Here is a 54,616-nt window from a genome sequence, read left to right as displayed (position 1 = left end):
CGTGCCGTTCGCGCTGGTCGCGGTGTCCACCGGGCGCGGACTGCTGACGCTGCTCGACGAGGCCGCGCCGGTCGGGCTGAGCGTCCTGGTGCTGGCGGGCATCGTGAGCGCGTCGCTGTCCACGGCCGACGGCGCGATCCTCGGCACCGCCGCCGTGGCGGTCCGCAACGTCGGCACCGTGCGCCGCGTGCACCGTCCGGGGCGCGCCGACCCGCTGCTGCGCGCGACCCGCTGGGCGATGCTTCCGGTGGTCGGCGGCTCGGTGCTGCTGGCCCTGCGGGTGCCGCAGACCGGCGTCCTGCTCACGCTGGCCTTCGACCTCATGCTGGCGTGCCTGGCGGTGCCGTTCGCGCTCGGCATGTTCTGGCGGCGCGGTTCCTCGCGCGCCGCCCTTGCGGCGCTGTCGGTCGGCCTGGTCGTACGGCTGGCGCTGTTCGCCCTGACCCCCACCATGTACGGGGCGGAGAACACGCTGCTCTACGTGCCGAACACGCTGGTCGGCGCGGCGTTCGACGGCTGGCCCACGTTCATCGCGGTGGCCGCCTCCCTGCTCACCTACACGCTGGTCGCCCTCCTCGGCGCCCCGGCCGGAATCCGCGGCCTGGACCTGCGCGTGCGGGAGACCCCGGCGGAGCGCTAGACCACCGAGGCGAGGGCCCGGCGGAGCACGAGGACACCGAGGCGGGAGGCCCCGGCGGAGCGCTAGGACACCGAGAAGGCGGCCATTCCCGCCTCCCACGCACTGCCGAGGTCGGCGCCGGGCGGGAAGCGGCCGTCGAGTTCGAGTATCACCATGCCGTGCGCGAAGGCCCAGGCGGCCCGGGAGGCGGCCTCGTCGAAGGCGACGGCGCGCACCAGCGGCATCGCCGCGCGCTCCTCCACGCCGGGCGGCAGCAGGTCACGCGGCAGCGGCCCGCTGCTCATCAGCCGGTACAGGTGGGGGTGCGCCAGCGCGTAGCGCCGGTAGGCGGCGCCGAGGGCGGGCAGGCCGGGCCCGGCGGCTTCGAGCGCCTCGGCCAGATCGGTCATGGCCAGCGCGATCACCTGGGCCTCGACCGCCGCCTTGTCGGGGAAGTGCTTGTAGAGCGAGGGCGCCCGGATGCCCAGCCGGTCGGCGAGCGCCCGCATGGTCAGGGCGCCGGCGCCGCCGTCCTCGATCAGGTCGCGGGCGGCGGTGACGATCTGGGCGGCGCGCTCAGACATCGCGCGAGCCGTCGCGGTTGCGCAGGCCGTACCCGAAGGCCCGGTCGGCGGCGACGTGCAGCAGCCACGCGAGGCCGGCCACGAACAGCGGCACGAAGTCGACCGGGCCGAAGGAGTAGCCGACGAGGATCACCAGCGGGATCCAGGGGCGGTGCATGAAGTTGTAGAACGGCACCGCCTTGGGCGACAGGCGGCCGTCGCCCCCCTCCCGCGCCCCGATGAACATCGTCAGGTCCGGCACGATCGCGAACACGATCGCGGTCACCAGCGCGGGGGCGCCGTGGTTGACGACCTCCAGGACGGTGAAGGCCAGCAGGAACAGGGCGAGTGCGGCCCACGCGACGCGGGCGGCCACGCTACGGCGGGCGGGAGCGGTGACGACGGCCATCGGAACCTCCTGAGGGGCGGCTAACGCTGTTAGCTCCACAGTACGGCTAACACTGTTAGCCCGTCAAGAGGCTTAAGGTCGGCGCATGAGGCATTTCGTGGTCGTCGGCTACGACGCCGCAGAGCTGCTCGACATCGCCTGCGTCGTCGGCTGCCTGGAGAGCGCGAACCTGCGCGGCGCCGACCCCCTGTACAAGGTCCGCCTGGCCACGCCCGGCGCCCGCTCCATCGACTGCGGCCCCACCGTCACGCTCCAGCCCGGCGAGCGGCTCGAACACATCAGAGGCCCCATCGACACGCTGCTGATCTCCGGCGGCGTCGGCTGCCAGGACGCCGCGGCCGACCGGATGCTCGTCGCGCACGTGCGCCGCCTGGCCCGCGAGAGCCGCCGCGTGGCCTCCGTCTGCACGGGCGCCTGGATCCTGGCCGCCGCCGGCCTCCTGGACGGCCGGCGCGCCACCACCCACTGGAACTGGGCCGGCATGCTCGCCAAGCAGCACCCGGAGGTGCTGCTCGACCCCGATCCCATCTTCGTGCGCGACGGCAACGTCTACACCTCCGCCGGCGTCACCAGCGCCCTGGACCTCACGCTCGCCCTCATCGAGGAGGACCACGGCGCCGAACTGGCCCGCACCGTGGCCCGCCAGCTCGTCACCTACTTACAGCGGCCGGGCAACCAGGCGCAGATGAGCATGTTCACCGCCGCGCCGCCCCCGGCCGACAGCCTGGTCCAGCGGGTGGTCGACCACGTCACCGCCCACCTCGACGCCGACCTCGCGGTCGCGACGCTGGCGGCGGGCGCGGGGGTGAGCGAGCGCCACCTGACCCGGCTGTTCCTGCGCCACCTGGGACAGACGCCGGGCAAGTTCGTCCGGCAGGCCCGGGTGGAGGCCGCCGCCCACCTGCTGTCGACCACCTCGCTGCCCCTGGAGACCGTGGCCGCCCGCTGCGGATTCGGCAGCGCCGAGACGCTGCGGCAGGCGTTCACCGGCCGCTACGGCGTCCCGCCCTCCCACTACCGCCTCACCCAGTCCCGCGCCGGCGCCTGACCTCCTCCCGGACACACGACCCGAACCCCCTCCTCCGCGCACACGACCCGAAGCCGCGACCTTCGAGCCCCGCACCCCCAAGCCGCGGCCTTGGTGCCCTGTCCCCCGAGCCGCAACCCCTGCGCGTCCAAGCCGCGGCCCTTGGGCCGTGCGTCCATCGCCGCGGTCGTTGGGCCCCGTGCCCCCAAGCCGCGGTCCTTGGGCGCAGGGCACAAAGGCGGCGGCCCATCCGTCGTCGCGCACGCCAAAGGAGTGCGCAGGCCCTCTGGCGATACTGGCCGTATGGATCTCGAACGAGTCAAAACCGAGGTGTCCTCGTTGGTCGGGCCCGGTTCCCCGGGCATCGCCGCGGCCGTGTACAAGGACGGCGCGGCGATCCTGACCGCCGTGGGCGGCGCGGCCTGCGTGGAGTTCGGCGTACCGGTCGACGAGCGCACCCGCTTCGACATCGCCAGCGCGAGCAAGCAGTTCACCGCCGCGTGCGTGCTGCTGCTGGAGCGCGACGGCAAGCTGACGCTGGACGACGACGTCCGCACGCACATCCCCGAGCTGAGCCTGGACACGCCGGTCACGCTGCGCCAGTGCCTGCAGCACACCGGCGGCCTGCCCGAGTGGTACGCCCTGCAACCCCTCACCGGCATCCCCCTCGCGGAGATGACCGAGCAGCGGCTGCTGGACATGGTCAAGGACGTCAGGCGCACGACGTTCCCGCCGGGCACGGACTTCTCCTACTCCAACACCGGCTACGTGCTGGCCGCCATCGTGGTCGGCAGGGTGTCGGGGACGTCGCTGGCCGCGTTCGCCCGCGAGCGGATCTTCACGCCGCTCGGGATGGACGACGCGCTGTTCCGCGACGACGCGTCGCTTCCGCTGGACCGGCTGGCCTACGGCTACGCCACCGCGCGGGGCGAGCCGCGCCGGGCCGACACCGAGGAGAGCGCGGTCGGCGACGGCGGCCTGGTGACCAGCGTGTCCGGGCTGGCGCCGTGGTTCGGGTTCCTGGCCGACGGGCGGGTGCTCGGGGCGGACCTGCGCGCGCGGCTGCTGGAGCGCGGGGTGCTGGCCGACGGGACGGCGCTGCCGTACGCGCTGGGGATCTACCACGGCGCCGACGGCGGGTTCGGACACGCGGGCGGCATGCACGGCTACCTGTCGAACCTGTGGTTCCTGCCCGAGGAGGGCGTGGGCATCGCCATCCTGTCGAACCAGACGGCGATCAACCCGGTGCGGCTGACCGGCCGGCTGCTCGGGCTGCTGCTGGATCGGGAGCCGCCGGCCGTACCGGAGCCGGGGACGCCGGCTCCGCCGGCGCGGCCGTACTGGCATGATCCGGTGACGGAGGCGACGCTCACGCTGACGAGCACGGAGTCCGGCCTGGAGGTCAAGGGCGCCGGGACGTTCACCGCCCGCGAGGACGGCCGCTGGCACGGCACCGGCGACGCCGAGGGCGCCTGGCTGGAGGTGGACGGCGAGCGGCTGCTGTCGGGCACCGACCATCCCGCCCGCGGGCCCGTCGTGTTCTACCCGGCCGGGGTCCCCGGCCAGGCGCCGCCGCCCGACGGGGTTTTCCACAGCGCCGAGCTGGGCGTGGAGGCGAGCCTGCGCGACGGTGTGCTGCGCGTCGGCCGCACCCTGGCCGAGCCGCTGACGCCCGCCCCCGGCGGGATATGGGAGGCGGGGCCGTTCACGCTGCGGCTGCACGAAGGCGAGCTGCTGCTCAGCGGCGGCGGGCTGCGCCGCATGCGCTTCCTGCCCGTACGCGGCTGACGCGCCGCATGCGCCTCCCGTCCATACGCGGCTGACGCGCCGCGCGCTCCTCCTGCCGGTACGCGGCCGGCGCGCCTGGTGCGCCTCCGGCCGGTACGCGGCGGGTGCGCCGATTGGCCTGCAGGACGAGGCGGGGACCGTGGGTTTTGGCTGCCGGGTCAGTGAACGGCGGCTGTCCGGCTTCTAGCGTCCGACTGTCCCCGCCCGTTCTTTTCCGAGGTGGTCCCATGACATACGCGAAGGCCGCGACCGCCGCCGTCGTACTCGCGCTCACCACCGCCTGCTCCTCCGGGGCGAGCCCGGCCCAGACCCGCGACTCGCTGGTCTGGGGCCTGGCCACCGAGCCCAACAGCCTGGACATCGCGCACGGCTTCAACAAGTCCTCGACCCTCGTCCAGAGCGCCGTCCTCGACACGATCGTCGCGCTCGACTCCACGGGCAAGCCGGTGCCGAGGCTGGCCGACTGGACCCAGCCCGACCCGGCCACCTACCTGTTCACCCTCCGTAAGGGGATCCGCTTCTCCGACGGCAGCCCGCTGACCGCCGACGACGCGGCCTTCTCGCTGCGCCGCCACCTCGATCCGAAGGTCGCCTCGCAGGCCGCCTCCTACTTCACGGGGGTCAAGCGGGTCGAGGCCGTGGGCGAGGGTCAGGTCAAGGTCACGATGAAGCGGCCGAGCCCGGCGTTCCTGGCGGTGGCGGCGACCGCCTGGCAGGTGACGCCGCGCAAGCTGGCCGAGGCGCACCCCAAGGACCTGGGCAGCCCCGAGGTCGGCACGGTGGGCACCGGCCCGTTCAAGGTGAGCAGGTTCTCGCTCACCTCGGGCGTGGTGCTGGAGCGCAATCCCTCCTACTGGGGCAAGCCGCCCGCGCTGCGCAAGGTGGAGTTCAAGACCATCTCCGACCCGGAGACGCTGCGGCTGGCGGTCAGGTCGGGCGAGGTGGACGCCACCGACGCGGTCAACGTCCGCGACGCGCGCAAATGGACGAACCTGCCCGGGGTCAAGGCGATCTTCTACCCGGGCAACGCCATCGCGTACCTGTCGCTGGCGATGAAGTCCGGCCCGCTGAAGGACCCGCACGTGCGCAAGGCCATCGCCCACGCGGTCGACCGCAAGGCGGTGGCGCAGCTGATGACCGCCGGGCACGGCACCCCCGCGACGATCATGCTGCCGAAGCCGCAGATCACCGCCCTGTACGGCGACGACCTGCCCGGCCTGCCCGAGCACGCCCACGACCTGGCCGCCGCCAAGGCGGAGCTGGCCAAGTCCGCCTATCCGAACGGCTTCGAGCTGAAGGCCCCGTACGCCTCCACCGGCGACACCGGCACGGTCATGCAGGCGGTCGCAGCGGACCTGGCCAAGATCGGCATCAAGCTCGTCCTGGAGCCCAGCCCGGCCGACCAGTACGTCTCGCGCGTCATGGAGCACGACCGCCTGTCCATCCAGTTCGTCAACCTGGCCTACGGCACGCCCGAGCCGATCGAGGTGCTGCCCGACCTGGTCAGCCGCGCCTCCGCCGAGCCGCAGGGCTTCAACTTCTCCGGCTACGGCACCGCCGAGACCGACCGGCGCCTCGACGTGCTCTCCTCGGCCACCGGCGAGGAGAGGAAGACCCAGGTCACCGCCCTGCTGAAGGAGATCGCCGAGCAGGTGCCCTACGTCCCGCTCTACTCCGCCGACTACGCGGCCGCCCTCAGCGAGAAGTTCACCGTCGGCTTCGACACCTGGACGGTCGACACCTTCGCCAACCTGCGCCCGGCGGGCCGCTGAGATGGCGGTCGTCAAACGCCTGTGCTCCGCGGTCCTGCTGCTCGGCGTGCTGTCGGTGCTCACCTACGGCCTGCTGGCGGCGGCGCCGGGCGGCCCCGAACACGTGCTGCTGGGCGGCCGCCCGTCCACGCCGGAGACCAGGGCCGCCATCCGCGAGCAGTACCACCTCGACGATCCCTTTCCCGTCCGCTACGCGCGCTGGCTCGGCGACGCGGTGCGCGGCGACTTCGGCACGTCGATCTACTCCCGCGAGCCCGTCACCGCCGTGCTCGCCGAGCGGCTGCCCGTCACGGCCGCGCTCGCCGGCTACGCGCTCACGCTGACGGTGGTGGTCGGCGTGCCGGCCGGCCTGGCCGCCGCGATGCGCCGCGGCGGCGCCCTCGACCAGGGCATCACGCTGACCTCGCTGGCCGCGCTGTCGATCCCGCCGTTCGCGCTGAGCATCCTGCTGCTGTACGGCTTCGCCGTCACACTGGGCTGGTTCCCCGTCTTCGGCGCCGGGGACACCCCGCTGGAACGGCTGACCCACCTGACGCTGCCGGCGATCGCGCTGGCCACCGCGCAGGCGGCGATCGTGGTCAGGCAGATGCGCGCCGCCGCGCTCGACCTGGCCGCGCAGGACTTCCTGACCTTCGCCAGAGCCCGCGGCCTGCCCAGGCGGCGCGTGTGGATCAGCTACGCGCTGCGCAACGCGGCGCTGCCGGTGCTGACCGTGGGCGGGCTGCTGCTGGCGGCCAACCTGACCGGCTCGGTCTTCATCGAGCGGGCCTTCGGGCTGCACGGTCTCGGCGCGCTGCTGATCGGCGCCGTCGGCCAGAAGGACATCCCGGTGGTGCAGGCGCTCGTCCTGCTCGGCGGCGCGATCGTGATCGCCGTGAACCTGCTCATCGACCTGGCCTACGTGGCCGTCGACCCGAGGGTGAGGCGGCGGGCATGAGGGCGATCCTGATGGGCGTGCTGGGGCTGGCGCTGGTGGCGGCCGTGGCGGGGACGTGGCTCGCGCCGTACGATCCGGGCGCGCAGGACCTCGCGCTCGGCGCGGCCGGCCCGAGCGCGGCGCACTGGCTCGGCACCGACGACCTGGGCCGCGACGTGCTGTCGCGGCTGCTGGCCGGGGCGGGTTCCGCGCTGCTGTGGCCGGTGGTGGTGGCCGTCTGCACGATGGTGCTGAGCACCTCGCTCGGGCTGCTGGCCGGCTACCGGCGGGGCTGGGTGGACGCGGTCATGATGCGCACGGTCGACCTGGCCATCGCGCTGCCGGGCATGCTCGTGCTGATCGTGGTCGTGGGCGTGCTCGGCGGCGGGTACGGCTGGGCCGTCCTGGCCATGGCGGTGCTGTTCACGCCGGGCGACATCCGGGTGATCCGCAGCCTCACCCTGGCCCAGCGCGAGCTCGCGTACGCGGAGGCGGCCAGGACGCTGGGGCTGCGGCCGGCGCGGATCATGTTCAGGCACCTGCTGCCGAACCTCGCGCCCACGGTGGTGGCCGGCGCGCTGCTCAGCTTCGTGGCCGCGCTGGTGGCGCTGGCCGGGCTGTCGTTCCTGGGCGTCGGGCTGCCGGCGGGAACGCCCGACTGGGGCCTGATGGTCGAGGAGAACCGCGGCCTGCTCGACCTGAACCCGTGGGCGGCCATCGCCCCCGCGGCACTGATCACCGTGGTCGCCTGCGCGGCGACTCTGCTGGGCGACCGGGCGTTCGAGTCGCTGTCGAAGGGAGGGCTGCGATGAGGATCTCCGCGCTGCGCGTGGCCAGGCAAGGGGCTGGGGGCGAGTCCGGGCCTGGGGCTGGGCTCATCGTGGACGGTGTCGATCTGGAGGTCTTGCCGGGTGAGACCGTGGGCCTGGTCGGCGAGTCGGGCAGCGGCAAGTCGCTGACCGCGCGGGCCGCCGCCGGGCTGCTGCCGAAGGGGCTGCGGGCCGAGGGCTCGGTGGTCTTCGACGGCAAGGAGTTCCTGGGCGTGCGCGAGCGGACGTGGCGCTCGGTGCGCGGCACCCGGGTGAGCCTGCTCATGCAGGACCCCTTCGCCATGCTGAACCCGTTGCGCACGGCGGGCGCCCACGTCGCCGAGTCGCTGCGGGGCCGTGAGAGCCGGGCGGAGGTGGCGCGGCGGCTGGCCGAGGTCGGGATCGACGACCCCGGCGTGGCCGGGCGCCATCCCTTCCAGCTGTCCGGCGGGATGCGCCAGCGGGTGGCGCTGGCCGCCGCGCTGGCCGGCGACCCCGAGCTGCTCATCGCCGACGAGCCCACCACGGCCCTGGACGCCACCACGCAGCACGACATCCTCATGCTGATCAAGCGCGTGCAGGCGGCGCGCGGCATGGGCGTGCTGCTCATCACCCACGACCTGCGGGTGGCCTTCGAGCTGTGCGACCGGGTCGCGGTCATGTACGCGGGGCGCGTCGTCGAGCAGGGTCCGGCCGCCGAGCTGGCCAGATCTCCCGCGCACCCGTACACCGCCGGGCTGCTGGCCGCGGTGCCGGCCGCGGACCGGCGCCTGGCCCGGCTGAGCGGCATCAGGGGCAGCGTTCCCACGGCCGCCGAGGTGGCGGCCACGTGCGCGTTCGCCGCCCGCTGCGACCAGGCGACGCACGCGTGCGAGGAGGAACGGCCGCCGCTGCGCGAGCTGGGTCCCGGCCGGAGCACGGCGTGCCTGCACGAGGTGCGCCCCCGTCCCCGCGTGGAGGAGGCCGCGCCGCCGGAGCGCCCGGTGGCGGGGGTTGACGTGCTGCGCGTCACCGACCTGCGCAAACGCTACGGCGGGCACGTCGCCCTCGGCGGCGTCTCCCTGCGTGTGGGCAGGGGCGAGACCGTCGGCGTGGTCGGCGGCTCCGGCTCGGGCAAGACCACGCTGGCCCGCTGTGTCCTCGGGCTGGCCACTCCCGATTCGGGCACGATCGCGCTGGCCGACGCCGTGCGTCCCCGGCACCGGCTCGTGCAGTGCGTCTTCCAGGATCCCTCGACCTCGCTCAACCCGGCCATGACCGTCGGCGCCGCGCTGGCCGAGGCCGCGGCGCAGGGCCCGGAGGAAGGCAGGCTGGGCGTGCGCGAACTGCTGGAGCTCGTCGGCCTGCCCTCCTCCTACGCCGACCGGCGTCCGGCCGGTTTGTCGGGCGGCGAGCGGCAGCGCGTGGCCATCGCCAGGGCGCTGTCGGTCCGGCCCGAGCTGCTGATCTGTGACGAGCCCGTGGCCTCGCTCGACGTCTCGGTCCAGGCCCACGTGCTGGAGCTGCTGCGGGAGGTGGGCGGCAGCATGCTGTTCATCACCCACGACCTCGCGGTGGTCAGGCAGCTGGCCGACCGGCTGGTGGTGCTCTCGCGCGGCGAGGTGGTGGAGAGCGGCGGCACCGCCGAGGTCCTCGACTCCCCTGCTCACGACTACACGCGCCGCCTCTTGGCCTCCGTACCAGCTATCCCATGACATTTCAGCCTTTCTCACTAGCGCCCGCGACACCGGGCAGGGGAGTCTTTCACCATGCATGACCTGCTACTACGCGACGGGACCGTGCACGACGGCCTCGGCGGCCCGCCCCGGACCGCCGACGTCGCGATCACCGGGGGCCGCGTCACCGCGGTCGGCCGCGGCCTCGGCCCCGCCCGCCGGGTGATCGACGTCTCCGGGCTCGTCGTCGCCCCGGGCTTCGTGGACCCGCACAGCCACTCCGACACCGTGCCCTTCCTGGACGAGCCACAGCCGTTCAAGCTCTTCCAGGGTGTCACCACGGAGATCGTCGGCAACTGCGGCTTCTCCTGCGGCCCCACCGACCCGGCGACCGGCGGCTTCATGCCCTCGCTGCTGTCGAGCCACGAGTTCCGCGCGTTCGGCGACTACCTCGACGCCGCCGAGGCCGCCGGTCCGAGCAACAACCTCGCCGTCCTGGTCGGCCACAACACGCTGCGCCTGGCCGCCTCGGGCATGAACGCCGAGATCACGCCGCGGCAGCTGGAGCACATGTGCGAGCTGGCCGCCCAGAGCTTCGAGGCGGGCGCGGCCGGGCTCTCCAGCGGCCTGGAGTACGTGCCAGGCGCCTACGCGAACGTGGACGAGCTGGTCGCGCTGGCGCTGGTGGGCAAGCGGTGGGGCCTGCCGTACGCGACGCACATGCGCAGTGAGAGCGAGGGGCTGGCTGACGCGCTCGACGAGGCGATCGCGGTGGCGCGGCGGGCGGGCGTGCGGCTGCAGGTCTCCCACTGCAAGGCGTCGGGACGGGCGGTGCACGGCGCGTCGGCGATGGTGCTGGACAAGCTGGCCCGCGCCCGGCGCGAGGGCGTGGACGTGCGCGCCGACGTCTACCCCTACCTCGCCTTCGGCACCGGCCTGGTGGCGGTGCTGCCGCCGGCCGCGTGCGAGGGCGGCGAGGAGGCGCTGCTGGCCAGGCTCGCCGACCCGGCGGAGCGGGCGGCGCTGCGCGCGCTGGCCGAGAGCCCGGACACCGGCACCGGCGTCGGCATCTGGCGCGAGCTGCACCCGGCCGACGTGCAGATCCTCACGCACACCGACCCGGGCATCGCCGGCAAGCGCCTGTCCGACCTGGGCGGCGACCCGTGGGAGACGCTGTGCGACCTGGTGCGGCTGGACCCGCAGGCCTCCGGCGTCTTCCACACCATGCACGAGAGCGACCTGCGCGCCTTCCTGGCCGACCCGCTGGTGTCGGTCGGCTCCGACGGCGGACCGCCGATCGGGCCCAACCACCCGCGCACCTTCGGCGCCTTCCCCGTCTACCTGGGCGAGTACGTCACCGAGGAGGAACTGCCCGAGGCGATCCGCAAGGTCAGCTCCGCCGCGGCGGCCCAGTTCGGCCTGGAGGGCCGCGGCTGGCTGGCGCCCGGGGCGATCGCGGACGTGGTCGTCCTCGACCGGGACCGGATCGGCCACGCGGGCACCTACGAGCAGCCGGATGTGCGGCCCACCGGCGTCGAGCACGTCTTCCTCGCCGGGCACCAGGTGATCGCCGACGGCGAGTTCACCGGCGGCAGGCACGGCCGGATCCTCAGGCGAGGAGCCCGGTGACGGCCGGCGGGCGGGTCACGCTGGGCGTCCTGGTCGACAGCCTCGGGCCCGAGGTGGCGCGCCCGCTGGCCCTGCCGCGCGGCAGGGAGCCGCTGGTCGGCTCGCCGGTCATCTACGACTCGGAAGAGGCGCTGGCCGGGCTCGACGGGGCGGCGCTGCTGGTGACCGGACGGCCCTCGGCCGAGATCCTGGCCCGCGCGGGCGAGAGCCGGGTGGCCGCGGTGTTCGTCAAGCCCGGCACCTGCGACCCGGACGCGCTGGCCGCGGCGGCGCGGGCGGCCGGCACCGCGCTGCTGGCCGTGCCGCCGGAGCTGTCGTGGGGCCAGCTGTACACGCTCATCGACGCCCTCCTCGCGCTGGTCGGCCCGGCCCAGGACCCGGGCGGCACCCGCGCCGCCGACCTGTTCGCGCTGGCCAACGAGGTGGCCCGCAAGGTGGGCGGCGCGGTGGCGATCGAGGACCTGGCGATGCGCGTGCTCGCCTACTCCACCGTGGAGGGCCAGCGCATCGACGACCTGCGCAAGGAGGGCATCCTGGGCCGCAGGGTGCCCGAGCACCCGACCAACGCCGAGGAGTACGCGGGCGTGCTGCGCGCCGACGGAGCGGTCTGGAGCTACGTGCCGCGCGAGTTCTACCCGCGCCTGGCCATCGCGATCCGCGCCCACGGCGAGGCGCTCGGCACGATCTGGGCGGTGCAGGCCGACCAGCCCCTGGCCGCCGACGCCGAGGTGGCGCTCATGGAGGCGGCCGCCGCCGCGGCGCCGCACCTGGCGCGCATCAACCTGGCCGCCGACGAGGCGCGGCGGCGGCGCGACGAGTGCCTGGGCTGGCTCCTGCGCGGCGTCGGCGCCGTGGACGAGCTGGCCACCTCCTTCGGCCTGCTGCCCGGCGAGCCGCTCACCGTGGTGACGCTCGGCCCGTACGCGGGCACCGCCGACGCCTTCGCCGCCGCCCACGCCGCCGACATGCTGCGCACCGCCTACCTGGCCTACCGGATCAGGGCGGCGGCGGGCGTGGCGAGGGGCCGCGCCTACGCGATCGTCGCGGCCGAGGCGGGCGCGCCGCTGCTGCGCCGGATCACCCTGGACACGCTGGCCAGGGTGAGCGAACGCCTGGGCGGCGGGTGGCGGGCGGGGCTGGGCCGTACCGCGAACAGCGTGGGCGGGGTGCCGGCCGGCGCCCGCGAGGCCGAGGAGGCGCTGCGGGCGGTCTGCGGGCCGTTCGCCCAGGAGCCGGTCGGCGCGCACGGGGAGCTGTCGGCCGCGCTGTTCCTCATGGACGTGGACGCGGCGCTGCGCCCCAAACCCTCCCTGTACGGCGAGCCGCTCGACCTCGTCTCCGGCCACGACGCCAGACACGGCACCGACTACGTACGCAGCCTGGCCGTCTGGATCGGCGCCCACTACGACGTCCCCCGGGCCGCCGAGCTGCTGTCGCTGCACCCGAACACGCTGCGCTACCGGCTGCGCAGGATCGGCGAGCTGATCGCGCTCGACGACCCGGACACCCGCCTGGTGCTGGCCCTGCAGCTACGGCTGAGCGGCGCCACAAAGGCGGGCGGGTGAAGTTGGGCGCGCACGCCAACGCCCGCGCGGGCGCGCGCCGCGATGCTGTGGTCCATGGCCGAACTCCTCATCCGTTCCCTTGACGGCACCGCTGCGCTGCGGCGGGCCGACCGACTGCTGCGCGAGGTCTGGGGGACCAGACCCGGCGACGACCCGCCGCTCGCGCTCGACCTGATGTGCGCCTTCGCCCACACCGGCGGGTACGTGGGCGGCGCCTTCCTGGACGGCGAGCTCGCGGGCGTGGCGGCCGGGTTCATCGCGGGCGACCGCAGCCTGCACTCGCACGTGGCGGGCGTGGCGTCGGGCGCGCGCGGGCGTGGCGTCGGCAGGGCGCTGAAGGAGCACCAGCGGGCGTGGGCGGCCGATCGCGGCCTGAACGCCGTCTCCTGGACCTTCGACCCGCTGGTCAGGAGGAACGCGTTCTTCAACCTGGCCAGGCTGGGCGCGCGGGTGGCGGCGTACCTGCCCGACTTCTACGGGCCGATGCACGACGGCATCAACGACGGCGGGCCCTCCGACCGGCTGTTCGTGACCTGGCCGACGTGGACCGCCGACCCCTCCCCCGCGCCCGACGGGGCCGAGCGGGGCGTGGTCGTGGTCGACGAGTCGGGGACCGTACACGGTCATGACGACGCGGGCGTGCTGCGGTGCGCGACGCCGGCCGACGTGGAGGCGCTGCGGGCGGCCGAGCCGCGGGAGGCGCTGCGGTGGCGCGCGGCGATGGAGGACGGGCTCGGCGGCGCGCTGGCCCGGGGCTACGAGGTCACCGGGTTCACCCGCGGCGGATGGTACCTGCTGGCCAGGGGAGGCGAGAAGTGAAGATCGACGGCGTCGAACTGCGTGAGGTGGCGCTGCCGCTGGTCAGCCCGTTCCGCACCTCGCTGGGCACGCAGCACGAGCGCGGCGCGCTGCTCGTGCGCGTGGTGAGCGGCGAGACCGAGGGGTGGGGCGAGTGCGCGGCCGAGGACGAGCCGACCTACTCCCCCGAGTACCTGGCGGGAGCCGCGGACCTGATCCGGCGCTTCGCGCTGCCGGCTCTCGCGTCGCCCGGCCTGGACCCCGCCGCCGTCGGGCCGGCCCTGCGGCATCTGCGCGGCCACGTCATGGCCAAGGCCGCCGTGGAGACGGCGGTGCTGGACTGCTGGCTGCGGGCCCACGGCGTCAGCCTCGCCGAGCACCTCGGCGGGGTACGGCGGCGCGTGCGCGTGGGCGTCTCGGTGGGCATCGCCGAGAGCGTGGACGCGCTGCTGGACACCGTGGACAAGCACCTGACCGCCGGTTACGCCCGGATCAAGCTGAAGATCGAGCCCGGCTGGGACCTGGAGCCGGTCAGGGCGGTGCGCGAGACGTTCGGCCCCGGCGTGATGCTGACCGTGGACGCCAACACCGCCTACACCCCGGCCGACCTGCGGCATCTGGCCAAGCTGGACGCGTACGGGCTGACGCTGATCGAGCAGCCCTTCGCGCCGGACGACCTGCGCTCGCACGCGGCGCTCGCCGCCCGCCTCGACACCCCCGTGTGCCTGGACGAGAGCATCACCAGTGCCCGCGACGCCGCCGAGGCGATCAGGACGGGCGCCTGCTCGATCCTCAACATCAAGCCGGGCCGCGTCGGCGGCTACCTGGAGGCCCGGCGGGTGCACGACGTGGCCGAGGCCAACGGGGTGCCCGTCTGGTGCGGCGGCATGCTGGAGACCGGCCTGGGCAGGGCTGCCAACCTGGCGCTGGCCAGCCTGCCCGGCTTCACGCTGCCGGGCGACATCTCGGCCACCGAGCGCTACTACCACCGCGACATCACCCGCCCGTTCGTCCTGGACGGCGGCGAACTGCCCGTGCCGCAAGGCCCCGGCATCGGCGTCGCGCCCGATCCCGAGGCGCTGGAGGCGTGCACCACGAGCGTGGAGTGGATCCCGCTCAGCGCGTGAGCTCCCCTTCACCGGCCACGCCGTCGAGGTCCATGAGCCAGCGTCCGCCGACGACGGTGGCCCGCGCGGTCAGGTCGTCGTCGAGCAGGGCCAGGTCGGCGTGGCCGCCGGGGCGCAGCGTGCCCTGGCGGCGCAGCCCGAGCACCGCGGCAGGCACCCGGGTCGCGGTGGCGACGGTCTCGGGCACGCTCAGCCCGGCCGCCCGGCGCAGGTGGCCGAGCATGCGGTCGAGCCCGGTCGTGCTCCCGGCGAAGGCGGTGCGGTCGGGCAGCATGCCGACGCCGTCCTCGACGACGCAGCACAGATTGCCCAGCCGGTACGGCGTGCCGTCCGCCAGCCCCAGCCCCGGCGTCGAGTCGGAGACCACGGTCAGCCGCCCGCCCAGGCACCGGTAGGCGATGCGCAGCAGTCCGGGCGGCAGGTGCCGGTCGTCGGCGATGACCTCGGCGCTCAGCCCGGTGGAGGCGAGCGACTCCTCCAGTAGTCCCGGCACCCGCCACGGCCCCTCGCGGCGCAGCGCGGACTGCCCGCTCCACAGATGGGTCAGGTGCGTGGCCCCGGCGGCCACCGCGGCGGCGAACTCCGCCCCGGCCGCCTGGCTGTGCCCGATGGCCACGACCGCGCCCGCCCCGGCGAACGCCCGCGTGGCCGCGATCCCGCCCGGCAGTTCGGGGGCGAGCGTGACCATCGTCGGCGACCCGGCCCGCAGCAGGGCCTTCACGTCCTCCGGCCGGGGATGGCGCAGCAGCGCCGGGTCGTGCGCCCCGGCCTGTTCCGGCGCCAGGAACGGTCCTTCCAGGTGGACCCCGATCAGCCGGACGCCGGACGGGCGGTAGCCCGCGGCGAAGGACAGGCACTCGGCCAGGTGTGACAGCGCGGAGGTGGCCAGCGACGCCTGCACCGCGGTGACGCCGGAGCGGGCGTGGGCCGCCAGGACGGCGTCGTACCCGGCGGCGTCCGGGGTGTCGAAGCCGTGCCCGGCGGCGCCGTGGGTGTGCAGGTCGATGAGGCCGGGGGTCAGGTAGCGCCCGCCCGCGTCCAGGCGGGTGAGGCCGGGCGGCAGTTGCCCGTACGGCATCAGCGCCTCGATCTCGCCGTCGCGGACCAGCACGGCCAGGTCGGCGTCGATCGTGCGGGCCAGCACGACCCGGGCGCCGACCAGTGCGTAGCGGCTCATGGGGTCCTCTCGCGACGGTTGGGCACCCCTGTCTACCTCACCCGTTCCGTGCCCATCAAGATCTCGCCCGGCGCATAGACCGCTCCACGGGGGTAGGGGGAGGCGCATGGCGACCATCATCGATCGGGTGCGCGCGTACCTGCGCAGCCCGCGTGGCAGGCAGAACGTCGAGAAGGCGAAGCGGCTGGCCCGCGACCCCCGCACACGGCAGAAGGCCAGGGGCTTCCTGGACCGGCTGCGAGGGAGGCGCTGAGCTGATCATGTAGCCGTCCCCCGGGCCGCTCCGCCGGTGATAGGGTCGCGTGAAAATGATTGTCGTTATCGGAGTCAATCTTGCGATCCCTTGTCCTCTTACTGACCGCGGTCCTCGCGGTCTCGGTGCTGCTGGCGATCGGCGTCGGCGCCGCGGCGGTGCCGCCCGGGCAGACCCTGCGCTACCTCTGGGCGGCCCTGTCCGGCGCCGCGATCACGCCGGACGAGGTGACCACGTACCAGATCGTCTGGCAGGTGCGCACCCCGCGCGTGATCCTCGCGGTGCTGGTCGGGGCCGGGCTCAGCGCGGCCGGCGTGGCGATCCAGGCCATGGTGCGCAACGCGCTGGCCGACCCGTTCGTGCTCGGCGTCTCCTCCGGGGCCTCGGCCGGCGCCGTGCTGGTCGGCGTCACCGGCGCGCTCACCGCGCTCGGCATCTACGCCGTCAGCGCCGGCGCCTTCCTCGGCGCCCTGCTCGCCTCCGCCCTCGTCTACTTCGTCGCCCGGCAGGGCGGCGGCCTGGCGCCGCTGCGGCTCGTGCTGACCGGGGTGGCGGCGGCGTTCGGCTTCCAGGCCGTGATGAGCGTGATCGTCTACTTCGCGCCGGACGGCGAGGCCACCAGCACGGTCCTGTACTGGTCGATGGGCGGGTTCGGCGCGGCGACCTGGGGCGCCCTGCCCGTCATCGCCGCCGTCACGCTGGCCGCGCTCGTCGTCCTGCGCGGGCTCGGCCGCCGCCTCGACGTGCTCGCGCAGGGTGACGAGAGCGCCGCCGGCCTCGGCGTCGACACGGTACGGCTGCGCCGCGGCCTGTTCGTGCTCACCTCCCTGGCCACCGGGGCGATGGTCGCGGTCAGCGGCGCGATCGGCTTCGTCGGCCTGGTCATGCCCCACCTGGTCCGGCTGCTGGTGGGCGCCGCCCACACCCGCGTGCTCACGATCGCCCCCTTGGCCGGCGCGATCTTCATGGTGTGGGCCGACCTCCTCGCGCGGACCGTGGTCGCGCCCAGGGAACTGCCGATCGGCGTGATCACCGCCCTGGTCGGCGTGCCCGTGTTCGTCACGCTGCTGCGCCGGCGCGGCTACCTGTTCGGCCGGGCCTGACATGACCCTGCTCCTTGACGGCCTGTCCGTCTCCGCGGGCGCGGCCGACCTCGTCGGCGGCCTGTGCCTGACGGTCGCGCCCGGCCAGGTCGTGGGCCTGATCGGCCCCAACGGCTCGGGCAAGACCACCACCCTGCGCTGCGTGTACCGCGCGCTGCGGCCGAGCGCCGGAGCGGTGCGCGTGGACGGCCGGGACGTGACCGCCATGCCGATGCGCGAGTCCGCCCGGCTGGTCGGCGCGCTCACCCAGGAGGGTCACACCGACCTCGACTTCACCGTCGAGGAGACCGTGGCACTCGGCCGGGTCCCGCATCTGCGCGGCAACCGGGCACTGGGCGCGCACGACCGCGACGTGTGCCGCCGGGCGATGGAGAGCATGGAGGTCGCGCACCTGGCCGGGCGCGGCGTGCTGTCGCTGTCGGGCGGCGAGCGCCAGCGGGTGCTCGTGGCCCGCGCGCTCGCCCAGGAGCCGCGGGTGCTCATCCTCGACGAGCCGACCAACCACCTCGACCTGCACCACCAGATCAGGCTGCTGTCGTTGCTGCGCGCCGCCGGCCACACCGCGCTGGTCACCCTGCACGACCTCAACCTCGCCGCCTCGGCCTGCGACCGGCTGGCCGTGCTGTCCGGCGGCCGGCTCGTGAGCGCCGGGACACCCGGCGAGGTCCTCACCGAGGCGCTGCTGCGCGACGTCTTCGGCGTCGAGGCCAGCGTCGTCCCCCATCCCCTCACCGGCGTGCCCCAGGTCCTGTACGACCTGGGATCCGCCCATCTGGAAGGAACCACCGCGTGAACCGCATGCTGACCGCCTGCGCCCTGACCGGGACCCTGCTGCTCGCCGGTTGCGGCGCCCGGGTCGAGGGCGGCGCCGCCGTATCGGAGAAGGCGCGCGTCAAGCGGTGCGGGCAGGAGGTCGAGTACACGACCCCGCGCCGCGCCGTCGTCTACGAGGCGGGCAGCGCGGACAAGATGTTCGCGCTCGGGCTCACCGCGCACGTGCACGGCTACGTGATGCCGCCCGCCAACCCGCCGGTCGAGGAGTCGCCCTGGGCCGCCGAGTACGCGAAGGTCAAGCTCCTCAGCGACGACCTGCTCAACCGCGAACTGGTCGTCGAGGCCAAGTCCGACTTCGTGGTGGCCGGATGGCGTTCGGGCTTCAGCGACCAGCGCGGCATCACCCCGGCCATCCTGGACGGGCTGAAGATCCAGAGCTTCATGCACGCCGAGTCGTGCTTCAACTACCCCGGCTTCCCCGAACGCGTCGAGCCGTTCGAGGGCCTCTACACCGACCTCGAACGCCTCGGCCAGATCTTCCACGTCGAGGACCGCGCCCGCGCGCTGGTCGCCGGCTACAGAAAGCGGGTCGAGGCGGTACGCGCCCAGGCGCCGAAGGGCGAGCCCGTGCCCGTCTTCCTCTACGACTCGGGCACCGACAAGCCCTTCACCGCCGGCGGCCAGGTGCCGCCGAACGACATCATCCGCTTCGCCGGCGGCCGCAACGTCTTCGCCGGCCTGGACGCCCGCTGGAGCGAGGTCACCTGGGAGGCGGTCGTGGCGGCCCAACCCGAGGTCATCATCATCCTCGACTACGGCGACCGGCCCGCCGCGGAGAAGATCCGGTTCCTGAAGGAGTCGCCGGTGACGGCCAAGCTGCCCGCCGTCGTCCACAACCGCTTCCACGTCCTGGACTACAACGAGGGCATCAGCGGGCCGCGCAACATCGACGGCCTGGAGGGCTTCGCCGCCTACCTGCGCGGGCTGCCCGGGTGAGCACGGCGACCGTCCTGCGCGACCCGGCGTTCGCGCGGCTGTGGGCGGGCACGACCGCCTCCGGGCTGGCGACGTGGGCGCTGCCGTTCGTGCTGGCGCTGGCGGTCCTCGACCGCGGCCTCACCGCGACCGGCCTCGGAATCGTCCTGGCCGCCAGGACCGCCGGGTTCCTGCTCGCGGTGCCGCTCGGCGGCGTGCTCGCCGACCGGTACTCGCGCCGCGCCGTCGTCCTGTGGGCGGGGCTGGCCGCCGCGCTGGCCACGCCGGTCATCGCCCTGGGTCTCGGCCGCTCGCTCCTGCTCATGAGCGTGGCCGCCGCGGTCGCCGGCGCGGGCCAGGGCGCCTGCCGGCCCGCCTTCCAGGCGCTGACCGCGGAGGTGGTCGACGAGGACGGGCGCCAGCGCGCGAACGCCGCCATCACGCTGGCGGTGCGGGCCACCACGCTCGCGGCGCCCGCCGCGACGGCGCTGCTCGCGACCGTCCTGGACACCTGGGCGCTGCTGACCGGCACCGGCCTGCTGTGGCTGCTGGCCGCGTTCCTGCCGCCCCGCGGCCGCCGCCCCGCACCCGCCGCCGCGCCGGTGGCGCTGTTCAGGGAGTTCGCCGAGGGCGTGCGCGAGGCGCGGCGGCATCCGTGGTTCCTGGCCGGGCTGGCCGCGCTGACCGCCGTCGTCTTCACCGGCTACTCGGTCACGGGCGTCGCGCTCCCGCTGATCAGCCGCGACCGTTACGGCACGGAGGCGGTGCTGGCCGCCGCCCTGACCGCCTACACCGCGGGCGCGCTGGCGGGGGCACTGCTCATGGCGCGCTGGCGGCCGCGCTCCCAGGGGTGGGCGGCGTTCCTCGGTCTCGGCCTGTACGGCTGCGCGCCGCTCAGCCTGTTGCTGCCGGTGCGCCCGGTGCTGGTGGCGGGGGCGTACCTGCTGGCGGGGCTGGGCATCGAGCTGTTCAACGTGCCGTGGTTCACCGCGACGCAGCGCGAGGTGGAGCCGCGCCTGCTCGCGCGGGTCTCGTCGCTGGACTTCCTGCTCTCCTACGGCCTGGCCCCCGTCGGCCTGGCCGTCCTGGCCCCGGCCATGGAGTCCTTCGGCGCCGCCCCGGTGCTGGCGGCCTGCGCCCTGGTCTGCTTCCTGGCCCCGGCGGCCGCCGCCCTCACGCCGACGGCTCGCCACTTTCGCAGGCGGTCCGGGCCAGCAGGGTGTTGAGCGCGCGGCCCGGGTCCCCCGTGTACGGCGTGGCCGCCAGGCCGACCTCGCGCCGGCCGTCCTCGCTGCGGAAGGCGGCGGCGAAGTAGCCCGCGACGCCGCCGGCCTGGCCGTAGAAGGTGCCGCAGGGCAGCCGGACGCTCGCCAGGCCCAGCCCGTAGGAGCCGCCGGGCAGGGGCTTCTTCATCTCGGCGAGCCAGGCCGGCGGCAGCAGTTCTCCTCCGAGCAGGGCGCGCATGAAGCGGTTGAGGTCGGCGGTGGTGGACACCATGCCGCCGGCCGCGCCGAGGACGGTCGGGCTGAGCGCGGTGATGTCGGTGACGACGCCGCCGGTGAGGGCGTGGGCGTGCGGGTGCGGGCCCTTGATCGACGGCACCGTGTCCGGGGCGGACGTCCGGGTCAGCCCGGCGGGCCTGATGACGCGTTCGGTGATCTCCGTGGCGTAGCCGCGTCCGGTGACAGCCCGGATGACCATGCCGAGCAGCACGTAGTTGGTGTTGGAGTAGGAGAACGTTTCGGGGGTGCGGGGCAGCTTCTCGGCCAGGCCCACCAGCTCCTGCTCGCGCCAGGTGCGCAGGGGCTCGCGCGGGTTGCCCGCGGCGTCGAGGAGCGTGGGGAAGTAGTCGGGGATGCCGCTGGTGTGCCGCAGCAGGTCCCTCAGCGTGACGCGCTCGCCCTCGCGGACGGCGCCGGGCAGCCACCTGGCGAGCGGGTCGGCCAGGGCGAGGCGGCCCTCGGCGGCCAGTTGCAGGACGACGGTGGCGGTGAACGCCTTGGTCAGGCTGCCGATCCTGAATCTGCCCGCCGCCTGGGCCGGTTGCGACCGGCCGTACCGGATCCTGCCTTCGGCCAGCCTGTGTGTACGGCCCGCCGTTCGCACCTCGGCCAGGACGGCGAGCGAACCGCCGGCGACCGCGTCCCGCAGATGGCGCCGCAACTCGGCGCGGACGCCGCCGGTGGCGGCCGCGGGGACGGCGGACAGGAGGGTCGCGGCGGCGAGTGCGGCCGCGGTGAAGCGCGCGAAGACACGCAAGGAGAGCTCCTTCGATGGTGGGGGTTTTCAGCGCTCGCTGCCGAGAAAGGCCAGGACGGCGAGCACGCGGCGGTGGCCGCCCTCCTCGGGCGGCAGGCCGAGCTTGGTGAAGATGTTGCCGATGTGCTTGTGCACGGCGCTGCCGGTGATCGTGAGCCGGGCGCCGATGTCGGCGTTGCCGCGGCCCTGCGCCATGAGCGTGAGGACCTCGCGCTCGCGGGCGGTGAGGGCGTCGATGCGGCGTTCGCGGCCGGACATGAGCTGGGCGACGACCTCCGGGTCCATGACGGTGCCGCCCGCCGCGACCGTGCGCAGCGCGGCGACGAACTCGCTCACCCGGACGACGCGGTCCTTGAGCAGGTAGCCGACCGCGCCGCCGCCGTCGGCGAGCAGTTCGCGGGCGTAGACGCGCTCGACGTACTGCGACAGCACCAGGATCGGCAGGCCGGGGACGGCGCGCCGGGCTTCCAGGGCCGCCCTGATGCCCTCGTCGCGGAAGGTGGGCGGCAGCCGTACGTCCACGATGGTCACGTCGGGGCGATGGCACCGCACGGCGGCGACGAACCCGGGCCCGTCGGTGGCGGTCTCCGGCACGTCGATGCCCTTGGCGGCGAGCAGGAGCTCGACCCCGGACGACAGCAGGACGTTGTCCTCGGCGATCACGACGCGCACGGCAGCTCCACCACCAAGCGCGTCGGGCCGCCGTGCGGGCTGCTCACCCGGAGCGCGCCGTCGAGGGCGGCGGCGCGGCGGCGGATGCCGACGACGCCGGTGCCGCGCGTCTCGTCCAGGCCGCCCACGCCGTCGTCGGCGACCTCGATGAGCAGGATGCCGCCCGCGCGCTCGACGCGGACGGCGGCCCGGCTCGCGCGGCTGTGCTTGGCGACGTTGGTGAGGGCCTCGGCCACGATGAAGTACGCCGCGGCCTCCAGCGCGGCCGGCAGGTCGCCGGCCTTGTCCAGGCGCAGGTCGAGCGGGACGTCGCACCGTGCGCCGAGCGCCGCGAGCGCGCCGCCGAGCCCGCGGTCGGCCAGGATCGGCGGGTACATGGTGCGGATCACCTCGCGTAGCTCCACCATCGCCTCCTCCGCGCCCTCGTGCGCCTCCCGCAGCAGGCCGGCGACCGGTCCGCGCTCGCCGAGCGCCTCCCTGGCGACGCCGAGCCTGATGGCCAGCGCGACCAGCCGGGCCTGGGTGCCGTCGTGCAGGTCGCGTTCGATGCGGCGCAGTTCCGCCCCATGAGCGTCCAGTACGGCGGCGCGGCTCTCACCCAGCTCCGCGACCCGCTCGGTGAGCCGGTCCAGGTCGGCGGGCCCGGCCAGGGTCCGGCGGGCATGCCGGCGGGCCACCGGCGGCGCTCCCGCGACCAGGAGCGCCAGCGCGAGGGCGCCGAACCCGAGCGCGGGCCCCCACCCGTCCACCGGCGCCAGCAGCACGAGCGGCCGCTCCGCCGGGTACAGCCACCAGACCGATACCGCCACGACCCTGCCGGCGGCGAGGAAGGCGGCGAACCCGATGAGCGCCCCGGTGAGCGCGAACTCGGGGCCCCACCACCGCCCCGGGCCCGTGAGCGGAGCGGGAACCCCGAGGAGGGCCGCCGCGCGCCGCCGGTTCCAGGCCGCCCACCGCCGTAACGCGGGCGCCGCCGCCGGGAGCGCCGCGAGCGGCAACAGCGGCAGGGTGGCGAGCCCGCAGACCAGGTTGACCAGCAGATATCGAAGCCCGCGCCACACCGCGGTCGATCGTTCGCGCATGCCGCCCAGTCTCCAGGCCACGCCTGGGCACCGTCACTACAGCCTGCTTCACCTTCGCGGGCTAGATCAGGGTGGCGGCGAGGTTCTTGACGGAGTCGGTGAAGCGGCCCGGTCCCACGTGCCGGGTCAGCGCGCCGTCGAAGAGGGCGAGCAGGGCGTGGGCGAGGAAGCCGGGGTCGGGGCCCGCGCCTTCCAGCAGGGAAGTCAGGTGGGCGTGCCAGAAGAGGTGGCTCGGGTCGGTGAACTTGTCGTCCGCGCAGGCCTGCTCGTGCGCCGAGAGCAGGACGGCGTTGCCTTCCGCGATCGCGCACAGCCCGCCGAGGAAGGCGGCCGCCCTGCTCGGCAGGAACGTCCCCGGCAAGGCGGTCCTGTCCGTCAGCCGCTGAGGCCGTCACGCTACATCGGATCTAGCGGATGCCAGAGCGCGTCTCGCGCCCAAGGGGTGAACGACCGAATGAGAGGAACAGCGATGAGCATCCGTCCCTTCCGCGTGGAGATCCCGCAGGCGCGGCTCGACGACCTGGCCGCCCGCCTGGCCGCGACCCGCTGGCCCGACGAGCTGCCCGGCGTCGGCTGGAGCCGGGGCGTGCCGGTGGAGTACCTGCGGGAGCTGGCCGGCTACTGGCGTACCGGTTATGACTGGCGGGCGCACGAGGCGGCGCTCAACGAGCACCCGCAGTACCTCACCGCGATCGACGGGCAGAACATCCACTTCCTGCACGTCCGCTCCCCCGAGCCGGACGCGACGCCGCTGCTCCTGCTGCACGGCTGGCCGGGCGCGGTGACGGACTTCCTCGACGTGATCGGCCCGCTGTCGGACCCGCGCGCCCACGGCGGCGACCCGTCGGCCGCCTTCCACCTGGTGATCCCGTCGCTGCCGGGCTTCGGGTTCTCGACGCCGCTGGCGGGGCCGGGCATGAACGCGGCCAGGATGGCGGGGTTGTTCGTGCGCCTCATGGCCGAGCTCGGCTACGACCGGTACGGCGCGCACGGCTACGACACCGGCTCCTGGGTGGCCCCGGCGATCGGCAGGCAGGATCCGGGGCGCGTGGTCGGCGTGCACATGAACGGGATGATCACGTTCCCGGCCGGCGCCGAGGGCGAGATGGACGGGCTGTCGGCGCTCGAGCGGGGCCGGTGGGAGCGCATGGAGAACTTCAACGACGGCTACCTGCAGTGCAACTCCAAGCGCCCGCAGACCGTGGCCTACGGCCTGAACGACTCGCCAGCCGGCCAGCTCGCCTGGATCATGGAGAAGTTCAAGGAGCTCACCCTCCCGGAGGACGGCCTGCCGGAGGAGAGCATCGACCGCGACAGCATGCTGACCGACGTCTCGATCTACTGGCTGACCGGCACGGCGGGCTCGGCGGCGCAGATCTACTACGAGGAGATCTCGGCCGTCGAATGGGGCGACGCGCCCGAGCGCGGCGAGGTGCCGACCGGGGTGCTGGTCACGGCCCACGACGTGACGATCCGGCCGTGGGCCGAGCGCGACCACAACGTCGTGCGCTGGACCGAACTCGGCGAGGGCGGCCACTTCCTGTCGATGGAGCGGCCTGAGCTGCTGGTCGCCGACCTGCGGGCGTTCTTCACGTCTTCTCTTCGATGATCATCTGAAGGCGCCCGGTGACCAGCAGCCACGCGGGCAGCAGGGCCAGGCAGAGCACGGGGATCAGGTCGAGGTCGGTGACGACGGCCACGGCCATGAACAGGCTCAGCCAGCCCTGCTGGGTCACGGCGAGGGTCACGCCGAGCACGCCGCAGGCGACGGCCAGCGGCAGCGGCACGCCGGGCACCAGGGCGGAGGCGAGCAGGCCGAGCGCGACGCCGATGAAGACCGCGGGGAAGATCCGGCCGCCGATGAAGGCCGCGGTGGCGGCGATGAGGAGGGCGGCGAGCTTCACCAGGATGATCAGGGCCAGGGAGGCGGCGCCGTAGGAGGAGGCGACCAGTTCCTTCATCTCCGCCAGGCCCTTGAACAGGGTGATCTGGCCGCCGATCATCCCGGCGACGCCGAGCGCCACGCCGGCCAGCGTCAGCCGGGGCACGGGGTGGCGGATGAGGTGGAACAGGCGGTGGACGTGCGGGAAGGCGTAGACGGCCGCCAGCCCCGCGAGGACCGACACGCACGCGATGACCATGCCGCTGAGCAGGTCGAAGGGCTGTATGGAGTAGTCGGGCAGGCCCAGGTGGAAGACCGGGCTGGCGATGAGGACGGTGGTGATCGCCCCGGCGCCGGCCGCGACCAGCGGCGCGAACAGGCGGTCCCACAGCGGCACGTCCTTCGGGCCGAGCGTCAGCTCCGACAGGATCAGCGCGGCGGCCACGGGCGTGCCGAACAGCGCGCCGATCGTCCCGGCCGCGGCCAGGCCCAGCCAGACCGGCGCCTTGATGCCGGGAAGCAGGCGCACGCCCACCGCGACTGCCAGGGCGATGTTGGCGGCGGTGATCGGGTTCTCCGGTCCGAGGCTGACGCCGCCGGCGAGGGTGAGCGCGGTGGCCAGCAGCATGCCGGGAACGACGGACACCGGCAGCGGCTCGCCCACCAGTCCCTCGGTGGCCGGGTCGGGGCCCGTGGGGATCTTCCACACCACGAGCCCGACAGCCAGGCCGGTCAGGGTGAGAATGGCCAGCGTCCACCAGGGCGCGGCGCCGTCCAGGCCCAGCGCCGCGGGCAGGTGGTGCCACAGCACCTCCTGCAGCGCTTCGGCGGCGACGTCGACCACCATCAGGATGAGGCTGCAGGCGACGCCGACGACCAGCGCGGGCAACGCGAGCCGGGCCAGCGCCGCGGCGGGTCGGCCTTGGGTCATGCCCTGTCAGTTGCCTGGCCGCCCTCTAGACAAGATCAAGCCCGCGTAACTTTCTCGCCCGCGAGCCCTGCCGTGAACTCCGGTGAGCGGCTCATCAGCCGGAGCATCGCGCGGTGGAAGTCCGCGCGCTCCTCCGGGGTCCAGTCGCCGGTGAGCCTGGCGAAGACCGCCTCCTGCCAGGCGTGCGCGTCGCGCAGCAGCTCCCGTCCGCTCCCGGTCAGCTCGACGGTACGGCGCCGCCCGTCGGCGGCCGAGGCGGTGACGGCGAGGTAGCCGCGCCCGGCCGCCTGGGCGACCAGCCGGGAGGCGCCCGACTGGTCGAGCCCCAGCTCGGCCGCCACCTCGTTGACGGTGATCTCCGGCCGCCCGTCCAGCGCGTGGACCGCCTCGGCCACCATGACGTCGCGCCCGCGCTCGGCCCCCGCGTTCCACCGCCGCGACCAGTGGCGCACGAAGTGGAACAGCGCCTGTCCGGGTCCCGGCTCGCTCATTCGGTCGCGGCCAGGTCGGCGTACAGGCGGGCGAACTCGAGCGCCGCCCGCAGGTCGGGAAAGCGCAGCGCGGCCGAGACCCGGTCCCCGCCGGCCCGGAACACGGTCGCGACCCTGCTCCACTCACCGTCGTGCGGCCAGCGCGCGTCCTGCTCGACGACCACGACCCGCTCGCTGACCGGGTGCCATGAGCGGGGACGCAGCTGGATCCCCGACCGCACGATCCAGTCGGCGAAGTCGCCGGGTGTGATGGGCCCCGACCCCTTGGGCCCGTTGACCACGACGGGGTCGGCCACGACCGCGCGCACGCCGTCCAGGTCCCCGCCGTTCACGACCTCGTGCCAACGGCCCACGGCCGCCTCTGTCCGCTCCGATGTGCTCATGCCTCGATATTATATGCGATTCGCATATATCTAGCGCGGAACACACGGTGCCGCGCCGCGGGTTCACCACGCCTGACGACAGCGATCCCGGCTGGATCGAGCACTACGGCCGGTGGGTGCGCGAGGGCCCCTTCGCCTTCCCGCGCACCGTCGCCGAGGGCGGCCTGGCCGCCCAGTTGAACAGCGGGCAGCGGGGGACGACCCTGGTCCGGCTGCGACCTCAGAGCCCTGAGGCGATCTTGAGGGTGATCACGCCGAGGATGATCGAGGCGAACGACAGCACCTTCGGCAGCGTGATCTTCTCCTTGTAGATCAGGGCGCCCAGGATGACGGTGCCGATCGAGCCGAGACCGGTCCAGATCGTGTAGCCGACGCCCACGTCCAGGGTCTTCAGGGCCAGGCTGAGGAAGTAGATGCCACCGGCGGCGGCCGCCATCGTGAACAGCGACGGCCACAACTTGGTGAAGCCCTTGGTGGCGTTGGTGCCGAGGGCGAAGGCGATTTCGAAGACGACGGCGAGCGCCAGAAAGAACCAGGCCATGATGGGTGTGCTCCTTAAGGGTCAGGCGGCGGCGAGCTTGTCGGACAGCTTCAGCCCGAGGACGCCACCGATGATCAGGACGAAGGCGACCGCCTTCCAGACGTTCATGGACTCGCCGAAGATCAGCGTGCCGAGAACGACGGTGCCGGTGGCGCCGATGCCGGTCCACACGGTGTAGCCGACGCCCACGTCCAGGGTCTTCAGGGCCAGGCTGAGGAAGAAGATGCCGCCCGCCGCGGCGACGATCGTCACGATGGAGGGCACCAGTTCGGTGAAGCCGTTGGTCGCGTTGGTGCCCAGCGCGAACACCACCTCGAAGACCGAGGCCACGAGCAGATAGATCCATGCCATGAGGAAAACTCCTTGCACATACAAGCGACTGAGACAGAAGTATGTATGTGCAAGCAAATTAAGTCAACCCGTGGCTCTGCGCGCCTGGAGCTTGGCCGCCAGCGACCAATAGATCATCCTGGCCATCGCCACCGGGCCGTACGAGACACCGTCGGCGTACGGGGCATCGCCGCGCAGGGTGGCGTCAGCGCCGCCGTCGACGTAGAGGATCTGGCCGGTCATGAACGTGTTGGCCGGGCCGATCGTCCAGGCCAGCGCCTCGGCCACGGCGTCGGCCGGGCCGGGGAAGCCGAGCGGCTGCGGCAGGGCCTCGGCCATGAGCTTGGCCTGGGCGGGGGTGGCGAGCATGGTGGTCCGCGCGCTCTCGGTGCCGACGATGCCGGGGGCGACGGCGTTGAGCGGGATGCCGGATCCGGCCCAGCCGGGGGCGGCGCGGCGTACCCACCGGTTGAGAGCGATCTTGGTGGAGCGGTAGAGCACGCCGCCCCTCCCCCGGGCGATCGCGCGCCGGGCCGCCGCCGTCGCGGCGGCCTCGTCGTCGCGCAGGCACGCGGCGACCACGTCGCCGTCGCCCGCCGACAGCGACGACGCGGACGACACCACGACCGCGCGCGGCGCGCTCGATCGCGCGAGCAGCGGGCGCAGGCCGTTCAGGACGGCGAGCGTGCCGAAGTAGTTGATCCGGACGGTCGCCTCCGTGGGGGCGGCGATGCCGGCCACCAGCGCGAGGCCGTCGACGCCCGACGGGGCCAGTCGCTCCACGTCCCGGACCAGCGCGGCCCTGCCGTCGGCGGTGCCGAGGTCGGCGCGGACGTCGGCACTCTCCGCCACGCCGCAGCGGATCACCCTGTCCCCGCGCTCGGCCAGCAGGTCCGCGGTGAGCGCCCCGATGCCGGTGTCGGCGCCGGTGACCACGTAGGTGCGTGTCATCGTTCATCCTTTCGCTGCACTTATGCATTTATGCACTAATGTAGCGAAAGGCGATAGGGTGTGCGGCATGCCGAAATCGACGGGGTTGCGGGATCGCAAGCGGCGGATGACCCGGGAGGCGATCGTGCGGGCCGCGACCGAGCTGTTCACCGGCCAGGGCTTCGCGCGCACCACGGTGGCCGACATCGCGGACCTGGCCGGGGTGGCGCCGCGGACGTTCTTCCTGCACTTCGCCTCCAAAGAGGACGTGCTGTTCCACCACATCGAGCGGTACGTGGAGATCGCGGTCGCCCGCGTGTCCGCGCTGCCCGCCGGGACGACGGCGTGGGAGGCGGTGCAGCGGGCGGTGGAGGCGCTGGTCGACGCCCTCGACGTGGCCGACACCAACATCGACGCGCTGGCGCCGGTCCGGGTGCTGGTGGCGCGGGAGTCGGGCGGGATGCCGCCGTCGCTGGCCGTACGCCTGCATGGGGTGCAGACGCGCATCCTCGACGCGATCGCCGGGCGTTACCCCGGGCTGGACATGCTGCACTGCGCCGCTCACCTGGGCGCCTGCGTCGGCGCCGTGAGCGCCGTGGCCTCCCAGGACGCCGTCCCGTCGGCCCGCACCGACGCCATGCGCCACGCCCTGACCCTGGCCGGCGCCGGCTTCCCCGCCCCCTGATCCCGGCCGGGCGCTCGTCGGCACCCCGATCCGGTCCGGCAGGTGTGACCAATCTTTGTGACATTGGCCTCTCTGTCCACCGAAGCGCTGCCATGTGGACAAAGCGCAGGTAGAAGGGTGTCTTGCGAGGTGGCGAACAGTGCCGGAACGGCTACGCGTAGGCGCCTCGCCCCAGGGCACAACCAAATATCGACCGTCTGTTTACTTCGACCACACGCCCCATCTCTTCTACTAGGAAGGTAACGATTCGGCGCACGAGGAGGTCACAATGAATCCGAACGCGTTAGAGACCAAAGCGCAGCAACGCGGCTGGCAGGTTGTCAGCGAGTACGACGGGGACGGGCCGATGATGACGCTCGTCCGCGATGACTGGGAGATCTGGGTGGCGTTCTCCGGATCAGCTCCCGAAACAGCGACCCTCCGCAAGCCGGGCCGCACCGAGCCGAGAAAGCTCGGACTGCGTGAGATAGGCATGTGGGTACGGCGCGACCGCGGCCAGATGAGCCGCTTCGCCGTCGATGACCAGGTCATCGTCGGCGGCAGACCGGGCACGGTCACCGACATCACGCTCGCCCGGAGTCCGGGCGACACTCCAGGACGGATCCGCCTGACCGTCGCCTACGACGACGGCGGCACCGGCACCCCGTTCAGCGACCAGGTGGAACGACCACGAGCCGGATCGGGCCGAAGATAGGCCCCGGGCAGGCACCCTCCCACCCCCCGGCCTGTCCGTCAACGTTGGGTTGACGGGCGTTGAACGTCAACCTATGGTTGACGCATGGTCACATGGGTCATGCGCGTCGCCGCCGCCCTGCTCCTTCTCGGACTGGTGAGCGCCATGTTGTGGTGAGGCGGCAAGCGTCCGCCCGCACGCGCGTACCGTGTCATAGTCGTGTACGGCCAGCGCCACCGGCCCGGCGAACGAGATCACGACGACCAGCGCCAGCAGGAACGGCTCCAGCCACCACCGCCGCAGCAACCGCGCCCGCGCCACCAGCAGCAACAGGAGCGCGATCGAGGCCGACGCGATCGAGACGGCCGGGAACACGATGATCCGCCCCAGGGCCCAGAACACACTGGACACGACCAGCGCGAACCGCTCGCCGCCCAGGCAGTTGGCCCGCGCCCACCACGCCAGGCGGATCTCCAGCAGCGTCCCCGTCGTCGAGCACAGCACCGCGATGACCGCCGGGAACGCGCAGCCGAAGGTCCAGCGCACCTCGCGTGGCTCCGGCCCGCGCCGTCGTGTCAGGGTCACGGCGCCAGCACATCAAGCCGGTGTGGGATGCTCCCGCAGGGTTTGTCGAGATCCTGTCGAGGTTCAGAGCACGGCCTGCGCCAGCGTGATCACCCCCGCCGCCACCAGCGCCGCCGCCCACATGCGGTCCACGTTGAACCACGCCCGGCGCAGGATGGTCAGGCCGGCGAGCTCGTACACGAGGACCGCCGTCACCGCCGCCGCGGCGAACATGGCCAGCGTGTGCAGACCGGCGGCGCCGAGGCCGCCGCTCATGGCGTGGCCGTGCTCGTGCATGCCGGAGAAGACGGGCAGCAGCATCAGCCCGGCCCCGTGCGCCGAGGACATGAGGAACGACCACCCGGCCAGCTGCGGCAGGGTCAGCCGCATCCCCGCCCACCGGAAGTGCCGGTCGGACAGCAGCCGCCACAGGCCGAAGCCGACCAGCAGGACGCCGCCGCCGATCGCCAGCGCGCCACCGGTGACCAGCGAGCCGGTGACGGCGACGACCACGGCCACCAGCGCCACCGACGCCAGGTGACCGGCGGCGATGGCGGGCAGGGAGGCCAGCAGGCGTCCGCGTGAGCGCTCCTGCAGGCCACGGGCGACGGCGAACAGCCAGCCCATGGCCGGGTTGAGCCCGTGGAAGGCGCCGAGCAGCAGGATCGCCGCGACCGTCACGGGAAGCAGTAGGAGTCGGAGGAGGCGTCGCCGCCCTGAAGCTTGACCTGATGGGGGCGCAGGCCGCGGAAGTCGGTGACGAACAGCCGCTCGTCGAAGGCGAACGCGTCGGTGTCGACCTTGGCGAGCCAGGAGCCGACGCCCTCGGGGTAGAACTGGTCGTCCCAGGCGCCGTACAGGGAGTTGGTGAGGTAGACGCGCTTGCCGTCGCGGCTGACCTCGACCATCTGCGGGCCGCCGCGCAACTCCAGGCCGGGGCGGGCCGGGTGCGGGGTACGGCCGGTGACGCCGCCGACGCGCAGCGAGCCGATCTCGACCGGGTTGAAGGGGTCGGCGACGTCGAACTGCTTGAGCTCGCCGGTGCCCCAGCAGGAGACGTAGAGGCGCTGGTCGTCCACCGACAGGTCGATGTCGGTGACCAGTGGAGGCACCGCGCCGAACGGCCGCAGCAGCGGCGGCAGGTCAGCGGCGTCGGCGGGCTCGGCGGGGATCGTGATGACCTTGCGCACCGCGAACCGCTCGCCCTCGCGGTACCACAGCCAGACCGACGCCGACAGGTCCTCGACGCTGGTGACGACGCCGACGAAGCCGTACTGCTGGGTGGGGTCGTGGGCGGGGCGCAGTTCCAGCGGCATCTGGTACTGGTCGCCCAGGTCGATCTCCTGCAGGTGGCGGCCCTTGGGCAGGTCCCAGACGTGCAGCCGGTGACCGTACTTGCGCCCGAGCAGCAGTTCGCCGACGAGCCCGTCCTCGATCATCGACGGCGTGCCCCACTCCGAGGTGATCAGCACGTCGTGGTTGAGGTGCCACCAGAAGTCGTAGGCCAGGTACTGCGGCCCGCGCTCACTCTCCCACCGCCTGCGCACCTCGAAGGTCCGATGGTCCAGTACGGCGATGCCGCCCGGCCCGTCCTGCCCGTCGGCCCCGCCGAGCGCGGAGACGTAGAGCCCGTCGGGCCCGCAGTGCACGGTGTGCGGTCGCGAGTACCCGGCCTTCGCTGCCAGTTCGTCCGCTTCGATGACCTTGACCAGTTCCGGGCTGATCCGGTCCTTGGTGTCGAAGATGTGGATCCGGGAGCTGCGTAACCCGGGGACGACGAGGTAGCGTCGTTCGGTGTGCGGGTGCGGGGCCGACGGGCACAGGGCGCTGCTGCAGGCGTTCCACCCGAAGTGGTGCACCTCGTCGCCGGTGTGGGGCAGGTCCGTCCAGCCGACGAGCTCGCCGTAGGTGGCCGAGCCGGGGTCGGTGTCGAGGACGGCGATCGCGTCGGGCCGCTCGGCCTTGCGGTCGAAGGCGGCCACGTAGGCGAGCTTCTCGGGCGGCCCCGCGGCAGCGTCGCGGGGCGATGGGTAGAAGGTGGGATCAGGGGTCCAGAGCGCCATACCTCCAGGATTCCGATATTTCCTACAAGGTCAATAGGCTCAGGTGAAGGTGAGCGCCGGGTAGGCCAGCAGCATGACGGCCCCGAAACCGATCTTCAGCAGCGCGTCGGCGATGCCGAAGACGCGCATGGGCACCCGCTGGGCCCGTAGCCCGACGAAGGCGTTGACGATCAGCAGGAGGCCGAGCACCACGATGAGCGGCCCGTGCGCCAGCCCCATGGGCAGGAAGTGCACGCCCACGACGAGCAGGATGGACAGGATGAGCGTGCGCTCGCCCGCGTCCTTGTAGCGGGTCAGCACCAGATAGATGAGCCCCATCTCGATCACGATGGCGCCGGCGAGGCCGGCGATGTGGATGAACGAGGGTTTGCCGAGCGAGGGCAGCAGCGCGCTCAGCCCGCTGGCGGTCAGGCCGGTGGCGAAGCCGCCGATGACGAAGACCAGCCAGCGCGAGCGGAAGATCCAGCTCAGCAGGAAGCCGAGGCCGAGAAACAGGAGGAAGAGCCCGCCACCGCGGATCAGCGGATAGGGGTGGGCCAGGAGGGTCTCGACGGTACTCATAGGACGTCAGCCTTCCATGCCGTAATGACCGCATTGACCACGTCTGCGAAGGTAGTAGGTGGAGGCCCCGCCGTCCGGGCGGCCGGGCCGGCGCCCGCCGGCAGCATGGCTAGTCGGCCGCGGGGACGCGGGCGGGCAGTTCCGGGTCGGCCGAATCGAGGGGGACCGCGGGTGAGCGCACCAGCCCGAACTGCACGCTCTGCCGCCGCAGCACCGCGTCCAGGAACCAGTCGACGGCGGTCCTGATCCGGTTGGCCGGCATCGCCATCAGGTGGTAGCCCCGGGTGACGACCTTGGCGGGGAAGCCGGTCAGCGGGACGCCGAGCGGCTGGGCCGCCGCCTGCATGCCGCCGAGGTCGACGACGAGGCCGAGGTCGTGGTGCTTGTAGGGGCGGGGCTTGCCGTAGCCGAGCGAGGCCGCGACGTTGCGGGCGACCGCCCTGCCCTGGCGCTCGGCGTGCTGGGCGGTCATCGCGCACAGCTCGCCGTCCCTGGTCAGATCCGGTACGGCAGCCGCGTCGCCACAGGCGAAGATCTCCGGGTGTCCGGGCACGGCCAGGTTCTCGTCCACGAGGATGCGCCCGCGCACGGTCTCCAGCCCGATGTCGGCGGCGAGCGGGTCGGGCCGCACTCCGGCGCCCCACACGATGGTGCGCGTGGGCACGAACTCGCCGTCGGTGAGCAGCACGCCGTCGCGCGTCGCCTCCTGGACGGAGGTGCCCGTGCGCACCTCCACTCCCCTGCGCCGCAGCACCCGCCCGGCGCTCGCCGACAGCCGCGCCGACAGCTCGGGCAGCACGCGGGGCGCGAGGTCGAGCAGCAGCCAGCGCACCGGCTGGTCGCGCAGGCGCGGATGGCGGCGGGTGAGTGACCTGGTCAGCAACTGCCCGGTGGCGGCGACCTCGGTGCCGGTGTATCCGGCGCCGACCACCACGAACGTGCACCGGGCGGCCCGCTCGGCGGCGGACTCGGCCTCGGCGGCCAGTTCGATCTGCCGGATGACGTGGTCGCGCAGGTAGACGGCCTCGGGGATGCCGCGGAAGCCGTGGCTGTGCTCAGCCACTCCGGGGATGGGCAGGATCTTGTTGACGCCGCCCACGGCCAGCACGAGCCGGTCGTAGTCCAGTTCGCGGTGGACGTCCTCGGGGTCGCGGTAGCGCACCCGCCCGGCCCGCACGTCCACGTGGTCGACGGTGCCGAGCACGACGCGCACCCCGCGCAGCGAGGCGGTCAGCGGCACCGCGATGCGGCGCGGGTCCAGGACACCGGCGGACACCTCGGGCAGCAGCGGCAGGTACAGCGAGTAGTCGGTCGGGTTGACCAGCACGATCTCGGTCTCGCCTCCGGCCTTGCGGGCCAGCGTACGCGCGGCGTGGAAGCCGGCGAACCCGGCTCCGACGATCACGATCCGCGATCGGTACATGCGGCGCCTCCTTATGAAACTGGGAGTTTCGAATCTAACGGTGTCGTATAGTGGCACAGTGCAGGAACAAGCGCAACGGATGGGCCGCCCCCGCGAGGGCCGGGTCGACACCGCCATCGCCAAAGCCACGCTGGAGCTGCTGGGCGAGGTCGGCTACGCGCGGCTGACCATGGACGAGGTCGCCGCCAGGGCCGGGATCAGCAAGGCCACGATCTACCGGCGGCACCCCTCCAAACAGGAGATGGTCTTCGCCGTGGCCATCCACGGGGACCAGCTCCCGATCCCCGACACCGGCACGCTCCGCGGCGACCTGGAACAGCTCGCGCGCACCATCGTCGGCCACCTCAGCGGCCCGGCCACCAAGGCGCTCATCGGCCTGCTCGGCGAGGTCGACACCGACCCCGACCTGGCCGACCGCTTCGTGGCCGCCTTCATCGAGCCGGAGCGCCTGGGCAACACCGCGATGCTCGAACAGGCCGTGCGACGGGGCGAGCTGGCCCGCCTGCCGGACATGAACCTGTTCCACGCGATGTTCGGCGGGACGGTGCTGGCCTGGATGCTGCTGGCCAGAAACGACCCCGAGGAGCTACCGGAACGACTGGCCACCGCGGCCCTCGCCGTCCTGCGCGACGCCGAACGACGCGCGGGTGGTACCTGAGGGCCACGCGAAGATCCACCCTTCAGCGGGACGCTGACGACCTGGGGCGATCCCTAGGTTTTCGGGCATGCCCTACTTCAGCCGGCTGTTGCTGCGCGCGCTGGTCGCCGCGGCGGTGGCCGTACCGATCTCGGGGGCGGCCGGCTCGTCGGCGGTGCCCGCCCCGGTCCCCGCCGTCCAGCCGCCGCTGTCCTCGGCCGAACCCGCCGTCCTCGCCGGCCGGTACGCGGCGAGCCGTACCTCGATCCTGGCGGCCGAACGGTCGGCGGCCGCGGCGGGGCACCCCACCCGGGCCGGGGCGCTGCGGGCGATGGCGGGCCGGGACCGCACGTTCCTGTCCTTCGACGGCCGCGACGGCGGCCGGACGGCCGAGGTCTTCGGCGACCTGTCGCGCGCCGGGACGATCGCCGTGCTGGTCCCCGGCTCCGACACCGACCTCGACTCCTACGGCCGCCTCCACGGCGGCGCCACCCGGCTGGCCGCCCAGCTGGGCGAGCGCGGGGCCGTCGTCGCCTGGGTGGGCTACCGCACGCCCGCCACCGTGAGCGCGCAGGTGCTGACCACCGGCCTGGCCGACGAGGCGGCGCCCGGCCTGCGCGCCTTCGTGCGCGAGCTGCGCGCCGCGAAACCGGACGCGCGGATCTCGCTCGTGTGCCACTCCTACGGCGCCGTCGTCTGCGGCAGCGCCGCGCCCGCTCTGCCCGTCGAGGCGATCGTCCTGTACGGCAGCCCCGGCACCGGCGCGGACACCGCCGCCGCCCTGCGCGCCACCGCCGACGTCTGGGCCGGGCGCGGCACCCGCGACTGGATCTCCGGTGTGCCGCACACCCGCGTCACGCTGCCCTTCGCCACCCTCGGCCTCGGCGCCGACCCGGTCGCACCCGGCTTCGGCGCCCGGATCTTCCCCGCGGGCACGGCCGCCCACAGCGACTACCTGAAAGCCGGCACGCCCTCACTGCGCGCCATCTCCGCGATCGTGGCCGGCCATGACGGCTGAGCCGACGCTGTCCGGGCGCATCGGCGCGGCCACCCCGCCCGGCCGCGACCGCGCCGTGGACGGGCTGCGCGCCCTGGCCATCCTCGGTGTCGTGCTGGGCCACTGGCTGGTGACCGCGCTGGTCGCCGACAGCGGCTCGGTCCGGGTGGCCAGCCCGCTCAAGGCCGTGCCCGAGCTGGCACCGATCTCCTGGGTGTTCCAGACACTCGCCCTGTTCTTCCTGGTCGGCGGCATGACCGCGGCGAAGTCCTACGCCTCGGCCACCGGCTACGGGCCGTGGATCCGCGCGCGCCTGGCCCGGCTGAGCCGTCCTGTCGTGCCGGTGCTGCTGGTGTGGTGCGTGGCGGCGGGCGGGATGCTCGTCGCGGGGGCCGAGCTCGAGACCGTGACCGCGCTGGTGCGGCTGGTGGTCTCGCCGCTGTGGTTCCTGCTGGTGTTCGCGGCGCTGACGGCTGCCACGCCACTGGCCGTCCGCCTGCACCCGGTGTGGCCGCTGGCCGTCGTCGTGGTGGTCGACCTGCTCCGGTACGGCCTGGCCGCCCCGGACTGGCTCGGCTGGGTCAACCTGGCGGCGGGCTGGCTGGTGCCGTACACGCTGGGCGCCGCCTGGACCCGCGGCACGCTGGCCCCGGCCGGAGCGCGCGGCGCGGCGGGCGTGGCTGGAACCCGCGGCGGTCCGCGCGCGCGGAGGACCGCCTGGGCTCTGCTGGTGGGCGGTGGGGTGAGCGCCGCGGCGCTCGTCGTCTGGGCCGGGTATCCGGCGTCCATGGTGGGCGTGCCGGGCGCGGCGATCTCCAACCTGAACCCGCCCACCCTCGCCGCGGTCGCCTTCGGCCTGGCCCAGTGCGGGGCGGCGCTGCTCGCCCACGGTCCGCTGACGCGGGCGCTGCGCCGTCCCGCGGCGTGGGCGGCGGTGGCGCTGGCGAACCTGTCGGCGATGACGGTGTTCCTCTGGCACCAGACGGCCATGATCGCGGTCACCGCGCTGGGCCTGGCGGCGGCGGGACCCCTGCCGGGACTGCACACCGCGCCCGTCGAATCGGGCTGGGTGGTGGCCCGTGTGGCCTGGTTGCCGGTGTTCGCGGCGGCGCTTCTGGTGTGCGTGGCGGCCTTCCGCTCCGCCGAACTGCGCCGGGCATAACACGGTGATAGGGGCAATCTGGCGGGGCCCCCTGGAGAGCATGAGCCGCTTACCGTGACAGCACCCCCCACTTTGAGGAGGATCCATGTCACGAATCCTTCGGCTGTCCTTGTCCCTCGTCCTCTCCCTCACCTTCCTGCTGCTCAGCTCCCCCGCGCAGGGCTCCGTGGTACGCGTGCTGCGCTACGACGCCAGCCGGGCGCAGGAGTTCCGGGCCACGGTGGACCAGGCGGCGCAGATCTGGAACAGCCACGTCGTCAACGTCCGTCTCGTCCCCGGCACCCCCGCGCAGATCACCGTCCTGGCCGACAACGGCTGGCCCCGGGCGCTGCCGACCAGCCTGGGCCGCGGCACCATCTGGATGGGCCGGCAGGCCACCGCGCAGGGGCACAACGCGCTGCGCATCGCCACCCACGAGATCGGTCACATCCTGGGCCTGCCCGACCGCCGCACCGGCCGCTGCACGGACCTGATGTCGGGTTCGAGCGCGGGCACGAGCTGCACCAACCCCAACCCGAACGCGGCCGAACGGGCCGAGGTGGACCGGAACTTCGCCGGCGGCACCCCGGCCGTGGAGTTCGGCAAGGTTCACGTCAACCGCTGAGTTCACTCAGAGGGCGGCGGTCAGCCAGGGCCGGATGAGGGGCACGACCACGGACGCCCGCATGGCGCTCATGTGGTCGAGCCCGTCGAGCAGGCGCACGTCCCAGCCGTGCGCCTCCATCTCCGCCCGCCGCCCTCGGAACGGCCCGGCGATGTCGACGACCGTGTCGCCCCACGCCGGGCCGTACTCGATCACGTCGCCGGATCCGGCGAAGGCCAGCCGGGGGCAGGTCACCCGCTCCTGGACGGCGGCGTCGTCGAAGCCCTTCAACGCCTGGTAGAGGGTGGCGAACTGGCGGGTCTGCGCGGGCGACATCGTCACCGTGGCGCTCGACCAGTCCCCCGGCTCCGCCGGCTCGGCGGATTCGGCGGGCTGGGCGGGTGCTTCCAGCGCCATCCGGTACGTGGCCATGGTCACGGCAAGCATCGCCTCGTACGGCCCGCCGAGCGGCGGATATCCGCCCATGACCAGAGCGGAGAGCCGGTCGGTGCGGATGGCGAGCTGCAGCCCGGTCAGGGCCAGCCAGGAGTACCCGTAGTAGGCGAAGGTCCCGGCGCCCGCCGCGTCGGCGACGGCGAGCATGTCGCGGGCGAGGTTGTCGGGCGTGAGCGTCTCGGGCTTGGGCCGGCTCAGCACGTGCCCCTCGTAGTCGAAGACGATGACGCGCAGGCCCTCGCTCAGTCCTTGGACGAGGTGGTGGCCGAGCGAGAGGTCGGCGCCCCACTTGGCGGCCTCCTCGGCCTTGGCGGCGTCCTGCGCGGGGTGCGGGTTGGCCGGCAGCAGCAGGGCGGGCCCGTCTCCGTGGATCTCGAACTCGATGGTCTGCCCGTCGTGGAGGGTCGCGGTCGGCATCGGATGCCCCTTATCTCTTTACGGCATAAGCGATTGTCTCCGACCACAATACCTTAGGCCGTAAGGAGTTACGTCATCCCGCTCCGAACGACTGGAACGACCACCCCGTCGCCACCGCCACCGGGTCGCCGGCGCACTCGCGGCGAGCGGCCGTCAGCGCGGCGGGCAGCGCCGCGCCGGCGCGCAGTTCCCGGTGCAGGCTCACCATCAGCGGCACGGCGGCCGCGTCGTTGACCGGGACGACGCTGGCCACCACCCCGGCCGTGCCCAGCTTCACCAGGCAGGCCACCAGACCGAGCAGCTCGTCGGCGCCCGCCGCGGCGCCGCGCCCCGACTCGCAGCTCGACAGCACGACCTGCCGCGGCGGACGGCGCAGGCGCTCCAGGTCGTAGACCGTCAGCGGCCCGTCGTCCACGCGCAGCGCCGAGAACAGCGGGCTGTCGGCGCGGAAGGTCCCGTGCGCGGCGATGTGCGCGAGCCGCCGCCCCTCCATCGCCGCCAGGATCCTCGGTACGGTCGCCGTCCCGTCCCCCAGCACGACCGGGCCGGCGTGCCCGGCGGCGATCTTCGGCACCTCGGCGCCCTTCGAGGCCAGGCCGGGCCCGCGTACCAGCACCACGCCCTCGCCGTCCGCGCCCGGCTCGCGGGCGCGCAGCCAGGAGGCGGCCGACGGCGCCACGCTCACCACGCGCTCGCGCAGCGACGGCAGCATGCTCCACGGCACCCCGTGCAGGCGGCCGGGCGGCACGATCACCACGTCACGGCCGCCGAGCGCCCGGCCGGACGCGCCGAGCAGCAGCCGTTCCAGCTCGGCTCCCGCGCTCTCCAGCTGGTTGAGCAGCGTCACGGGGGCGAGCGTGGAGCGGCCGTGGGCCAGGCGTGACAGCGCGAACCTGGCCAGGTGCAGTTGCCGCGCCGCCTGCTCCAGCGGCCCCGCGGGCAGCCGCCTGACCCGGCCGTCGCCGCACAGCAGGACGTGCAGGCGGCCGTCGACCTCGACGAGTTCGAGCAGCAGGTCCCCGCCCAGCGCCGCCAGCAGCCTGGCGGGGTCGAAGGGCGGGCAGGCGATCCGGTCGCCGCGGGCGCGCAGCGCTCTGGCCCGTGCCGCGCGCTCCAGCCGTACCTGCTCGGCCTGGAGGAGCGCGGTCGGCAGGCCGCGGGCGTGCGCGTCGGCCAGCCGGCCGGCGACCGCGCGGATCGCGGCGAGGTCGGACTGCAGGTCGGGGTCGTCGGGCGGGCGGGCCGGCGGGACGGCCAGCGCGCCCGCCCGCCACCGCTCGCTCCACGTCAGCAACATCCTCGGCCGGCCCGCGCGCAGGGCGTGGCGCTGGCCGAGCGCGGCCAGTTCCGCGCCCTGGGCGGTGGCCTGGGCGCGCAGTTCCGAGGAGCCGAGAGTGCCGCGATGCTCGTCGATGACGGCGAGGCCGCGGCCACAGGCGTGCAGGAGCGCCCGCGCGTCGCCTTCGAGCTGCGCGAGCAGCGCGTGGGCGAGCCAGCCCGTGGTCCGCGCCTGCGCGGGCCCGCCCCGCCGCGCCCGCGCCGCCGCCGTGAGGTGCTCGCGCGCCACGCGGGTACGGCCGAGCGCGAGCGCGATCCGGCCGGTCAGCAGGTGTCCGAGCGGCAGGTGCGGCGAGGAGAGCGCGGCCAGGTCGCGCACGCACGCCCCGGCCGCCCGCAGCAGCGTGCCGGTCGGCGACCCCGCGGCGAACTCGGCCCGCACCATGACCAGCCGCGCGTGCGCCCGCCACCACCGGCGCCGCTGCCGGTCGAACAGGCGGGCGGCGCCTCCGGCACGTTCCAGCGCGGCGGCGGGGCGGCCCGCCGCGAGGGCGCACTCGGCAGCGGTCAGCATGAGCTCTGCCTGTTTGGAGCGCTGCCCGCGCGTACCGAGCAGCCGCTCGATGGCCTCGTCCGCCTCGGCCAGCGCCTCCTCGGGCAGCCCGGCGGTCAGCAGGGCGGCGCAGCGGTGCAGGCTCAAGGTGGCGTCGGCCGTGCCGAGCCGGTCGTAGTGGCGGGCGGCGGCGTCGAAGTGGCCGAGCGCGGCGGGCAGGTCGCCGACGCGCAGCGCCAGCACGCCGTGGTTGGCGGTGGCGTCGGCGGACTCCAGCTCCTGCCCCGTCTGGGCGAACAGCTCCCCGGCCCGGCCGAGATCGGCCGCGGCGCGGGCCGGCGCGCCCAGCGCGAGGTGACAGAAGGCCCGCTCGGTGCGGGCACGAGCCTCCCACAGCAGGTCACCGGCCACACGCAGGACGGAGATGGCGGCGTTCAGGTCGGCCAGCGCGGCCCGGTGGCGGCCCAGCACGAGCAGCACGCCGCCGCGCCTGAGCAGGATGCGGCCGTGGGTCAGGCCGGTGGACAGCCCGACGGCGGTGTTGAGCGCGGTGCGGCCGGAGGCGGTGCGCCCGGCGAAGACGAGCGCGACGCCGAGCGTGGCCAGCACGTCGGCCTCCCGCTCGGCCGAGCGGCACTTCCTGGCCAGCCGCCGGGCCGCGCGCAGTTCCCGGACCGCCTGCTCGATGTCGCCGAACTCGCGCAGCACGATGCCGATGGCCTGCCGGGCGAGGGAGGCGGCGTACGGGCCCGGGTCGTCGGCCAGCAGCCGGCGGGCACGTTCCAGCGCCTCGTTGGGGCGCGACAGGGCGAGGGGGAGCAGGTCGGCCGCCATGATTCCGACAATGCGCGCAGGCCGTAGCGCTCGCAAGCCCTGCGGCGATGTACTGGCTATGGATGCGGTCTTCGAGGCGCAGTTCCGAGCCATCCAGCGCAGGATGGCGGCAAGGGGGGTATCCGCCGAGGTGGCGTGGACTCCCGACGGGCAGGTCGACTACGTGTACGAGGCCGATCGCCTCCTGGTGATCGACGAGGGCCGGAACGTGGGCCGGGTCAGGGAACTGCTGCCCGGCGCCGAGGTCGTTCCCGAGGAGCGGCAGCGGCCGGAAGGAGAGGATCGCCAGCCGGGCAACACCACGATGCTGGTGTCGATCGAGAACCTGGAGGACGGCCGGCGTACCGTGCCGGAGGCGCTCGACCTGCTGGAGGAGCGGGACGGCTCGGCCCGTGCCGCGGACGGGCCGCCGCTGGCCTCGCCCAACCACGTGCTGCACATCACCCGGCTGTGCCCGGCGGTCGAGCCCGAGGTGCCGGCCGGGATGCCCGCGCGGCCGTGGCCGCCGCAGCGGGACCCTGCCGGGAAGGCGCAGCGGATCCTGATCGGGATCGTGGACACCGGCATCCTCGAGGACCTCCCGCACCCCTGGCTGGCGGGGGTGCGCGGCGACGTCGAGCGGATCGGGCCGATCCTGCCCTCGGGGCTGGCGCACATCGAGCAGTTCCAGGGCCACGGGACCTTCGCCGCCGGGGTCGCGCGCTGCACGGCGCCGGACGCGGAGGTGTACGTCGCCGACCACTTCGCCGAGTCGGGGGCGGAGCGGGAGAACGTGATCATCAACAAGATCATCCGGCTGATCGGGGACCTGCGCCCGCAGGTCGTCAACCTGTCCGCGGGCACCTACACCCGCAACCGCTGGAACTCGCTGGGCTTCTCCCTGTTCCCCGATCTCTTCCCCGGCGTGCTGCTCGTGTGCGCGGCCGGCAACGACGGCACCAGCCGCCCCTTCTACCCCGCCGCCTTCCCGTGGGCGCTGGCCGTCGGCGCGCTCGGCCCCGACCAGAACCACCGTGCCTGGTTCAGCAACCACGGCCCGTGGGTGGACGTGTACACGCTCGGCGAAGGCCTGGTCAACGCCTACGCCACCGGCACCTACACCTACCGCGAGCCGCCCAGGCGTCCCGCCAGGCAGGACTTCACCGGCATGGCCCGCTGGGACGGCACCTCCTTCGCCGCGCCGCTGGTGGCCGGGATCGCCGCCGCCCACCTGGCCACGCACGGCGGCGGTCCCGAGGAGGCCAGGCGGGCGGTGCTGGACGCGAGCCGGCATCAGCAGGGTCTCGGGGCCGTTCTGCGGCTCTGACGTATCAGGGCGCCGCCGTCCGCCTCTGTAAGGAGTGAGAACGACTGTGACGGAGGCCGACATGATGCGCTTTCCTGGCGGCGCCCGCCGTATGAAAATGGCGTGATGCGCGATGATCCAGCGGTTGTGTCCCTTGTCCGGCGCGCACACGCCGGCGACAAGGACGCGTGGGACGAGATCGTGGAGCGCTACGCTCCGCTGGTGTGGGCGACCTGCCGGGCCTTCCGCCTCAGCCGGGACGAGGCCGACGACGTGGCCCAGACCGTGTGGCTGGCGCTGCTGGACCACCGGCTGCGCGAGCCGGCGGCGCTGCCGGGCTGGCTGGCCACGGTGACGCGGCGCGAGTGCGGCCGGCGCAGCGCCTCCGCGGCCTGGCAGCGCACGCACCTGAGGCCGTGGGCCGACCACGACGCGCCCGCCGACGACGGGCCGGTCGACCGCGAACTGCTGGAGGCCGAGCGCAACACCGCCCTCTACGCGGGCTTCCGCCAGCTGGGCGAGCGGTGCAGAACTCTGCTGTCCTTGCTGGTACGGCTGCCGCCGGCGCCGTACGAGGAGATCAGCACGACGCTCGGCATCCCCGTGGGCTCGATCGGCCCCACGCGCGGACGCTGCCTGGCGGAGCTGCGGCGGCGCCCGGAGGTCGCGGCGCTGATCCGCTCGGAGGGGGGCTGACGCGATGGAGACACCGTGGTGGACGGACGACGAGGCCCTGCTGGCCGCGCTCGGGGAGGCCACGCGGGCGGCCGAGGAGGTGCCGCCGGAGTTCGTGAGCGCGGCCAAGGTCGCGTTCCTGTGGCGTGACGTCGAGGCCGAGCTGGCCGGGCTGGTCTACGACTCGGCGCTGGACCGGGAGCTCGCGGCGGTCACCAGGGGCGGGCAGCGGGTGCTGATCTTCCGCACCGGCAAGGACACGATCGAGGCCGAGGTGGGACCCGAGACGCTCCTCGGGCAGTTGCTCCCACCCCGGCCCGGTACGGCCGAGCGCCAGCTCGCGACCGGGGAGGCCGAGACCACCCCGATCGACGAGGCCGGCTGCTTCGTCTTCCCCTCAGCGGCGTCCGGAACCTTCCGGATCCGCTGCCGCTCGCAGGAGGGCGTCGTGCGGACCCCTTGGGTGACCGGAGTGCCACGCTGAGGTCACGACCAGCCGTTGCTGGGCGCGGTCTGCCAGCGGTGCCAGAGCGCGGAGTCGGTGCCCTTGATGAAGACCTCCAGGCGCCCGTCGTGGTTGGTGGTGGCGATCGGGCCTTCGAGCATCTCGCCGCCGAGCCCGGACCAGCCGGACCAGCCGCCGCCGGGGCTGACCTGCCAGATGTGGTAGACGGTGTTGTCCAGGCCGCGGACGAACACCTCCAGCCTGCCGTCGCCGTTGCGGGCCACGGAGGGCTCGTCGATCCAGCCGCCGAGCGAGGCCCAGCCGGACCAGCCGCCGCCGGGGGTGACCTGCCAGATGTGGTGCAGGGCCGAGTCGGAGCCCCGGACGAACACCTCCAGCCGGCCGTCGGGGTTGACGCCGACCACGGGGTCCTCGATCCAGCCGCCGAGCCCGTGCCAGCCGGACCAGCCGCTGTTCGGGGCCGTCTGCCAGTTGTGGTAAAGCCCGCCGTCGGTGCCCCGGCCGAAGATCTCCAGCCGCCCGTCGTGGTTGCGCCCGACCGCGATGCGCCCCTGGATGACGCCGCCGAGCCCGGACCAGCCGGACCAGCCGCCACCGGGGGTGACCTGCCAGTTGTGGTAGACGGCGCCGTCGGTCCCGCGGACGAAGACCTCCAGCCTGCCGTCGGCGTTGCTGCCCACGGCCGGGTCCTCGATCCAGCCGCCGAGCCCGTGCCAGCCGGACCAGCCGCTGTTCGGGGCCGTCTGCCAGTTGTGGTAAAGCCCGCCGTCGGTGCCCCGGCCGAAGATCTCCAGCCGCCCGTCGTGGTTGCGCCCGACCGCGATCCGCCCCTGCAGGACCCCGCCCAGGCTCGACCAGCCGCTCCAGCCGCCGCCGGGACTCGTCTGCCAGTTGTGGTGCACGGCGTTGTCGGTGCCGCGGACGAAGACCTCCAGGCGGCCGTCGGCGTTCGTGCCCGCGGCCGTGGCGAAGACGATGCCCTGCAGCGACGACCACTGCGCCCGCGCGCCGTAGATGGAACGGATGCCCTGGATGTCGTCGTCGCTGAGCTCGCGGCGTACGCCCTGGTAGGACGGGAACATGACCGCGTTGTTGTCGGCCGAGTGGGCCAGGCCCAGCCCGTGGCCGATCTCGTGCAGCGCCACCGTGTAGAGGTCGAACCCGCTCGGCGGTACGTTGACCGACCAGGTCTCGTCCTCGTCGAAGTGGCAGTCCCCGGCGATGTCGCCGCCGTTGGGCGGCGGGTAGAAGCAGTGCGCGAGCACGCTGCCCTGGCCGTCGAAGGGGAAGCCGTCACCGTGGTCGCGGGCCGCCCAGGCGATCCGGATCTGGCCGTTGTTCCCGACTTCGGTGAAGGTGAGGTTCGTGACCGCCGCCCACCGGTCGAAGGCCGCCCGCAGCGCCGCGCGCTGGTCGGCTTCCGACACGTCCGGGCTGAAGGGCGGGGTGAAGCTGTAGGTGACCTCGTTAGCCGGCCACCGGTTGCCCTGGGCGACGAACTGGCCCGCCGACGGCTGGTCGGGGAAGCCGCAGCGCGGGGTGCGCATCATCGTCAGCGTTTCCTCGTTCAGCGCGCCGGTCGGCTCGATGCCGTGCTGGCGCTGGTACTCCGAGAGCGCCAGTTCCATCCGGTCGTCGAACAGCGTCAGGTCCTCCGGGGCGAAGACGACCGCCGGACGGAACAAGGCGTTGCCGGTGCGCAGGCCCGGGTTGGGGAAGTAGCCGAAGCGCTTGAGGAACATGTAGAGCTGCCGCACGTCGGGACCGGAGTCGCCGTGCTTGAGAGGGATCATGAAGATCGCCTTTCTGCGTGGGAACGTTCCGTTCACCCCTACGGAGGCGGGCGAACCCCCCGTGATACATCCGGTCAGCCGAGAATCCAGCCGGTGACGATCTTCCTGCCGCCGGCCGTACGGCAGAGCAGATAGAACGGGAAGCCCGGCAGCGGCCGGATCGTGAAGCGGCCCGGCTCGCCCGGCGTGGCCGGGTGGGACGGCGGGCACGGGCCGCGCGCCTCCACTTCGGCGGGCTGGGCGGGCGTGAGGCGGACGACGAGCGTGTCGGCCGCGATCTCCACCTCGATCGTCAGCCCGGCGGCGTGGTAGATCCTCCTGTCCAGGTCGCCTCCGGCGAGCTCGGCGTCGGCCACACGCCAGGAGAAGACCGCCTTGCCCGCCGCCACCGCCTCGGGCGGCACCCGCTCCCCCGCGCGCAGCGCCCTCGCCAGCGCCTCCAGCAGCCGCTCGTCGCTCCAGCGGTCATAGCCCCGCGGCATGCCCGCTCCCCTCCAGGATGCGGCGGAGCCTGGCCAGGCACCGGCCGCGGCTCGGGCCGATCCCGCCGACCGGCATGCCGAGCCGCTCGCCGATCAGCGCGTACGGCAGCGGCTCCGGGCCGAGGCACAACGCCAGCAGGTCGCGGCAGCGCGGCTGGAGCTGGGCGAACGCGCGGCGCAGGAGCAGGTCGCGCTCGGCCTTCTCCAGTTCCTCGCCGATCAGGTCCGCCCCGGTCTCCGGCTCGAAGTCCAGCGGCCGTTCCACGCCGCCGCGCCGCTGGACCTCCCGCGCGCGGCGCAGGCACTCCCGGTGGGCGGTCCTGGCCAGCCAGCCGGGAAGGGCGGCCGGTTCGCGCAGGGTGTCCAGGTTCTCGACCAGGCGCAGCCACACCGTCTGCGCCGCGTCGTCGGAGTCGGGCCGCACCAGGCGGAAGCGGCGGCACATCGACCACACCAGCGGGGAGTAGCGCTCGACGATCTCGTCCCAGGCCGCCTGGTCGCCCTTTCTCGCCCGCGTGACCAGGGCCACGACCTCCGGGTCGTCCCTCATCGGCTCAGGTCTGGCCGGGGGGATGGATGTCGGGTGCCGCCGGGCGGTGAAGCAGGTACTCCTTGGCCTCCCTGACGCTGGATCCGCGCCGGTGGGCCAGGCCCGCGATGGCGCCGCTCACCGCCGCCGCGGCGAACGAGGTCCCGCTCCAGGTGGCGGCTCCGGAGTAGAAGGCCTCCTCGCCCTTGGGCAGGCTCACCTTGCCCTCCAGGTAGGTCGAGGTGACCCCGGCCCCCGGGGCGTGCAGGGCCACCCACGACGCCTTCGGGCTGAACTCCGCCTCGGCCCCCACCGCCACCACACCCCCGCAGGCGGCGGGGAACGCCTTCGCGTGCCGCCGCCCGCCCGGCTCGGCCCCGTGGTTGCCCGCCGCGGCGACCAGCACGGCCTGCTCCCTGAGGCGCGCCACCGCGCGCTCGATGACCAGCGGCGGCTCGTCGTCGGCGGTGAAGCAGACGAAGGACAGCTGCAGAAGGTCCACCTCCTCGGCGACGAAGCTCACCATGCGGGTGGCGACGTCCCAGGAGTCGGCGCAGACGGCGTCCTCGTCCAGTCCGGCCCGCACGACCAGCTCCGCGTCGGGGGCGTGGGCGGCGATGATCCCGGCGACGAACGTGGCGTGTCCCGCCAGCATCGGTGTGGGCGCCTCGCGCACCCGTGGCAGCAGGGCCGCCGAGTCCGCCATGAACCGGCCCGCGAGCTGGTCGTGCGGCCAGATCGGGGTGTCCAGGATGCCGACGCGGAGCCTCGGGTGGCCGGTCAGGGTTCTGGGCGCCAGCCGTACCCCGGCCGCGACGTCGCGCGGGGCGCCCGTGGAGGCGAGTCCTTCGACGTTCTCCACCAGCCGGTGCTTGCCGACCAGGAACTCCGGGCGTTCCTCCCGCAGCGCGCGCAGCAGCAGGTCCAGATCCTCCACCGGCGTCCTCGCGCCCCGCGCCACCAGGTCCCGCCGTTCGCGTAACGTCCGTGCCACCGTCGGCAGTCCGACGACCTCGATCCACGCCAGTCCGAGCAGGGCGCTGCCCGCCTCGTCGTCCCGCCGCACCCACGCGGGGCCGTCGCCGCCCGCCCACGCGTCGATCAGGCGCGTGACCGCTTTGAGGTGCACCAGGTCGACGACGAGCTCGTCTTCGTAGTACTGCTCCACGCCGGTGTCGGTGATCCGGCCGCTCATGTGACCCTCCGGGGTGCGAGTGACGTGCCACCTGTACGGAGGGCGCTGAGGGCCGGGTGATACATCCGGCCCGCTGAATCACCGGGGTGGGGTGCCGTGTGGGGTGGGCGCGGCACCCCCCGGGGTCAGGACCTGGTGATGCGGACGCTGTCCAGGCCGGCCTCCAGGAGGCTGGCGGTGGCGGCGTCGTTGGCCTGGACCTCCAGCTGGACGGTCTGGCCGGCGAAGGCGGTCAGGTCGGCACTGGCCTGCTGCCACGCGCCCGCCACCTGGGATGCCGCGCCCAGGCGCTCGTAGACGGTGGTGCCGCCCACGCGTACGCGCAGGTAGTCGGCCGAGGAGGAGTTGTTGAGGTGGGACAGGTAGGCGGAGAAGGTGAGGGTCAGCCGGGTGGCGGCGGGCAGGGTGATCTGCGGCGAGCGGATGGTGGTCAGGCCGCCGTCGACGTCGTTGGCGCCCGCCTGGCTACCGGCGGTGCGGCCGGTGACCAGGGCGTTGGCGCCTCCGGCGGCGTTGCCGGGCTGGATGGTGGCGCCGGAGTACGTGGTGGGCTCGGGGTCGCCGCGCTCCCACCGTCCTGACGTCGCCGTGTCGGACGGGCCCGGGGTGGTCCAGCCCTTGTCCGTCTCGAAGTCGTCCTCGTAGACCGTCTCGCCGCCGCCGTCGTCTCCGGGCGGGAAGCGGACGACGCGGTCGTCCTGGGGTGCGGGGGTGCCGCGGCCGTCGCGGTTGCCGGTCAGGATCCAGAGGTGGCCGTCGGGTGCCACCGCGGCGTGGCGAAGCCTGCCGTACGTGCCCCGCAGCACGTTGTCGGGGGTGCCGCCCGGAAGAGGGACGCGCCAGAGGCGGGTGCCGCGCAGCGCGGCGGCGAACAGGGTGTCGCCGATGACGGCGGCGCCGCTCGGCGAGGCCTCCGCCGTGGTCCAGGTGACGAGGGGGTCGCGGTAGCGGGGCGCGCCGCCGTTGCCCTCGACGACGGGCCAGCCGTAGTTGCCGCCGGCGACGATCTGGTTGACCTCGTCCCAGGTGTTCTGGCCGAACTCGGTGGCGTACATCTGGCCGGCCGCGGTCCAGGCGAAGCCCTGCACGTTGCGGTGGCCGAGGGTGTAGACGAGGGAGCCGGCGTACGGGTTGTCCGGGGGAACGGTGCCGTCGGGGCGCATGCGCAGGATCTTGCCGCCGAGGCTCTGGAGGTTCTGGCTGTTGCCGGTCTGGTTGGCGTCGCCGGTGCTGGCGTAGAGCATGCCGTCGGGGCCGAAGTGGATGCGGCCGCCGTTGTGGATGCCGGACTTGGGGATGCCGCCGCGGATCAGGGTGGGCGTACCGGGGGCGGACAGGGTGAAGCGGACGATCCGGTTGTCGGAGGCGGCGGTGTGGTAGGCGTAGACGTAGCGGTCCTGGGCGTAGGTCGGGGATACGGCGATGCCGAGCAGCCCGCCTTCGCCGGAGGCCGAGACGCCGGGGACGCGGGCCACCTCGACGGGGGCGGCGCCGGGGCGTACCTGGACGATTCTGGCGCTGTTGCGTTCTGAGACCAGCGCGCTCCCGTCGGGCAGGAAGGCGAGGCCCCAGGGAATCTGCAGGTTGCTCGCCACTACTTCCGGACGGGTGAAGTCGATGTCGGCCGGCTGTGCGTGGGCCGGGGCGTGGAAAGCCGTCGCGATGAGGGTGGTCGCGATCAGCGTGCGAATAAGCACCATAACGCCGACATGACAAAAGCCAATAAACGCTGTCAAGGCCCGAAACCCCCGGCTGTCAGCCGAACAACCAACCGTATATCCGCCACATATCCGACCATCAGGCAGTATTTCTGGTCATTCCGGTTTTTCAGGGTTTCAGCGTTAGCCACCGCCCCACCAGACCCGACCACACCACCTTCCACCGCCCAAGATTCCCACCTCACTGCCACTCCACACACAACGCCATGCCGCACCACCCGATCCCGACATGGCTCCCCGGGTCGGCCGAACGGCCAGGTGATCTCCGTCATCCGGCCGATACGCCGGGAAATCGGCGGCCATTAGCGTCCCTGGACATGCCGATGATCCACACCTCTTTCCGCACGTCCCCGGGCCCGCGGGCCGGGCGGCGATGGGCGGGCCGCTTGGTGGCGGCCGGGCTCGGGGCGGCCCTGCTGCCCGCGCTCGCCCTGCCGGCCGCCGCCGTCACGACCACCACTGACCAACCCGCCGCCGTCACGACCACCCCCGACCAACCCGCCGCCGTCACGACCACCGCTGACCAACCCGCCGCCGTCACGACCACCCCCGACCCGGCTGTCGCCTGGGGCGCCTGCAAGGACGGGCGGCTCAAGCGGGCGGGCGCCCAATGCGCCAAGGTGCGCGTGCCGCTGGACTACGGCGATCCGGCGGGCCGTACCATCGAGATCGCGGTCTCGCGGGTCAAGGCCCAGGGCGAGAAGCGCGGCATCCTGCTGGCCAACCCGGGCGGGCCCGGCGGCGTGGGGCTGGGGTTCGCGGCGCATCTGCGGGCCACGTTGAAGGGCGTCGCCGGCCGGTACGACCTGATCGGGTTCGACCCGCGATTCCTCGGCGAGAGCAGCCCGATCACCTGCGGCAAGCCGGGCCCCAAGCCCGAGCCGCCCCGCGCCACCTCTCCCCGGAGAGAGTTCGAGGAGTCGCTGCGCGCGGCCCGCGACACCGCGCGCCGCTGCCTGGACAAGGGCGGCAACAGGGAACTGCTGCCCCACGCCACCACGAACAACGTCGCCAGGGACATGGACGCCATCCGCGCCGCCCTCGGCGAGCGGAAGCTGTCCTACTTCGGCGTCTCCTACGGCGCCGACCTGGGCGCGGTCTTCACCCAGCTGTTCCCTGACCGGGTGGACCGCATGGTCATCGACTCCTCCAGCGACCCGAGGGCCACGCAGTACGAGCTGTTCCGGCAGTCGGGCCGGCCGCTTGAGCGGGCCCTGGACCAGTGGGCCCGCTGGGCCGCCGCCCGGCACGACCGCTACCGGCTGGGCCGTACCGGAGCGGAGGTGCGGGCGGCGGTGCGGCGGCTGGTCGAGGGCGCCGAGCGCAGGCCGCCTGTGGTGGACGGCGTGCGGCTGGACCCGGCCGTCCTGCGCCTGCTGCTGAGGCAGCTCGTCCAGCATCGGGAGCAGGACGAGGCGCTGGCCGGGGTGGTGCGCGACCTGGTGAACAGGCCGGTCAGGCCGGGACCCCACATGCGGGCGATGCTGGACCTGCTCCGCTCGCCCGAACTGGCCGACAGCATGCTGGGCGCCACGTTCTTCATGTGCGGCGACGCCGGTTGGCCCGCGGGCGGGTGGCCGGACGATCCGGAGACCTACTGGCGGAACATGCGGGTCAGCCGGGCCGCGCAGCCGGTGTTCGGGCCGCTGGTCAACGGGATGATGGCGCCGTGCGCGTACTGGGAGGTGGGTTCGCGCGAACCGGTCACCGCGATCGGCAACGCCGTACCCGTGCTCATGCTGCAGGCCAGGTCGGACAATCTCGACGGCGCGCGCGTCCTGCACCGGCGGCTGCGCGGGTCGCGGCTGCTGACGGCGGAGATCCGCGCGCACGGCGTGTACGGGCGCGGCGCCGACGGCGGCAGTCCGCTGCCCTGCGCGGACCGCGCCGTCAACGCCTACCTCGGGGGTGGCGAGCTCCCCGGGAAGGACTTCAGCTGCCGCCCGTGAGGCGGGCCAGGGAGGCCTGCGTCCCGGGTCCGGCCCGCCACCCCGCGACCACCGCCGCCCTGCCGGACAACGCCCGGTCGAGTGGCACGCTGACCGTCGTGCTCCCCTTCCCTGGCACGGTGACCACGTGGCCGCCCGCCGTGCCCTTGGCGTCGCGCACGAACAGGTGCGCCTTGCCCGCCGCGCCCGTGACCAGCGTGACCTTGACCGAGTCCCCGCGGACCACGGCCGAGACGACCCGCCCGAAGGCCGCGCGCGCGACGGGCGGGCCGCCCGCGAGCGGCAGGCCCAGCCGTACGGCCTGCTCCAGCGACTCCGGCGAGTCCAGGCTGGACAGTCCGGTGGCCGGGATCACCGGGTCGGGCGGCGTGGTGGGACGGCCGGCCGGCGGCTGGTAGCCGGGCATGGTGGCCAGGCCCCACCGGTACGGGTCTCCCTGTACGCCACCCCACGTGGACCAGCCGATCCGGGTCTGACCGGTCTTGTCCTGGGTGTCGGAGTCGTAGAAGAGGATGTTCACCCCGAGCCGGGCGGGGTCGACGGCGCCGGGCACCTGCTCCAGCGGAATGGCCAGTTCCACCGTGTAGCCGCCGCCCCCGGCCTTGGCGGCCACAGGCAGGTTCACCGGCCCCTGGCGGTTGTCGGCGTCGCGCAGCACGCACGGCGGTCCTTCGGCGGTCACCGGCAGCACCGCCGCCTTGAACGTCGTGGAGGTGTTCTCCGAGACGCCGCGCGGGTCGAGCGTCACCTCCAGCGCGTCGGTACGCCAGTGCCGCTTGCAGTCGGCGGCCGGCAGCTTGGTGCCTGCCACGTCGTCCTTGATCCGGGCCAGCACGTAGAGGGTGTCCTCGCGCCAGGCGAGCTTGGCCGTGCCCGAGCAGTCGGCCGGGGAGGCGCAGGCGCTGCCCTCCCAGAGCCGGGAGATGTCGAGCGCGGGCCCGGGGTACTCGCCGTCCGCCTCGGCCCCGTCCACGGTGGGCGCGGCGGCCGGGATCACGGTCGCCGGGACGAGCTCCAGCGCGGGCTTGCTCACGCTGGAGCCTTCCCCGCTGGTGGCGGTGATCGTGTAGGCGTAGTCGCCGCCCTCGTTGGAGGTCTTCAGCGAGGGGTCGGAGTTGGTGACGGTGAACGGCACGGTGACCGAGGCACCGGGCGCCAGCCCGCTGTAGGGGGCCTCCACGCGGTCGGCGGTGAACCCATTCGGCGGTTCCACCTTCACGCTGCCCGACTGGGCGGTGCCCGAGACGTTCGTGACGACCACGCCGATCTGCCGCGAGCCGCCGGAGCCCAGCGTGAGCACCGGGGTGACCAGGCCGCGCAGCTGCGGGGCGAGCCCGCCTGCCCACGTCTCGTACTGGCCGACCTGGGGGAGCAACTGCTGCGTCACGCGTACGGCCGCGCCGACCTCGACCTGCCGGTCGGTGTACCCGCTCCCCCGCTCGGTGGCCAGGGTGGCGGCCAGCCGTACTCGCTGGCCGGTGGCGGCCCCCTGCGGCGGCGTCACCGTGAAGACGGCGGCGCCCCCGCGCCCGGCGGCGAGCCTGCCGAGCTCACCCGAGCCGCTGACCTGCCACCCGGCGGGCACGCGCAGCGTCACCGACGAGCGGCCGAGCGCCGCACGGCCCCGTACGGCGGCGCGCACGGTGAACGCCTTGCCCGGCCGCGCGTCGAAGGCGCTCGGGGTGAGCGTGAACTCGGTGCCGAGCGGCACCGTCCCCGGCGCCCTGACCAGCGCGCCGTCGAGGATCGCCGTCGGCGCCGCGGCGGCCTGGCCACCCGGAGCCGGGAACGGCACCCGCGCGTCGACCTGCGTGAACAGGTCGCAGCCGAGCTTGGCCGGATCCGTGGGCACGTCGGGGAACCCGGCCCAGCCCTGCGAGGCGTAGACGCGCTGGGCGTCGCGCTCGATCGCCGCCCACGTGCGTCCCTGGGCGGACGAGGCGCGCCCGCTCCACACGCCGTAGACGTTGCGCACCGGGTCGGTGACGGCCGAGCAGCCGGGGCCGGCCGGCGCGGTGATGCCGCGCGCGCCGCCGAGCAGCAGGCGGGCGGGCGCGAACGGCCGCAGGCCCTCCTCGCGCAGCTGCTCGGGGAAGGCCTTGGGGTCGGCGGCGGCGTAGAACGCCTCGACGGCCAGCCTGGCGGCCTGCTGGTGGTTGCCGTGGTTGCCGGGCGACGGGGCGGGGTCCATGGTGAGCAGCACCTCCGGCCGGGTCTGCCGGACGATCCGCACGACCTTGGCCAGCGTGTCGCCGCCCCAGATCCGGTCGGTGAGCGGGGCGCTGACGGTGTAGTAGAAGTCGACGTCGTCGAGGTTGAACACGTCGGTGACGCCCGCCTTGGCGACCGCCCTACGCTCCTCCCCCTCGCGCAGCAGGCCGAGCGCGGGCCCTTCCTCGGGACCGACGGCGTTGCCGCCGCCCTCGCCGCGGGTGACGGTCACGACGCCGGTGCGCACGCCGTGGTCTTCCTTCCACTGGCCGAGCGTGGACAGGCTGAAGGCCTCGTCGTCGGGGTGCGCGCCGACGAAGAGCACGCCCAGGTCGTTGTTCTTCGGCTCGGCCTGAGCGGGTACGGCGGGCGTCAGGAGGAGCAGCGAGGCGATTAAGGGTGTCAGCATGGAACCTCCGGAGGGGCTATTCGCGGACCGCCCCCTGGAGCAGCCCGCGGATGAAGTGGCGCTGGAGGAACAGGTAGAAGATCACGACCGGTGTCGCGACGATCACGGACCCGGCGGCGAGCAGGGCGAAGTCGGAGGTGTACTGGCCCTGGAAGAAGGCCAGCCCGAGCGGGGCGGTGCGCAGCCCCTCGCTGGTCACCATGATCAGCGGGATGAGGAACTCGTTCCACGTCCACATGAAGACCAGCAGGATCAGGGTGACGATCGCGGGCCTGGCCGGGGGCACGAGCACCTGCCAGAGCGTCCGCCAGACCGAGGCCCCGTCGATGCGGGCGGCCTCGACGATGGCACGGCTGGAGGAGCGGAAGTAGGCCCGCATCCAGAACGTGCCGAACGCCACCGACAGCGCCACCTGCGGCAGTGCCACCGACCAGAACGTGTCGGTCAGCCCGAGCGTGCGCAGGTCGAAGTAGAGGGGTACGGCGATGGCCTCGCTCGGCATCATGATCCCGAGCAGGAACAGGTAGAACAGGACGTTCTGCCCGCGGAAGCGCATGG

54 protein-coding genes and 1 pseudogene (2 of these 55 only partly in view) are annotated in these 54,616 nt (G+C 73.7%); 27 read left to right on the top strand and 28 right to left on the bottom strand.

The genetic code is table 11. The annotated features are described in order from the left end of the window. On the top strand, window positions 1–640 hold the 3' portion of the coding sequence (locus tag ACIBHY_RS04225; RefSeq protein ID WP_397305903.1) for a sodium:solute symporter family protein. The gene continues 806 nt to the left of window position 1, outside the view; the window shows 640 of its 1,446 coding nt (coding positions 807–1,446); its start codon lies off the left edge, out of view; it ends in the stop codon at window positions 638–640. A 62-nt stretch (window positions 641–702) separates the two neighbouring features. On the opposite strand, the gene ACIBHY_RS04220 is transcribed toward ACIBHY_RS04225, so the two are convergent. After that, window positions 703–1,203, bottom strand: coding sequence for a TetR/AcrR family transcriptional regulator (locus ACIBHY_RS04220; RefSeq protein WP_397305902.1), 501 nt, complete (start codon window positions 1,201–1,203; stop codon window positions 703–705). Next, window positions 1,196–1,591, bottom strand: coding sequence for a DUF4260 family protein (locus tag ACIBHY_RS04215; protein WP_397246735.1), 396 nt, complete (start codon window positions 1,589–1,591; stop codon window positions 1,196–1,198). Before ACIBHY_RS04215 ends, ACIBHY_RS04220 begins: the two co-directional genes overlap by 8 nt. A gap of 85 nt (window positions 1,592–1,676) precedes the next feature. On the opposite strand from ACIBHY_RS04215, the gene ACIBHY_RS04210 reads away from it, so the two are divergent. From ACIBHY_RS04210 to menC, 10 genes are all read left to right on the top strand, one after another. Continuing rightward, window positions 1,677–2,639 (top strand): GlxA family transcriptional regulator, encoded by a 963-nt coding sequence (locus ACIBHY_RS04210; protein ID WP_397246733.1) that lies wholly within the window; start codon window positions 1,677–1,679, stop codon window positions 2,637–2,639. 282 nt (window positions 2,640–2,921) lie between these two features. Then, on the top strand, window positions 2,922–4,406 hold the full coding sequence (locus tag ACIBHY_RS04205; RefSeq protein WP_397305901.1) for a serine hydrolase domain-containing protein: 1,485 nt from the start codon (window positions 2,922–2,924) through the stop codon (window positions 4,404–4,406). A 227-nt stretch (window positions 4,407–4,633) separates the two neighbouring features. After that, entirely contained in the window at window positions 4,634–6,178 is a 1,545-nt protein-coding gene (locus ACIBHY_RS04200) for an ABC transporter substrate-binding protein (RefSeq protein ID WP_397246729.1), read from the top strand. 1 nt (window position 6,179) lies between these two features. Continuing rightward, window positions 6,180–7,115 carry an ABC transporter permease gene (locus ACIBHY_RS04195; RefSeq protein ID WP_397246727.1) on the top strand — a complete coding sequence of 312 codons (936 nt, stop codon included), beginning with the start codon at window positions 6,180–6,182 and terminating at the stop codon, window positions 7,113–7,115. Next, complete coding sequence (locus ACIBHY_RS04190) at window positions 7,112–7,906, top strand: ABC transporter permease (protein ID WP_397246725.1); 795 nt, start codon at window positions 7,112–7,114, stop codon at window positions 7,904–7,906. Before ACIBHY_RS04195 ends, ACIBHY_RS04190 begins: the two co-directional genes overlap by 4 nt. Further along, entirely contained in the window at window positions 7,903–9,597 is a 1,695-nt protein-coding gene (locus ACIBHY_RS04185; RefSeq protein WP_397305900.1) for an oligopeptide/dipeptide ABC transporter ATP-binding protein, read from the top strand. The genes ACIBHY_RS04190 and ACIBHY_RS04185 overlap by 4 nt, the downstream gene beginning before the upstream one ends. A 54-nt stretch (window positions 9,598–9,651) precedes the next feature. Next, window positions 9,652–11,187, top strand: a complete 1,536-nt coding sequence (locus tag ACIBHY_RS04180) for an amidohydrolase family protein (protein ID WP_397305899.1) — start codon at window positions 9,652–9,654, stop codon at window positions 11,185–11,187. Next, window positions 11,184–12,752: a PucR family transcriptional regulator gene (locus ACIBHY_RS04175; protein ID WP_397246719.1), complete on the top strand. Its 1,569-nt coding sequence runs from the start codon at window positions 11,184–11,186 to the stop codon at window positions 12,750–12,752. Before ACIBHY_RS04180 ends, ACIBHY_RS04175 begins: the two co-directional genes overlap by 4 nt. A 54-nt stretch (window positions 12,753–12,806) precedes the next feature. Next, window positions 12,807–13,571, top strand: a complete 765-nt coding sequence (locus ACIBHY_RS04170; protein WP_397246717.1) for a GNAT family N-acetyltransferase — start codon at window positions 12,807–12,809, stop codon at window positions 13,569–13,571. Further along, window positions 13,568–14,677 (top strand): o-succinylbenzoate synthase, encoded by a 1,110-nt coding sequence (gene menC, locus ACIBHY_RS04165; protein WP_397305898.1) that lies wholly within the window; start codon window positions 13,568–13,570, stop codon window positions 14,675–14,677. Before ACIBHY_RS04170 ends, menC begins: the two co-directional genes overlap by 4 nt. Here menC and ACIBHY_RS04160 read toward each other — a convergent pair. Further along, window positions 14,667–15,854, bottom strand: a complete 1,188-nt coding sequence (locus ACIBHY_RS04160; RefSeq protein WP_397305897.1) for an N-acetylglucosamine-6-phosphate deacetylase — start codon at window positions 15,852–15,854, stop codon at window positions 14,667–14,669. The genes menC and ACIBHY_RS04160 overlap by 11 nt on opposite strands. 106 nt (window positions 15,855–15,960) lie before the next feature. Here ACIBHY_RS04160 and ACIBHY_RS04155 point away from each other — a divergent pair, with 106 nt between their 5' ends. From ACIBHY_RS04155 to ACIBHY_RS04135, 5 genes are all read left to right on the top strand, one after another. After that, entirely contained in the window at window positions 15,961–16,107 is a 147-nt protein-coding gene (locus ACIBHY_RS04155) for a hypothetical protein (protein WP_397246711.1), read from the top strand. Window positions 16,108–16,187: 80 nt separating this feature from the next. Further along, window positions 16,188–17,210: a FecCD family ABC transporter permease gene (locus tag ACIBHY_RS04150; protein ID WP_397246709.1), complete on the top strand. Its 1,023-nt coding sequence runs from the start codon at window positions 16,188–16,190 to the stop codon at window positions 17,208–17,210. 1 nt (window position 17,211) lies between these two features. Beyond that, on the top strand, window positions 17,212–18,003 hold the full coding sequence (locus ACIBHY_RS04145; protein WP_397305896.1) for an ABC transporter ATP-binding protein: 792 nt from the start codon (window positions 17,212–17,214) through the stop codon (window positions 18,001–18,003). A gap of 5 nt (window positions 18,004–18,008) precedes the next feature. Then, window positions 18,009–18,980 (top strand): ABC transporter substrate-binding protein, encoded by a 972-nt coding sequence (locus ACIBHY_RS04140; protein ID WP_397305956.1) that lies wholly within the window; start codon window positions 18,009–18,011, stop codon window positions 18,978–18,980. Further along, entirely contained in the window at window positions 18,977–20,185 is a 1,209-nt protein-coding gene (locus ACIBHY_RS04135) for an MFS transporter (protein ID WP_397246705.1), read from the top strand. Before ACIBHY_RS04140 ends, ACIBHY_RS04135 begins: the two co-directional genes overlap by 4 nt. Here the strand turns inward: ACIBHY_RS04135 and ACIBHY_RS04130 are convergent. The 4 genes from ACIBHY_RS04130 to ACIBHY_RS04115 all read right to left on the bottom strand — a co-directional run bounded on the left by ACIBHY_RS04130 (window position 20,133) and on the right by ACIBHY_RS04115 (window position 23,333). Continuing rightward, window positions 20,133–21,218: a serine hydrolase domain-containing protein gene (locus ACIBHY_RS04130; protein ID WP_397305895.1), complete on the bottom strand. Its 1,086-nt coding sequence runs from the start codon at window positions 21,216–21,218 to the stop codon at window positions 20,133–20,135. The genes ACIBHY_RS04135 and ACIBHY_RS04130 overlap by 53 nt on opposite strands. A 27-nt stretch (window positions 21,219–21,245) precedes the next feature. Next, on the bottom strand, window positions 21,246–21,890 hold the full coding sequence (locus ACIBHY_RS04125) for a LuxR C-terminal-related transcriptional regulator (protein ID WP_397305894.1): 645 nt from the start codon (window positions 21,888–21,890) through the stop codon (window positions 21,246–21,248). After that, on the bottom strand, window positions 21,878–22,972 hold the full coding sequence (locus tag ACIBHY_RS04120; protein WP_397305893.1) for a sensor histidine kinase: 1,095 nt from the start codon (window positions 22,970–22,972) through the stop codon (window positions 21,878–21,880). The genes ACIBHY_RS04125 and ACIBHY_RS04120 overlap by 13 nt, the downstream gene beginning before the upstream one ends. A gap of 61 nt (window positions 22,973–23,033) precedes the next feature. Next, window positions 23,034–23,333 carry a hypothetical protein gene (locus tag ACIBHY_RS04115; RefSeq protein WP_397305892.1) on the bottom strand — a complete coding sequence of 100 codons (300 nt, stop codon included), beginning with the start codon at window positions 23,331–23,333 and terminating at the stop codon, window positions 23,034–23,036. 108 nt (window positions 23,334–23,441) lie between these two features. Here ACIBHY_RS04115 and ACIBHY_RS04110 point away from each other — a divergent pair, with 108 nt between their 5' ends. Next, on the top strand, window positions 23,442–24,581 hold the full coding sequence (locus ACIBHY_RS04110) for an epoxide hydrolase family protein (RefSeq protein ID WP_397246697.1): 1,140 nt from the start codon (window positions 23,442–23,444) through the stop codon (window positions 24,579–24,581). On the opposite strand, the gene ACIBHY_RS04105 is transcribed toward ACIBHY_RS04110, so the two are convergent. The 6 genes from ACIBHY_RS04105 to ACIBHY_RS04080 form a co-directional block, all read right to left on the bottom strand. Further along, window positions 24,562–25,785, bottom strand: a complete 1,224-nt coding sequence (locus tag ACIBHY_RS04105; protein ID WP_397305890.1) for an ion channel protein — start codon at window positions 25,783–25,785, stop codon at window positions 24,562–24,564. The genes ACIBHY_RS04110 and ACIBHY_RS04105 overlap by 20 nt on opposite strands. A 35-nt stretch (window positions 25,786–25,820) precedes the next feature. Continuing rightward, on the bottom strand, window positions 25,821–26,276 hold the full coding sequence (locus tag ACIBHY_RS04100; protein WP_397305889.1) for a MarR family winged helix-turn-helix transcriptional regulator: 456 nt from the start codon (window positions 26,274–26,276) through the stop codon (window positions 25,821–25,823). Continuing rightward, on the bottom strand, window positions 26,273–26,659 hold the full coding sequence (locus tag ACIBHY_RS04095; RefSeq protein ID WP_397305887.1) for a hypothetical protein: 387 nt from the start codon (window positions 26,657–26,659) through the stop codon (window positions 26,273–26,275). The genes ACIBHY_RS04100 and ACIBHY_RS04095 overlap by 4 nt, the downstream gene beginning before the upstream one ends. 220 nt (window positions 26,660–26,879) lie before the next feature. After that, complete coding sequence (locus ACIBHY_RS04090) at window positions 26,880–27,200, bottom strand: DMT family transporter (RefSeq protein ID WP_397246689.1); 321 nt, start codon at window positions 27,198–27,200, stop codon at window positions 26,880–26,882. A gap of 21 nt (window positions 27,201–27,221) precedes the next feature. Beyond that, window positions 27,222–27,551, bottom strand: coding sequence for a DMT family transporter (locus tag ACIBHY_RS04085; RefSeq protein WP_397305886.1), 330 nt, complete (start codon window positions 27,549–27,551; stop codon window positions 27,222–27,224). Window positions 27,552–27,614: 63 nt separating this feature from the next. Further along, window positions 27,615–28,481: an SDR family oxidoreductase gene (locus ACIBHY_RS04080; RefSeq protein WP_397305885.1), complete on the bottom strand. Its 867-nt coding sequence runs from the start codon at window positions 28,479–28,481 to the stop codon at window positions 27,615–27,617. Between the two features lie 67 nt (window positions 28,482–28,548). Here ACIBHY_RS04080 and ACIBHY_RS04075 point away from each other — a divergent pair, with 67 nt between their 5' ends. Both ACIBHY_RS04075 and ACIBHY_RS04070 read left to right on the top strand, forming a co-directional pair. Then, window positions 28,549–29,145 carry a TetR/AcrR family transcriptional regulator gene (locus ACIBHY_RS04075; RefSeq protein WP_397305884.1) on the top strand — a complete coding sequence of 199 codons (597 nt, stop codon included), beginning with the start codon at window positions 28,549–28,551 and terminating at the stop codon, window positions 29,143–29,145. A gap of 268 nt (window positions 29,146–29,413) precedes the next feature. Beyond that, complete coding sequence (locus ACIBHY_RS04070; protein WP_397246681.1) at window positions 29,414–29,839, top strand: hypothetical protein; 426 nt, start codon at window positions 29,414–29,416, stop codon at window positions 29,837–29,839. 66 nt (window positions 29,840–29,905) lie between these two features. Here the strand turns inward: ACIBHY_RS04070 and ACIBHY_RS04065 are convergent, their stop codons facing one another. From ACIBHY_RS04065 to ACIBHY_RS04045, 5 genes are all read right to left on the bottom strand, one after another. Then, on the bottom strand, window positions 29,906–30,403 hold the full coding sequence (locus ACIBHY_RS04065; RefSeq protein WP_397246679.1) for a hypothetical protein: 498 nt from the start codon (window positions 30,401–30,403) through the stop codon (window positions 29,906–29,908). Between the two features lie 63 nt (window positions 30,404–30,466). After that, the gene (locus ACIBHY_RS04060; protein ID WP_379612811.1) at window positions 30,467–31,063 is read right to left on the bottom strand and encodes a hypothetical protein; all 597 of its coding nucleotides are present in this window, start codon (window positions 31,061–31,063) and stop codon (window positions 30,467–30,469) included. Continuing rightward, complete coding sequence (locus ACIBHY_RS04055; protein WP_397305883.1) at window positions 31,060–32,445, bottom strand: selenium-binding protein SBP56-related protein; 1,386 nt, start codon at window positions 32,443–32,445, stop codon at window positions 31,060–31,062. Before ACIBHY_RS04055 ends, ACIBHY_RS04060 begins: the two co-directional genes overlap by 4 nt. A gap of 39 nt (window positions 32,446–32,484) precedes the next feature. Beyond that, complete coding sequence (locus tag ACIBHY_RS04050) at window positions 32,485–33,006, bottom strand: DUF6609 family protein (protein ID WP_397246675.1); 522 nt, start codon at window positions 33,004–33,006, stop codon at window positions 32,485–32,487. 109 nt (window positions 33,007–33,115) lie between these two features. Then, window positions 33,116–34,429 (bottom strand): NAD(P)/FAD-dependent oxidoreductase, encoded by a 1,314-nt coding sequence (locus ACIBHY_RS04045; protein WP_397305882.1) that lies wholly within the window; start codon window positions 34,427–34,429, stop codon window positions 33,116–33,118. A 58-nt stretch (window positions 34,430–34,487) separates the two neighbouring features. Between ACIBHY_RS04045 and ACIBHY_RS04040 the strand changes: the two genes are divergently transcribed. The 4 genes from ACIBHY_RS04040 (at window position 34,488) to ACIBHY_RS04025 (ending at window position 37,829) form a co-directional block, all read left to right on the top strand. Then, on the top strand, window positions 34,488–35,087 hold the full coding sequence (locus tag ACIBHY_RS04040; protein ID WP_397246671.1) for a TetR/AcrR family transcriptional regulator: 600 nt from the start codon (window positions 34,488–34,490) through the stop codon (window positions 35,085–35,087). Between the two features lie 67 nt (window positions 35,088–35,154). Continuing rightward, window positions 35,155–36,084 carry an alpha/beta hydrolase gene (locus ACIBHY_RS04035; RefSeq protein ID WP_397305881.1) on the top strand — a complete coding sequence of 310 codons (930 nt, stop codon included), beginning with the start codon at window positions 35,155–35,157 and terminating at the stop codon, window positions 36,082–36,084. Continuing rightward, complete coding sequence (locus ACIBHY_RS04030; protein WP_397305879.1) at window positions 36,074–37,225, top strand: acyltransferase; 1,152 nt, start codon at window positions 36,074–36,076, stop codon at window positions 37,223–37,225. The genes ACIBHY_RS04035 and ACIBHY_RS04030 overlap by 11 nt, the downstream gene beginning before the upstream one ends. A gap of 85 nt (window positions 37,226–37,310) precedes the next feature. Further along, window positions 37,311–37,829: a snapalysin family zinc-dependent metalloprotease gene (locus ACIBHY_RS04025; RefSeq protein WP_379612818.1), complete on the top strand. Its 519-nt coding sequence runs from the start codon at window positions 37,311–37,313 to the stop codon at window positions 37,827–37,829. A gap of 6 nt (window positions 37,830–37,835) precedes the next feature. On the opposite strand, the gene ACIBHY_RS04020 is transcribed toward ACIBHY_RS04025, so the two are convergent. Both ACIBHY_RS04020 and ACIBHY_RS04015 read right to left on the bottom strand, forming a co-directional pair. After that, window positions 37,836–38,681: an alpha/beta fold hydrolase gene (locus ACIBHY_RS04020; RefSeq protein ID WP_397305878.1), complete on the bottom strand. Its 846-nt coding sequence runs from the start codon at window positions 38,679–38,681 to the stop codon at window positions 37,836–37,838. 73 nt (window positions 38,682–38,754) lie between these two features. After that, a complete protein-coding gene (locus ACIBHY_RS04015; protein ID WP_397246663.1) occupies window positions 38,755–41,346 on the bottom strand; it encodes a CHAT domain-containing protein in 2,592 nt (863 codons plus the stop codon). A gap of 58 nt (window positions 41,347–41,404) precedes the next feature. Here ACIBHY_RS04015 and ACIBHY_RS04010 point away from each other — a divergent pair, with 58 nt between their 5' ends. The 3 genes from ACIBHY_RS04010 (at window position 41,405) to ACIBHY_RS04000 (ending at window position 43,790) form a co-directional block, all read left to right on the top strand. Next, window positions 41,405–42,652, top strand: a complete 1,248-nt coding sequence (locus tag ACIBHY_RS04010; protein ID WP_397305876.1) for a S8/S53 family peptidase — start codon at window positions 41,405–41,407, stop codon at window positions 42,650–42,652. 126 nt (window positions 42,653–42,778) lie between these two features. Next, window positions 42,779–43,327: an RNA polymerase sigma factor gene (locus ACIBHY_RS04005; protein ID WP_397246659.1), complete on the top strand. Its 549-nt coding sequence runs from the start codon at window positions 42,779–42,781 to the stop codon at window positions 43,325–43,327. A gap of 4 nt (window positions 43,328–43,331) precedes the next feature. After that, window positions 43,332–43,790 carry a hypothetical protein gene (locus ACIBHY_RS04000; RefSeq protein WP_397305875.1) on the top strand — a complete coding sequence of 153 codons (459 nt, stop codon included), beginning with the start codon at window positions 43,332–43,334 and terminating at the stop codon, window positions 43,788–43,790. Window positions 43,791–43,792: 2 nt separating this feature from the next. Here ACIBHY_RS04000 and ACIBHY_RS03995 read toward each other — a convergent pair whose 3' ends face one another. The 6 genes and pseudogenes from ACIBHY_RS03995 to ACIBHY_RS03970 all read right to left on the bottom strand — a co-directional run bounded on the left by ACIBHY_RS03995 (window position 43,793) and on the right by ACIBHY_RS03970 (window position 49,471). Next, window positions 43,793–45,319 carry a matrixin family metalloprotease gene (locus ACIBHY_RS03995; RefSeq protein WP_397246805.1) on the bottom strand — a complete coding sequence of 509 codons (1,527 nt, stop codon included), beginning with the start codon at window positions 45,317–45,319 and terminating at the stop codon, window positions 43,793–43,795. Window positions 45,320–45,328: 9 nt separating this feature from the next. Further along, window positions 45,329–45,565: pseudogene (locus ACIBHY_RS03990) on the bottom strand (peptidoglycan-binding domain-containing protein); the annotation flags it as partial. A 74-nt stretch (window positions 45,566–45,639) separates the two neighbouring features. Further along, window positions 45,640–46,047 carry a hypothetical protein gene (locus ACIBHY_RS03985; RefSeq protein WP_397246655.1) on the bottom strand — a complete coding sequence of 136 codons (408 nt, stop codon included), beginning with the start codon at window positions 46,045–46,047 and terminating at the stop codon, window positions 45,640–45,642. Then, on the bottom strand, window positions 46,031–46,597 hold the full coding sequence (locus ACIBHY_RS03980; protein WP_397246653.1) for an RNA polymerase sigma factor: 567 nt from the start codon (window positions 46,595–46,597) through the stop codon (window positions 46,031–46,033). The genes ACIBHY_RS03985 and ACIBHY_RS03980 overlap by 17 nt, the downstream gene beginning before the upstream one ends. 4 nt (window positions 46,598–46,601) lie before the next feature. Continuing rightward, complete coding sequence (locus ACIBHY_RS03975; RefSeq protein ID WP_397305874.1) at window positions 46,602–47,771, bottom strand: S8 family serine peptidase; 1,170 nt, start codon at window positions 47,769–47,771, stop codon at window positions 46,602–46,604. A 125-nt stretch (window positions 47,772–47,896) separates the two neighbouring features. Next, window positions 47,897–49,471 carry a PQQ-dependent sugar dehydrogenase gene (locus ACIBHY_RS03970; RefSeq protein ID WP_397246649.1) on the bottom strand — a complete coding sequence of 525 codons (1,575 nt, stop codon included), beginning with the start codon at window positions 49,469–49,471 and terminating at the stop codon, window positions 47,897–47,899. 341 nt (window positions 49,472–49,812) lie between these two features. Between ACIBHY_RS03970 and ACIBHY_RS03965 the strand changes: the two genes are divergently transcribed. After that, window positions 49,813–51,438 carry an alpha/beta hydrolase gene (locus tag ACIBHY_RS03965; RefSeq protein WP_397305873.1) on the top strand — a complete coding sequence of 542 codons (1,626 nt, stop codon included), beginning with the start codon at window positions 49,813–49,815 and terminating at the stop codon, window positions 51,436–51,438. Here the strand turns inward: ACIBHY_RS03965 and ACIBHY_RS03960 are convergent. Continuing rightward, entirely contained in the window at window positions 51,422–54,058 is a 2,637-nt protein-coding gene (locus ACIBHY_RS03960) for a sugar-binding protein (protein ID WP_397305872.1), read from the bottom strand. The two genes, ACIBHY_RS03965 and ACIBHY_RS03960, sit on opposite strands and share 17 nt — an antisense overlap. A 16-nt stretch (window positions 54,059–54,074) precedes the next feature. Further along, window positions 54,075–54,616: the 3' portion of a carbohydrate ABC transporter permease gene (locus ACIBHY_RS03955; RefSeq protein ID WP_397246643.1), read on the bottom strand. It continues 238 nt past the right edge of the window; 542 of the gene's 780 nt are visible here — the last part of the coding sequence; its start codon lies off the right edge, out of view; its stop codon occupies window positions 54,075–54,077.

The sequence above is a fragment of the Nonomuraea sp. NPDC050547 genome (assembly GCF_044457345.1).
Taxonomy (GTDB): domain Bacteria; phylum Actinomycetota; class Actinomycetes; order Streptosporangiales; family Streptosporangiaceae; genus Nonomuraea.
The sequence above is the reverse complement of the archived record's forward strand: the minus strand, read 5'-3'. Positions and strand labels throughout refer to the sequence as shown.

Excerpts from the sequence above, each read along its gene's own strand:
- ACIBHY_RS03985 (WP_397246655.1), bottom strand. The coding sequence starts at position 46,047 with ATGCCGCGGGGCTATGACCGCTGGAGCGACGAGCGGCTGCTGGAGGCG.
- ACIBHY_RS04155 (WP_397246711.1), top strand. The coding sequence starts at position 15,961 with ATGGCGACCATCATCGATCGGGTGCGCGCGTACCTGCGCAGCCCGCGT.
- ACIBHY_RS04195 (WP_397246727.1), top strand. The coding sequence starts at position 6,180 with ATGGCGGTCGTCAAACGCCTGTGCTCCGCGGTCCTGCTGCTCGGCGTG.
- ACIBHY_RS04095 (WP_397305887.1), bottom strand. The coding sequence starts at position 26,659 with ATGAGCACATCGGAGCGGACAGAGGCGGCCGTGGGCCGTTGGCACGAG.
- ACIBHY_RS03980 (WP_397246653.1), bottom strand. The coding sequence starts at position 46,597 with ATGAGGGACGACCCGGAGGTCGTGGCCCTGGTCACGCGGGCGAGAAAG.
- ACIBHY_RS04025 (WP_379612818.1), top strand. The coding sequence starts at position 37,311 with ATGTCACGAATCCTTCGGCTGTCCTTGTCCCTCGTCCTCTCCCTCACC.
- ACIBHY_RS04020 (WP_397305878.1), bottom strand. The coding sequence starts at position 38,681 with ATGCCGACCGCGACCCTCCACGACGGGCAGACCATCGAGTTCGAGATC.
- ACIBHY_RS04215 (WP_397246735.1), bottom strand. The coding sequence starts at position 1,591 with ATGGCCGTCGTCACCGCTCCCGCCCGCCGTAGCGTGGCCGCCCGCGTC.
- ACIBHY_RS04170 (WP_397246717.1), top strand. The coding sequence starts at position 12,807 with ATGGCCGAACTCCTCATCCGTTCCCTTGACGGCACCGCTGCGCTGCGG.
- ACIBHY_RS04075 (WP_397305884.1), top strand. The coding sequence starts at position 28,549 with ATGCCGAAATCGACGGGGTTGCGGGATCGCAAGCGGCGGATGACCCGG.
- ACIBHY_RS03965 (WP_397305873.1), top strand. The coding sequence starts at position 49,813 with ATGATCCACACCTCTTTCCGCACGTCCCCGGGCCCGCGGGCCGGGCGG.
- ACIBHY_RS03995 (WP_397246805.1), bottom strand. The coding sequence starts at position 45,319 with ATGCGCACCCCGCGCTGCGGCTTCCCCGACCAGCCGTCGGCGGGCCAG.
- ACIBHY_RS04090 (WP_397246689.1), bottom strand. The coding sequence starts at position 27,200 with ATGGCCTGGTTCTTTCTGGCGCTCGCCGTCGTCTTCGAAATCGCCTTC.
- ACIBHY_RS04220 (WP_397305902.1), bottom strand. The coding sequence starts at position 1,203 with ATGTCTGAGCGCGCCGCCCAGATCGTCACCGCCGCCCGCGACCTGATC.
- ACIBHY_RS04190 (WP_397246725.1), top strand. The coding sequence starts at position 7,112 with ATGAGGGCGATCCTGATGGGCGTGCTGGGGCTGGCGCTGGTGGCGGCC.
- ACIBHY_RS04100 (WP_397305889.1), bottom strand. The coding sequence starts at position 26,276 with ATGAGCGAGCCGGGACCCGGACAGGCGCTGTTCCACTTCGTGCGCCAC.
- ACIBHY_RS03975 (WP_397305874.1), bottom strand. The coding sequence starts at position 47,771 with ATGAGCGGCCGGATCACCGACACCGGCGTGGAGCAGTACTACGAAGAC.
- ACIBHY_RS04080 (WP_397305885.1), bottom strand. The coding sequence starts at position 28,481 with ATGACACGCACCTACGTGGTCACCGGCGCCGACACCGGCATCGGGGCG.
- ACIBHY_RS04110 (WP_397246697.1), top strand. The coding sequence starts at position 23,442 with ATGAGCATCCGTCCCTTCCGCGTGGAGATCCCGCAGGCGCGGCTCGAC.
- ACIBHY_RS03970 (WP_397246649.1), bottom strand. The coding sequence starts at position 49,471 with ATGGTGCTTATTCGCACGCTGATCGCGACCACCCTCATCGCGACGGCT.
- ACIBHY_RS04140 (WP_397305956.1), top strand. The coding sequence starts at position 18,009 with ATGCTGACCGCCTGCGCCCTGACCGGGACCCTGCTGCTCGCCGGTTGC.
- ACIBHY_RS04185 (WP_397305900.1), top strand. The coding sequence starts at position 7,903 with ATGAGGATCTCCGCGCTGCGCGTGGCCAGGCAAGGGGCTGGGGGCGAG.
- ACIBHY_RS04105 (WP_397305890.1), bottom strand. The coding sequence starts at position 25,785 with ATGACCCAAGGCCGACCCGCCGCGGCGCTGGCCCGGCTCGCGTTGCCC.
- ACIBHY_RS04120 (WP_397305893.1), bottom strand. The coding sequence starts at position 22,972 with ATGCGCGAACGATCGACCGCGGTGTGGCGCGGGCTTCGATATCTGCTG.
- ACIBHY_RS04085 (WP_397305886.1), bottom strand. The coding sequence starts at position 27,551 with ATGGCATGGATCTATCTGCTCGTGGCCTCGGTCTTCGAGGTGGTGTTC.
- ACIBHY_RS04000 (WP_397305875.1), top strand. The coding sequence starts at position 43,332 with ATGGAGACACCGTGGTGGACGGACGACGAGGCCCTGCTGGCCGCGCTC.
- ACIBHY_RS04015 (WP_397246663.1), bottom strand. The coding sequence starts at position 41,346 with ATGGCGGCCGACCTGCTCCCCCTCGCCCTGTCGCGCCCCAACGAGGCG.
- ACIBHY_RS04210 (WP_397246733.1), top strand. The coding sequence starts at position 1,677 with ATGAGGCATTTCGTGGTCGTCGGCTACGACGCCGCAGAGCTGCTCGAC.
- ACIBHY_RS04145 (WP_397305896.1), top strand. The coding sequence starts at position 17,212 with ATGACCCTGCTCCTTGACGGCCTGTCCGTCTCCGCGGGCGCGGCCGAC.
- ACIBHY_RS04160 (WP_397305897.1), bottom strand. The coding sequence starts at position 15,854 with ATGAGCCGCTACGCACTGGTCGGCGCCCGGGTCGTGCTGGCCCGCACG.
- ACIBHY_RS04045 (WP_397305882.1), bottom strand. The coding sequence starts at position 34,429 with ATGTACCGATCGCGGATCGTGATCGTCGGAGCCGGGTTCGCCGGCTTC.
- ACIBHY_RS04055 (WP_397305883.1), bottom strand. The coding sequence starts at position 32,445 with ATGGCGCTCTGGACCCCTGATCCCACCTTCTACCCATCGCCCCGCGAC.
- ACIBHY_RS04070 (WP_397246681.1), top strand. The coding sequence starts at position 29,414 with ATGAATCCGAACGCGTTAGAGACCAAAGCGCAGCAACGCGGCTGGCAG.
- ACIBHY_RS04050 (WP_397246675.1), bottom strand. The coding sequence starts at position 33,006 with ATGAGTACCGTCGAGACCCTCCTGGCCCACCCCTATCCGCTGATCCGC.
- ACIBHY_RS04010 (WP_397305876.1), top strand. The coding sequence starts at position 41,405 with ATGGATGCGGTCTTCGAGGCGCAGTTCCGAGCCATCCAGCGCAGGATG.
- ACIBHY_RS04035 (WP_397305881.1), top strand. The coding sequence starts at position 35,155 with ATGCCCTACTTCAGCCGGCTGTTGCTGCGCGCGCTGGTCGCCGCGGCG.
- ACIBHY_RS04180 (WP_397305899.1), top strand. The coding sequence starts at position 9,652 with ATGCATGACCTGCTACTACGCGACGGGACCGTGCACGACGGCCTCGGC.
- ACIBHY_RS03960 (WP_397305872.1), bottom strand. The coding sequence starts at position 54,058 with ATGCTGACACCCTTAATCGCCTCGCTGCTCCTCCTGACGCCCGCCGTA.
- ACIBHY_RS04030 (WP_397305879.1), top strand. The coding sequence starts at position 36,074 with ATGACGGCTGAGCCGACGCTGTCCGGGCGCATCGGCGCGGCCACCCCG.
- ACIBHY_RS04200 (WP_397246729.1), top strand. The coding sequence starts at position 4,634 with ATGACATACGCGAAGGCCGCGACCGCCGCCGTCGTACTCGCGCTCACC.
- ACIBHY_RS04205 (WP_397305901.1), top strand. The coding sequence starts at position 2,922 with ATGGATCTCGAACGAGTCAAAACCGAGGTGTCCTCGTTGGTCGGGCCC.